This window comes from Streptomyces sp. NPDC005141, from assembly GCF_053599975.1.
Window position 1 is genome coordinate 1 of sequence record NZ_JBSFYW010000058.1, and the last position, 54,816, is coordinate 54,816.

The following is a 54,816-nucleotide window of genomic DNA, read 5'->3' on the forward strand; positions in this document are numbered from 1 at the left end:
GCCCCCCCGGGGGCCCCCCCCCCCCCCGCGGCCGGGCCGGCCCCCACCCCCCCCCGGGGGGCCGGCCCCCCCGCGGCCGGCCGGACCGGACGGCTTCCCCCTGCTCCCCCGACGCCCCTGAATCGGGCGATTCCCTGATCCGCCGTCAGCCCTGGCGGGCCTTGAGGCGCGGGTTCTTCTTGTTCACGACGAAGACCACCCCGCGCCTACGGACCACCTGGGACCCGGGCTTGGACTTCAGCGAGCGCAGTGACTTGCGTACCTTCATGGTTCTGTTCTCCTCCTGCCGGACTCGGCGCGCTCCGGCGTTCAGTGCCGGTTCGACGCCGCGCGGCCGTAGCGGCGCTCGAAGCGCTCCACCCGGCCGGCGGTGTCCAGGACCCGCGAGGTCCCGGTGTAGAACGGGTGGCTCGCCGACGAGATCTCCACGTCGACGACCGGGTGGACCGCGCCGTCCTCCCACTCGATCGTCTTGGCCGACCGCGCGGTCGATCGCGTCAGAAAAGCGACGCCGGCGGCGCGGTCCCGGAAGACGACGGGACGGGATTCGGGGTGAATGTCGGGCCTCATGGGGTTCCCTCCTCGGTTACGGCAGGTGCGGCTGCGGATGCGCCGGGTACGGCTGCCCGCTGCGCCCGTCGTGGGGTCAGCGCTCCTCCCGGAACGCGACGTGCTTGCCCGCCAGCGGGTCGTACTTGCGCAGGACGAGCCGGTCGGGGTCGTTTCCGCGGTTCTTGCGCGTCACATACGTGGCGCCGGTCCCGGCCGTCGACTTCAGCGTCACGACGGGGCGCGCTGTGCTGCGTGCCATGAGGTCCTCCTTCGCGCACCATGCACGGGCCTTGACTCGCGCATGCCAATCAGTTACGTGAGCTGTAACAGCGCACCCCGCGTCCGCATTCCCGGACCCGTCACGAGGCCCCCGCGGCCCGTCCCATCTGGGCGACTACACCTCGCGTACAACACCGGCGACGACCGAGCTCACCGTCCGGCGGACGTCCTCCTGGCCGGGGGGTGTACCTTCCCGGCCCGCGAAGAGCAGATGACCGGTCCCGATCAGCGTCAGCGCGAGTGTGTCGACGTCGGCGTCCGGCGCGACGCGGCCCAGGTCGCGCTCCGCCCGGAGGTAGGAACCGATCATGCCCGCGGCCTCGGTCAGAACGGGGAGGCCCGTCGGTGTGGTGGCCCGCAGCCGGGCGCGCAGGGCGTCCCCCGCGATGACGAGGCCGAGGATTCCCAGGGCCAGGGGCCCGAACACCTCGGCCGGCGCGGTGGCGAGGTTGCCGTCGAGGGTGCCCGTTCCTGCGGACTCGCGCAGAGCGGCGGCCCGGACGTCGAGCCGGGCTATCCGGTCCCGCACGAGCTCGGCGAGGAAGTCCCGCGCACTCACCCGCAAGGTCACGACGAGAGTCGCCCCCTGCCCCTCACACCGGCGCGCCGTCGCCCTCGGCGGGCGGCGGCGACGGCGGGCCGGTGATGGTCAGGAGGGCTTCGTCGCGGTGACGGCGGTGACCGTCGCCTTGTCGTCGCACTCGGCCAGCGCGCCGTCGTCGAGGGCGAGCTGGTGTGCTCCGCCGGCGGGGAGACCCACCACGAGAGTCGGGTAGGTGACCGGCTCCGACCCGGAGACGCAGTAGCCGTCACCCTCGCCCTGCACCTGAACGAACGTCACCTTGACCCACGCCTTCGCGCCGGGTGCGAGCAGCACCTTGGACGCCGAGCCCGTCGGAGTCACCGCGAGCGGGCGGCCCTTCTCGGGGGATCCGTTGGGCGCCCCCGCCACGGTCGGATGCCCTTGGACGGCACACGACTTGCCGGACATATTGGTGAACTCGACGATCACCGCGCCGATTCCGGTGCCCTCGGGCCGGACGTCGGCCTGGTACATGAACGACTTCAGGGACTCCCCGGCGCAGGTCTTCGTCGCCGGGGTCGCGGTGGCGGTCGCCGAACCCGGGGCCTTGGGAGTGAAGGTCACGGCGGGCTCGGTGGACGATCCCTTCCCGCCGGGCGACGTCGCGGGTTTCGGGGAGCCGGCGGACGAGGCCGTCGGCGAGGCGGCGGACCCGGCGTCGTCGTCGCCCGGCTGGCAGGCGGTCATGAGAAGCGCGGCCGCCGAGACGGTCGCCATCGCCAGAGCGGCTCCGCGGACACGTGACCCGTAGTGCATCCCGTACTGCATGAAGTCCCCCGATTTTGAGATGTTCAGCCGCCGGTGTCTCACCGGCAGTCACCGTTAGGGATCGCCCGGCGGCTTCCCGTGGTTCACCTGCGCACGGGGCTGTGACACGACGGTGACGGGGCAGGTACGGATCACTCAGGACCCAGGGTCAGCGACAGGCGCTGGGCGGTGCTCGACGTCGAGGCGAACTCCCGGCAGTCGACCACGGCCCGCATGTCCCGGGTCACGGCTCGGACGAGGTCCAGCCGGGCCGTCGGGCCCGCGCCGCCGACGAGCCGGGCCTCCATCCAGGTGGTGGTCGCACTGACGTCGGTGTGTTCCGTGCGCTGCCCGGTCAGCAGGCGTGTCGTGGCGTCGGCGGAGGTGGTGCGCAGGAGGGGGACTTCGGCCCGGTCGGCGGTCAGCGTGCCGTCGTCGTGCAGCGTCCAGCGGGCGCCGCGCAGCCGGTCGCCCACGTCCTGTGCCTGGTCACGGGTTCCCGAGAGGGCATCGGAGGAGGTGACGTCGAGCGTGCGGAAGGTGCGTGTTCCCCGCGGCCGGTCCGGCTCGGGGTCACCGGACGGCGGCGGCGTTCCGGGTGTGAAGGCCGGGAGTCCCGGCGGACGTGTCGGATCGCGCGGTGCCGCACGGCTGGGGCACGCCGTCGTCGTGGCACCGGCCCGGGCACCGCCGCCACCCGGCGCCCGCGTGGCCGGGGCGGTCGGCCCCGCCCGGTCGTCGGGGAAGACACCGCCGGGCGGGCGGGAGACGAGGGGCAGCAGTCCGACGAGCAGGAGGACCGCCGGGAGCAGGACGGCTGCCGTGTGGACCTTCGCGGACCGGGACACGGCCGCCGCGTCCCGCCGTACGGGTCGCACGCCGGTGACCAGCGGCCAGACCAGCGTGATGGCGAGCGTCGCCCACCAGGCGGGCTCCCTCACGAGCGACTCGTGGGCCAGTGCGAGGACCTGCCGGGTGGCGCGGTCGCCCTCCGCGCCGAGCAGCGCGTAGGCGGAAACCGCACCCACCATCGCCAGCGGCAGTTGGGCGAGCAGCGTGAGGGGCCACAGCAGTGCCGACAGGAGCTGGACCCTGGTGGTCTCGCCCTGCGACACGCACCAGATCCGCATCCTGGCGGGCGGATGGAAGAGCCGTGCGAGACCTCCGTGATCGCCCTTCTCGAGGCGGCGCGGAGCGCGTACGAGGTGGTCGGCGCCCGCGGCCCGAGCGGCGAAGCGGTCCGCGCCGAGCTCCGCCGACCAGAGCGCGCCGACCACGAGGAGCAGCACTTTCGGCACGCTGAAGAGAACCAGCACGACTTCGGCGAGCGTCAGGCGGGCGGTCGCGTTGCCCGTGACGAACAGGAGGGTGACGGGCAGCACGACGAAGCCCGCGAGGACGTGGGGCCAGACGCGGACGAGGGCGGTGAGGGGGCTGCCGAGCCCGGTGACGTACTGCTCGCCCTGACGCAGATGGCCGAGTTCGTGCAGGAGCACGGCGCGGGCCGCCTCGGTGTCCGTCTCCCACAGATGGACGAGCGGAGCGAAGACGCCGATCCGTGTGGTGCGCCAGCTGCCCGGATAGACGCGGGCGGAGAGTCCTTCCTGGGTGCTCAGGCGCAGCTGGACGCCTGGTGCGCACTCGTCGACGAAGGCCGTCATCCGGGTGGCGAAATGCGGTTCGGCGGGCCGGCCGGGATGACCCGGTGCCGCCGCCGGGGGTGCCATCAGCGGATGGTCGGGAGCCAGGAGTCCGTGGCGGCGCTCGACGACCCGGCAGCGTGCCCGCGGGGCGAGGAGCGCGAGGACCGCGGCGAGCAGGAAGAAGAGGGGCAGGAGCTGGACCAGGCTGAGCATGGCCGTGACGAAGGTGCCGCGTCCGGGCCCGTCGAGCCGGGCGAGTCCCGCGCCGACCGCGAGGGTGTGTCCGGTCAGCGCGGGGATCTGGACGAGGAAGAGAAGCAACGTCAGCCACAGCCACGGCGGTGGCCCCCACGAGCCGGCGGGACGCGGCGGCGGGTTCCTCATGACGCCGTACGGCGGTGGCCGGGGCTCCGGGACGGTCGGTGGACCTGTGCGGTCGACGCCGTGCTCATCCCTGGTTCGTTCCCTCGGGGCCGGGCGGCGGCGCGTGGCTCGTCGTACGGGGCCGTCCGACGCGGGACAGCAGACCCGACGCCGCCGAACGCAACCGGCGCAGTTTCCTGCACCGGCCGCCCGCGCCACGTAAGGGCGGCGGTGGTTCGTCACCGACCAGCGCGTCCAGGAAGGCCGCCGCTTCCGCCGGATCGCCTTCGGTCAGCAACCGGGCGGTGAGCCGTGCCGCCAGCTCGTCGGCTTCGGTCGGCTCGATCCCGCGGGCCCGGAGCCGCCCGCTCATGCGCAGAGCGGCTCGGACGACCTCCGCCGTGGGGAGGGCGGGCCCGGGGCCCGCGTCGCCCGAGGGAGCGACGGCGGCCGGTAAGTCCTCGTCGTCCCCGGCGCCTTCGTCGTCCCCGTCGTCCCGTACCGGCGGCGACGGTGCCCTGCCTTCCCCGGTCGCATCGGCACCGGGTCCGCCGGAGTCGTCCTCGCCCGGTCGCCCGGACGCGGAGCGCCGCTGGGCCCGTAAGCCGACCAGCAGTCCCGTGGCGGAGAGGACATTGTTCAACTCAGGGCTGCCCAGAGCCGATTTGAGCGCTTCGGCCGTGTGCGCCAGCCCGTCCAGCACGACGGGAAGGACGGAGACCGCTCCGCCGCCCATACCGCCGGGCGCGTGTCCGGGCGAGGAGAAGAGGTCACGGCGATGGGCGCCACCCGCGGCGTACGCGCGAGCGGTCTGAGCGGCGAACTGGGTCTCGTCGGGAGCGGCCCACTCGGAGATCCGCACGCTCCAGCCGTCCAGCCGATCCGGTGTCGTCATCCGGTCTCCCCCGGTCCGCTCGCCTCGCGTTCCTTCCACCCGGTCCCGGTTGTCCGCGGGGCGGGGGTCACGAGGCCGTGCCGTCGAACTCGAAGCGGAACGCGACCATGCCGTCGATGCTGCTGCCCTCGGCGCTGAGTGATGCGGCGGAGCCGTCGAGCCGGCCCGTGAAGGTCGTGCCGGAGGCCAGTGCGTGCGGATAGCCGCCGGGCAGCTGGCCGAGGTCGGAGCGGCAGGCGACGACCGGGCTGGGCCAGTTGAGCAGGTTCAGGGCGACGGCCTGCTGGGTGTGCGGGTCGGTGAGCCGGGCGTTCATGTCGCCGTCGGACCACTCGATGTCCCAGTAGGTCAACAGGAGATGCGGATCCCGGGGGTTGCCGGCCAGGTCCTGACTGGAGGTCGTGCTGACCGCCGAGGACCAGAACGACACCGCGCCGGCCTGGGAGGGATCGCCCGCCGCGAACAGCAGCGAGAACGGGTTGCTCTCGGTCTCGTCACCGCCGGTCTTCGGCCGGCTCAGATCCAGGGTGCTGTTCATGGAATAGGTCTGGCTGCCCGCCCGATGCCGGGAGCCGTCGGTGGTGCAGTAGTCGTAGATGTCGACGGTGATGTTCGCGGTGCCGCTGTATCTCTTGCCCCACAGCGCAGACGCGTCCGAGGCGTCGGCCGCGATCGGTTCGTCCGGCGAAGCCGTCGTGGCCGGTGCGTCCGTAGGCGTCTGTGTCGGCGTGGCGTCGCTGACCGAGGGCGTCGGCTCGGGCGGGGAGGCGGACGCGGACGTCGGCGGATCGGACGCCAAGGTGCTCGCGGACGCCGTCGACGCGTCGGCTGTCGCCGCGCCGTCGTGCCCGCACCCGGTCAGCGCGGCGCACAGGAGTCCTGTGCAGACCGCCGCGACGAGTCGGGTCCGGCCGATTCCGGGCATTCTTCGAACACGCGCCATGACGGGCATGACATTCCCCTCCCGCACACCGGGTCGCCCCCCACGAGGACCCAGGACATGCGGGACATTACGCGGCACGCTCGTTCCTCACTCGGCTGGAAGTCGTTCGTTACCGATTCGTGCCTGCCAATGGCCTCGCGAGCACCGCGCGGGTCCATCGGCGAAGGTCCTGGCGCACCGTGGGCGACGCATACGGGACGGGACGACCGGCCGTGTCTCCGAGCTGGGGTGTGGTGATGGGCGGAGACCGGGACCGGGTCGGGGTTTCCGGGAGGCGGACGTCGACGCGCATTGCCTTCAGCGAGGTCCTACATTAGTAAAATCAGCGTTTAGTGGACCAAAAGCACGTGATTCGCTATCTGACCTCCTCCGGTGAGATTCAGCCGTCGAAGTCGTCCCATGACGCGGGGGTGCCCAGCCGGACGCACAGCAGAGGTGATGTCCGGTGAGTGGTGGTACTCCGCTGATGGTCGTGGACGGCTCGGGTGTCGTCGTTCGGTGGAGCCGCAGAGCTCGGGAACTCTGGCATCGCTCGGAGTCCGAGGCCGTGGGAAGAACAGCCCTGGCCATGGTCATGCCGGGCATCGGGGGGTCCGGCGACGCTGCGGAACCCGGAACCGGGAGCGGATCCGGGACCCGGGGAATCCACGACGCCGACGGAAACCCGGTGCATCTCCGCGTCCAGGTGGTGCCGCTCTCCGACGGCGAGGTCGCGTGGGGCGTCTTCGAGGCGGACAAGGGTGCCGCCCCCGTCGGCACCCGGACGGCGGTGTCGGACGTCCTGCGCGCGAGCACGCGCGAAGCGATCTTCGTCCTGGACGCCGAGCTGCGCGTTCTCAGCGTCAACGACGCGGCCTGCGGGTTGTGCGACATCGCGGCGGACAAGGCCCTGAACCGCCCGGTCACCGATGTGTGCCGTCCCTCCAGCCCGCAGGAGTTCGAAGGCGTCCTGCGGAGCGTTCTCGCCGACGGCACCTCCGTGACCGGCCACATCGTCCGGCTCGACCCTGTGGACGGTCCGCCGCCGGAGCGTTTCGCGGAGATCTCGGCGTTCTCGCTGAAGAACGCGCACGGCCTGGTCGTCTCCATGACCGAGGTCACCGAGCCCATGAGGGCCGAACGGCGCCGGGAGGCGCTCGGTTCGGTGCGCGAGCGGGTGGGGCGGAACCTCGACGTCGTCACGACCTGCCAGGAACTGGTGGACGCGCTGGTGCCCGGGTTCGCCGACATCGCGGTGGTCGAAGTCGTCGACGCGGTGGTACGGGGTGAGGATCCTCCGCTCAGCCCCCTCGCACGCGACATCCCCCTGCGCCGCGCGGCCTTCCGCAACGGGGGACCCGCTCACATGGCGCAGGCGCATCCGGTCGGCGACGTACGGGCCCTGCCGTCGCCGACGCCCTACTCACAGGTGCTCAGCGATCTCAAACCGCGGGCCGTCGCCCTGGACAGCGGCACCCCCTGGCTCGACGCCGATCCGGATCGGGCCCGCGCCATCCACGCGTCCGGCGCCCACACGCTGCTCACCGCCCCGTTGGCGCTGCGCGGCGCCGTACTCGGACTGCTGAGCCTGTATCGCGTACGACCGAACGACGCCTTCGACGAGAACGATCTCGACGTCGCCCAGGAAGTGGCCACTCATACGGCGCTCAGCCTCGACAACGCCCGCCGCTACACCCACGAGCACACGATCGCGGCGGCGCTGCAACGCCATCTGCTGCCTCCGGATCCCCCCTCCCAGACGGCCATGGAATTCGCGCAGTTGCACGTCCCGGCCGACGTGGGAGCGGGTACCTGGTTCGACGCCTTCAGCCTGCCCGGTGCCCGCACCGCGCTGGCGATCGGGGAGGTCAGCGGGACCGGCATCGACGCCGCGACCGCCATGGGCCAGCTCCGGACGGTCATCCATTCGCTCGCCGCGCTCGACCTGGAACCCGACGAGCTGCTCGCCCGCCTCAACGACGCGGTCGTACGGCTCGCCTACGAGCGGGCGGCCCTGCCGCCGGGCGATCCACTGCACCAGCAGCCGCTGAGGGCCAGCTGTGTCTACGCGGTCCACGACCCGCTCCAGAAGGCCTGCGTCATGGCCTCCGCCGGTCATCCCGCGCCCGTCGTCGCTCATCCCGGCGGAGTCGTGCACGTCCCGGAACTCCCGACGGGCCCTCTTCTGGGCAACCCGGACGGACCTCCCTTCGCGACCGCCTCGATCCCCATGCGGGACGGCAGCGTTCTCGCGCTCCGCACCACATCCTTCCCGTTGTCCGGAAGCGCGGACGGACACCGGCCGGATCCGCTCCGGGAAGCGCTGACCCGGCTGGACCGCCCGCTCGAAGACGTGCGGGACGACATCCTCTACAGGCTGCGCGACACGTCGGGCACCCACGACGTCATTCTGCTGCTGGCCCGCACCCGCGCCTTTCCGCCGGACCAGGTCGCCACCTGGCCTCTGGACTCCGTACCGGCGGCGGCCGCGACCGCACGGCACCACGCTCAGGACAGACTCAGGCTGTGGGGTGTGGACGAAGAGACCGCCTTCGCCACCGAGTTGATCGTCAGCGAGCTGGTGACCAACGCCGTGCGCCACGGAGCGCCACCGATCCGGCTGCGCCTCATCCTGGACTCCACGCTCACCTGCGAAGTCAGCGACACGGGCGGAGCCGCTCCGCGCCTGCGCCACGCCCGCACGGTCGACGAAGGCGGACGCGGCCTGTTCATCTGCGCGCAGCTGAGCCACAACTGGGGCATCCGCTACTCCGCGGAGGGCAAGACGATCTGGACGGAGCAGACCCTGCCGCAGTGAGGCCCCGGGCCCGCCGGGAGCCGACCGGATCCCGTCTCACCGGGCCGACGGTCGGTGCGAACGGCGGATGGTCCTCGTGGCCGAGCCGGGTGGTCGGCGTGTCGGGAGCGGTGGGCCGGATCGCCGCCGCCTAGGCGGCCCCCGCGTGGACGCCGGCCGCCGCGCAGTCGACGTCGGCCCACACGGTGTGACCCTCGGCCGCCGGCTCGTCTCCCCAGCGCGCGGCGAGGGTGTCCACGATCAGGAGTCCGCGGCCCCCGTCGGCCAGGGAGAAGGACGGATGCCGCCAGGTGGCCCTGACGAGGCCGACGTCCGGGCCGGTCCCGGCGTCGGTGACCTCGATCCTCAGGCACCGGCCCGCGTCCGTGCGGGTCTCGGTGAAGACCACCCGGACGGGCGGCCGACCGTGCTCCAAGGCATTGGCGAGCAGCTCACCGGTCACGAGCAGGACGTCCTCGCACGCGTCCTCGAGACCCCATTCCGTCATCCTGTGGCGGAGGTCCTCGCGCTGCCTGCGCAGGACCGGTGGTCCCGCCGCCGGGACCACACACTGCATGTACGTTCTCTTCATCCTCGTCATCGCGGTTCATCCCTTGAGTTCCCTCAGTGGAGATCCGTAGCGGCGGCTCCCGCGGATGGGACGTTTTCCGCGGGGTTGCCGACCGCTGTGCGAGGGGAGAGAGGCGGCGCGCTCGACTGCCTCGCGCGGCGCGTCTACCGGGCCAGGTCCCGCGCCACCTCGCGTGCCGCGCGGGCGCCCGACGCCAGCGCGCCCTGGACCGAGCCCGTGGCCCTGTGGTCCCCGCACACATAGCGGCCCGGGGCCACCCGGGCGGTCCGGCCGAGCGGATGCGGCGGAGGCATCGCGGGCAGGGCGTCCGGAACGGTACGGACGGTCAGCAGGTCCCAGTCGGCGGTGTCGGTGCCGTACGCCTCGGCGAGCGCGTCGCGCAGCCATGTCTCCCGGCCCTCCCGGTCGGGACCGAGGACCGAGGTGGCGATCAGCGACATCCCGGGTGGCGCGTACACAGGGACCACCCGGCTCAGGACACAGGTGTTGAGGAAGCGCCTTCTCGTGTCGGTCACCAGGGTGGCTTCGGCCAGCGGGGAGCGGGTCGCTGCGTGGTAGTACGTCGTCACGACGCGGTAGGCCGGAAGGTCCAGCTCGGGCAGCAGACGGGCGGCGGGGCCCGGACCCGTCGCCACCACCACGGCCCGTGCGGCGAGTTCGCCTCCGGCGTCCAGTTCCACGCCGTCGTCCGTGAGGCGCAGGACCGGCAGGCCGAGGTGGACGACGTCCGGGGGCAGCGCCTCGGCCAGCAGCCGGGGCACCGCCCCGATTCCGGCTCCGGGCAGGCACAGGGTGCCACGCAGCATGCTGCGCCAGACGAGATGGAACACCCGGCTCGAGGTCTCCAGTTGGTCCTCCAGGAAGACGCCGGACAGGAAGGGCCGGAAGAACCGCTCGACGAACTCCTCGGAGAATCCGGCCGCGGCCAGCGCCGTACGCGTCGTGCGGTCCTCCCCGCGTTTGAGCGATCGCGCGGGAGCGAGCATGTCCCGGCCGGACAGGGCGGCCAGCGCGATCAGATCGCGGATTCCCGCGAGCCGCCCCGGACGCAGGTCACCCAGTCTCCATGGACCGCGGGTCGGGTCGCTGAAGCGCAGCGTCCCGTCCTCCGTGTGCACGAGGATGCCGGACGTGAAGGGCCGCAGCCGCAGGTCGCGCAGCGCGAGCCGCCCCCGGACCTGCGGATAGGACGTGTTGAAGACCTGGAAACCCCGGTCGATGACGAACCCCTCGTGCCGGTCGGAACGCATCCGGCCGCCCACCCCGTCCGACGCCTCGAGGACGCGGACCCCGAAGCCGCGCAGGGCGAGATCACGGGCGCACGCCAGACCGGCGAGCCCGCCGCCGACGACCAGGACATCGGACACACCGCGCTTCGCGGTCATGGGCATCATCCTCCGAGCAGCCGGTCCGTCCGCGCGCTCCGCGGGCCGGCGGACGCGGTCGGTCCAGGCGCACCTGCCGACGGCCCCGCGCCGTCGTACGCGCCCTTCTGAACCGATCTTCCCGTCGGGGCCCCTGAGCGGATGCGGGCCACGCCGGAAGTCGGTGCCCCAGGTCACACGGACCGTCCGCCCCGGGGCGGAACCTTTCGGCAGGGTCGCCCGTTCTTAAGGGTGTGGCGCGGAGGGGACAGTGTCCCTTGGCCTCACCCAGGGCTTCTGGGGACGATCGTCCGGCTCAAGCCCCGGGAGCGGTTCGCCGAGAGGCGACCACCCTCCGCACACCTCATGAACGGCCCCGGCTGGTCTCCCCCGTCCAGCCGGGGCCTCTTCGCTGTGCGGCGCCGGTTCTCCGCGTCGCTCCACACAGGAAAAGGCGCCGGTGCCGCCCGTGACAGGGACAGCACCGGCGATTCGGGTCGCGTCAGTGGCCGGGCCCGTAATGGCCGCCGAGCTGGTCGCGGTAGTGCGGGTCTCCGAGATGCTTTTCCTTGTCGAATTCCGGCGCCGACTTGATCTCGTCCTTGGACCGGGCGACGTGGATGGTCTTGTCCTCGTGACTGATCGACGTAATCGTTCCGGCGGGCAGCAGGACCTCCTTGCCGAAGATCCAGACGCCGGTGTCGACGACGATGTACTGAGAACCGACCTCGTCGGAGTGCTTGTCGACCTTCCCGATGTGGCCGTCGGTCGCCTCCACCTTGTAGCCGGTGAGATCGTCGTCCGGCGTGTGACCGCTGGTCGGGCCATAACCCCAAAGGTTCTCGTTCACGAAGAATTCCTCCAACTCATCTGCGGGCGCGCTTCGGTCTCGCATGCGGGTGCGCGCTTCGGTGACCGGATTCCGATCACCATTTCCTCAGCGTGTTTCCCGCTGGAGGTCAACGGGTGTCCCTTTCCCGGCCGCTGACACCCGCCGTCCGGAGAATCCTCGATTTCCCGTCACGGCGGACAGCCGCGCTCAACGGGCGGGCGTAGTCGCGGGTTTCGGGGGAAGCAGGATGCCCTTGGGCCGGGCTGCGGGGAGGAGAGTTGTCATGCATCTGGCACGAATATCCGGGGAGAGCGCCGCTGCCGAAGGGTGGCCATGGGCACTGTGCGCGGTCGCGCTGTACGGCGTGATCAGCTACGGGCTCCAGTACCGGGCACGCGCCCGGCGTGGTTCCCGGCACCCGGCCCGTGACGCCGTGCACGATCTCAAGGACCGCGAAGAACCGCAGTCGTCCGCTCAGCACGCCATCAGTCGCGTGCTGATGTTCGGCGGCGGCGCGGCGATCGTGCTGGTCGCCCTGACGACGTCCGGAGCCGTGCGGATCGTGGCCGCGGGGCTGACCGCCGTGGTCGCCGCGAGCGCCTGGGCGTACTACGACCATCGCGCCGAGGCCCGCTCACTGGACCGGCCCGGCTGAGGCGGCGAGCCGCTGCTGCGGGGCCGACCGCTCCGGGGTCGGCCCCTGCCGAATCGGCCGCGCCGGGTCGGCCACTCCCCAATGGCCGCCCCGCGACCAAGGCTGGTGGGGCGCACCGGCGGAGCGCCGCTTGCCGATCTTCGCCCGGACGCGCTCCCTCGGGAATGGGCCGGTGAGACAGAAGCGGCCCCGCCGCGCGGTCCAGGGGGGATGGGACCACGGGCGGGGCCGAGAGCTCGGGGGTGCCGGGGGGAGGCATCCACGAGCGGTCTGCGACTCCTTGTGCCCGCACTCCCGCGAGTTCATGCACAGATTTTTCGAGCGGGAAAGAAGTACCGCCGCCCATGGCTCCGACCCGGCCGGAAAGAACCGGCTTGGCCGACTTCGCGGAGGTACCGAGCGCACCGCTGAGCGGAGCGCGGCGGGCGGCCGCCGGGCCGGCGGCACGTTCGGTGACAGCACGAACCAGGGGCGGTCCGGTGTACACCCCCGAGACCCGCGTGCTCCGCGCCTGACCCAGGTAGGCGCCCCCCATCGAGGACGAGCCCAGCCCGGCGGGGCGGTCGGTCCGCCGGCGCACAGGACTCCACAGGTCCGGATCAGGGTGGCCTAAAACCGATCATTCGCCCAGAACCCCTAGAGGTCTGGACCATTGGCACTCCGGCGGGGCGGACTCCGGCGTTCCCATCCGGACCTCTCGGACCTTGGCCAGCACAGGGGTGTTTCGTGCGGTAACCGAACGCTTTCCCACAGTGACCGTCGCGCCTCTGCCACAAGATCGACGGCATCCGTTCGATACCCGCTCTTTTCCGTCACGTTTCGCAGCAGGCGCACGAAAGCTACACAGAGACACCACTATGTGACGCGACGAAAGCGTGACGACCACGTCTGAGGGGGGCTGTGGCGTCGCGCCAGGGGGTGGTCCGCTCCATGGGAGCAGTACTCACCCCTGCCCGGGGAGGGATTTTCACCGCATGCAGCGGACCATTGGCACGACGGCGCTCACCGTCGGCGCGCTCTTCGCCTCACTCGGCTTACCGGCCGGCACGGCACACGCGGACACCGTGACACCCCGCATCGATCTGCGGGTCCTGATCGTGAGCGACGGCGGTCCGGCGACCGACGCGGTCGCGGCCGAACTCGCGGCCGCTGGAACGCCGTACACCGAGGTCGACCTGCGGCAGTCCGGACGACCGGTGATCGACGCCGGTTTCCTCGCGGACACGGTGGACGGCGTACCGCACGCCAAGTACCGGGCCGTCGTGCTGCCCAACGACAACCCGTTCGCGGCGAACTCCACGGAGATGGCGGCCCTCGCGGCGTACGTGCAGACCTACGCGATCCCGCAGGTCGACGCCTCCATGTACGCGCGCCCCCAGACCGGACTGCAGTACCCGGCCGACGGCGGCTACAACCCGCGGATGAAGGACATCGGCGTCGAACTGCGGCGCCGCGCCGCCCGGAAGGCCGCCTTCGACGTCGGCGAGGTCTCCGGATGGACCGCCCCGGCCCGCACACCGCTCACGCTCGGTCTGCCGTCGTCCACCGCCGGCCTGGCCTCGACCGTCGACGTCACCCGGCAGTCCGCGACCAGCAGCACGCCACGCACCCGCGTACCGGCGGGCGCCAACGAGCAGGTCCCGTACACCCCGGACAACTGAACGGCGCACCGACCGAAGGTCCCGGCCGCACCACCGCGGCCCGGACGGGCTCGACCACCCCACACCTCGGCCGTGGAGCACATCAATGCACGTTCCCCGCGGCGCGCGAAGCCTGAACTCAACGCGCGTCACTCTGCTCACCGAAGGCACCTACCCGCACAGTCACGGCGGCGTCAGCGTCTGGTGCGACCAACTCGTCGACGGCATGCCCGACATCGGCTTCGACGTCATCGCCGTCACCGGCACCGGCCGCGAACCCATCGTGTGGGACATCCCCGCACAGGTCACGGACGTCGTCGCGGTCCCCATGTGGGGACCCGCGCCCGACGGCCGCCCGCCCCGCGGGCGCCGCCGCAACCAACTCACCGCCGCCTACGAACAGTTCCTGACCGCTCTCGTGGACCCGTGCGCCGAGGACCGGTTCGCCGCCGCCCTGTACGCGATGGCGCAGGCCGCGGCCGACGGCATGCTGAGTCCCTTCCTGCGCGGCGACCGCGCGATCAGCATCCTGACCGGTGTGTGGAACCGTCCGGGGCTCGCCGTCCGCGAGGCCCGGCCGACCCTGCACGACGCCATCACCGCGACCGCTCTGCTGGAACACGCGCTGCGTCCCCTGGCGGCACCGCTGCCCGAGCACGGGGTGGCGCACGCGGTCAGCGGCGGTGTCGCCGTGCTGCCGGGCCTCGCGGCGCTCGAACGGCACGGCGTACCGCTGCTGCTGACCGAGCACGGCGTGTATCTGCGCGAGCGCTACCTCGGCTACCGCACCGCCCCGTACCGCTGGCCGGTGAAGGCCCTCGTGCTGGGCTTCTTCCGGCTGCTCGCGGAGGAGACGTACCGGCGCGCCGCCCTGATCACCCCGGGCAACCGCTACAACCGGCTGTGGGAGGAACAGGGCGGCGCCGCGCCCGAGGCGATCCGCACCGTCTACAACGGCGTGGACCCCGCCGCGTTCCCGCCCGCGGGGCCGGAGCCCGGGGAGCCGACCCTCAGCTGGGCCGGACGCGTCGACCCGATCAAGGACCTGGAGACCCTGATCCGGGCGTTCGCACTCGTCCGGGACCGGCTCCCGGACGCGCGGCTCCGGCTGTTCGGCGGCACACCGCGTGGCGGCGAGGCCTACCGGGAGCGGTGCGAGGCCCTCGCCGCCGAGCTGGGCCACGCGGACGCGGTCACCTTCGAGGGCCGTGTGGACGACATCAAGGACGCCTACGCGGCGGGCAATGTCGTGATGCTCTCCAGCATCAGCGAGGGCTTCCCGTTCACCCTGATCGAGGCCATGTCGTGCGGGCGGGCGACCGTGTCCACCGACGTGGGCGGCGTGCGCGAGGCCGTCGGTGACAGCGGACTCGTCGTCCCGCCGCGCGATCCGGGTGCCATGGCGGCCGCCGCGCTGGAGCTGCTGGGCGACCCCGGACGCCGTCGCTCGATGGGCGAGGCGGCCCGGCTGCGGGTCATCGAGCAGTTCACGCTGCGGCAGACCGTCGACACCTTCCGGTCCATCTACCTGGAGTTGTCGGCGCTCGGCCGGATCGTCCCGCGGATCCTCGAGACGGCCGAGGCCGCGCTCACGGCACCGGGCCGCCCGGCGGCCGAGCCGATGCCGAGGAGCCTGGCCGGATGAGCGGACCGATGGCCCTGGAACCCGGCGGCGCGGAGGGCGACACACTGTCCCTGCGGCTCGCCGACGGCCGCGCGCCCGCCCTGTCCGCGCCCGGCCACGGCGCGGACCAGGGCGCGGTCGACCGGCTCGCCGCCGAGCTGGCGGACGGCATCGGGCCGGCCGTCCACCCGTACGAGGTGGCCGCACTGCTGGAATCGGAGGGGCTGACCGCCGAGGTCATCCAGGAGCGGTACGGGCACCCGAACCTCTTCTCGCTCGCCTCCGCCCTGTACGAGAGGGTCCCGCGCACCTTTCCCGAGCCGGCCCGGCCCGCCGACCCGTGGCGTCCGGACCAGGTGCGCTGCGGGCTGCGCGGGGCGCTGTTCGCCCTGCCGGGCCTCGCCTATCTGCTGGCCGGCCGGCTGTGGCACGCGGGGCGGGATGTCGACGTCCTCGTGCTGGCCGGGCTCGTCTCCTGGGCCTGGGGTCAGGCGCTCGGGCACCGCGCCTATCTGCGCATGACCACGGGGCGCCGCGAGGCGGGCCGGACCCTGCTCAAGGGGGCACCGCTCGGGGCGTTCGCCGCGACGGCGTCCGGGACGCTGATCGCCGGGTCCGGCACGGCGATCGGGGTCGCCGCCGCGCAGTCGGTGTATCTCGCGGCGGCCGGGGTGCTGCTGGTGCTGGGTGGGGAGCGGGCGCTGCTGGCCGCGCTCACCCCCCTCATCGCCGGCGCGGTGGCGCTTCCCTGGTGGGAGCCGGGGACCGTGCTGCGCGTCGGTCTGCCGCTGCTGTCCGTGCTCGGCGCCGTCGCCGCGGCCGGCTGGGCGCTGCGGGCCGCCTTCACCGCCGCCCCGGTCCCGGACGGCGCCCGTCCGTCGCTGCTGCGGTCGCTGCCGTACGGCCTGTTCGGACTGTCCGCCGGGATGCTGGTGCTGCTCGAGGGGCGGCAGCATCCGTACGCCGTGATCGTGCTGACCGTGAGCATGGCGCCGGCGGAGTGGCTGCTGTACCGGTATCGCGGGATGTCGGTGGCGGCGCTGCGGACGACCGCGACTCCGGCCGCCTTCCTGCTGCGTTCGGCGGGCATCCTCGGCCTCTGCCTGCTCGTCTACGTCCTCCCGCTGCTGCCCGCGGCCCTGCTCACCGGCGCGGAGCCGGCCCCGCTGCTGCTGCTCGCGGCCACGCTGTGGACCGCGCTGCTGCTCCAGGCCTTCGGGGTGGCCTGGGCGCCGGCCGCGGTCTGTCTGGCGGCGGCCGGCGGGGCCGCCGCGACCACCGTGCTCCGTCCCCCGCCGAGCGCCGTCGTGCTGTCCCTCTTCTGCGGCAGCGCCGCCCTGTGTCTCGTGGCGTGTGCCGTGCGGCTGCTGGGGCGGCCGGCGCCGCACGCCTGAACCACCGCCCGCGGCCCGCGGCCGGCCCGGACGACCGCGTCCCGAGGACCGCCGCCGCGCACCGAAGCCGAACCGAACCTACGCACCACACGCACACCATATGAGCAACCGACCGGAAGGAAATACGAGTTGACCACCGAACCGCTCGCCGCCGTCACCGGAGCCGAGGGTTTCATCGGCTCCCACCTCACCGAGGCGCTGGTCGCCTCCGGACACCGGGTGAGGGCCATGGCGCAGTACAACTCCTTCTCCTCGTACGGCTGGCTGGAGACCCTGGCCCCCGAGGTCCTGGACCACGTGGACATCGTCCTCGGCGATGTCCGGGATCCGGGCTCGGTCCGCGGTCTGGTCGAAGACGTCGACTGCGTCTACCACTTGGCCGCGCTCATCGCGATCCCGTACTCCTACCGGGCCCCGCACAGCTATGTGGACACCAACGTCACCGGCACCCTCAATGTGCTGGAGGCCGTGCGCGCCCTCGGCACGCCCCGGCTCGTGCACACCTCGACCAGCGAGACCTACGGCACCGCGCAGACCGTGCCGATCACTGAGGACCACCCCATCAACACCCAGTCCCCGTACGCCGCTTCGAAGGCGGGCGGGGACCGGCTGGCCGACAGCTACCACGCGAGCTTCGACATTCCGGTGGTGACGCTCCGGCCGTTCAACACCTTCGGCCCGCGCCAGTCAATGCGCGCGGTGATCCCCACCGTCATCGGCCAGGTGGCCGCGGGCGAACGCACCATCACCCTCGGCGATCTGCGGCCCACCCGCGACTTCACCTTCGTCCGCGACACCGCGCAGGCGTTCCTCGCGGTGGGCACGGCGCCCGCGGAGCGGGTCGTGGGCCGGACCTTCAACGCCGGTACGGGCGGCGAGATCTCGGTCGGCGACCTGGTGGCGCTGATCGGCAAGGTGATGGACACGGACCTCGACGTACGGGAGGACGAACGGCGCATCCGGCCGGCCAACTCCGAGGTGATGCGGCTGGTCGCCGACGCGACCCGGCTCGCCGCGGCGACGGGCTGGAGCCCCGCCCACGAGCTGGAGCAAGGACTCGCGCACACCGTGGAGTTCTTCCGCGAGCCGGCGAACCTGGCCCGCTACAAGACCGGCATCTACAACATCTGACCCGTCCGGCACGTCCCACGAAGGAGGAGCCTCATGCACGCAGTGATTCTGGCGGGAGGCAAGGGCGTCCGGCTACGGCCCTACACCACCGCCCTGCCCAAGCCCCTCGTACCCATCGGTGACCAGCACGCCATTCTGGAGATCGTGCTGCGCCAGCTCGCCTCGTCCGGGTTCACCAGCTGCACCATCGCCATCGGCCATCTGGGCGAGATCATCCGCGCCTACGTCGGCGACGGGTCCCAATGGGGCATGGCCGTCGACTACTCCACCGAGGAGAGCCCGCTCGGCACCATGGGGCCGCTGCTGACCCTGCGCGACCGGCTGCCCGAGTCGTTCCTCGTGATGAACGGCGATGTGCTCACCGATCTCGACTTCGCCGACGTCCTTGTGCAGCACCGTAGTTCGGGCGCGCCGCTGACCATCGCGACGTACGCGCGCAAAGTGCGCATCGACTTCGGTGTGCTGACCACCGACGACAGCAAGGTGGTCGCCTTCACCGAGAAGCCGAGCATCGACTACCGCGTCTCGATGGGCGTCTACGGTCTGTCGCGGTCCACGCTCGAGGGCTACACACCGGGGCTGCCGCTGGGCTTCGACGAGCTGGTCCTCGATCTGCTGCGGAGCCGGAACGAACCGCAGGCCTACGACTTCGACGGGTACTGGCTCGACATCGGCCGCCCGGACGACTACGACCGGGCCAACGCCGAGTTCACCACCCGCAAGTCGCTTCTGCTCAAGGGAGCCTGACCACCGCATGCGCATTCTCGTCCTGGGCTTCACCGGCTATCTGGGCGGCCATGTCGTCGAGCACCTGCACACCCTTCCGGGCGTGCGGGTGCTCGGCGGGGGCCGCTCGCCCGCCGCGGAGTTCGGCATCGACCTGGCCACCGCTCGCAGAGAGCGGCTGGTCCCGACCCTGGCGGCGGCCGCACCCGACGCCGTGATCAACTGCGCCGGCGCGACCGGCGGCGACGCCGTGACCCTCTCCGAGGTCAACTCCCGTGGCCCCGCGGTTCTTTGCGCGGCGCTGCGCGAGGCGGCACCGGCCGCCCGGCTGGTCCATCTGGGCTCGGCCGCCGAGTACGGTCCCGGCGTCCGGGACATCAGCGTGACGGAGTCGGCGGCCACCCGACCGCTCGCCCCGTACGGGGCCACCAAACTCGCCGGCACGGTCACCGTCAGCACCTCCGGCCTGGACGCGGTGGTGCTGCGGGTGGGCAACCCGGTGGGTCCCCGAGCGCCGTCCGCGGGGCTGCCGGGCCGGATCGCGGGACTGCTCCGCGAGGCCGGCCGGGACCCGGACGCGGTGATCCGGCTGGGCGACCTGTCGGCGTACCGCGACTTCGTGGACGTACGCGATGTGGCGCGGGCGGCGGTGTCCGCGGCGACGGCGCCCGGGCCGCTGCCGCGAATCCTCAACATCGGGGGCGGAATGGCCGTTCCGGTGCGTGACCTGGTGGGCGGGCTGGCGCGCGTCGCCGGGTTCCGGGGGCGGATCGAGGAGAACGGCGGCGGGTCCGCCCGCTCGGGCGAGGTGTCGTGGCAGTGTTCCGACATCACCGCCGCCGGGGAGGCCCTCGGCTGGCGGCCGTCCCTGACCCTCGACGACTCACTGACCGCGCTCTGGACCGCGGTCGGGGGGACGGCGCCCGTCCCGCGGTTCGAAGGCGACCGGGCGTCATGAGTCTGCTGATTCCGCTGTACGTCCATCCGGGCGAGGATCCGGGCGCCTGGCACCGTCTGATCAGGTCGGCCGACCGTGCGTACGGGGTCGTCGTCAACCCGGCCGACGGGCCGGGCGCGGCCCCGGACCCGGCGTTCACCGCGGCGACCGAGGCGCTGCGGTCGGCGGGCGCCCGGCTGCTCGGCTATGTCGACACCGACTACGGCGCCCGTGATCCGGACGACATCGCGGACGAGGTCCTGCGGCACCGGGACTGGTACGGGACGCAGGGCTGTTTCCTCGACCGGGTGGCGCCGACCCCCGCGGCGCTGCCCGCCTGCAAGCGGCTGGTGCAGCGCCTGCGCCGGCTCGGCGCGGCCCCGGTCGTGCTGAACACGGGCGTCCACCCCGTGCCGGGGTACGCCCGTGTCGCGGATCTGCTGGTCACGTTCGAGGGCCACTGGTCCACGTATGTCTCGGCGTTCAGCAGACCGGAGTGGACCGCGCGGCATCCGCCCGAGCGGTTCTGTCATCTGGTCTACGGCGTCCCCGAGGCGCTCGTTCCGCTCGCCGTTCGCACCGCGCGTGAGCGCGGTGCGGCGGTGGCCGGTCCGGTGACGGGTGAACTCCCCAACCCCTGGTCGCGGTTGACGCCCGCCCTGAGCGAACCGGAGGAATGAGCGGCACACATCCCCCGACCTCCTTTGCAGCGGTTTGATGGCATGTCTCGGTCAAATCTGCCAGGCTTCCGAATGCCGTCGTCCTGACCCCAGGGCGACGGCACGGAAATCTCGTCAAGCGACCGCGCGCACCCGCGCGCGGCCCGCGGCCACCCACCGGCGCACCCCAGTCGTCCGGGCGGCCACCGAGCAGGCCGGAATCCCGGCCGCCTCAAAGGAGATTCGTGTGAGACCGACCCCCCGCAAGGCCTTCGCGGCACGCGTCCTCGCCGTCGCCGCCCTGGCCGCAGTCTCGCTCCCCGGCACCCCCGTGGCGGCCGCGCCGCACACGGCACCGGCGGCGGCAGCCGCCTGCACCCCGGCCCAGGTGGTCACCAACGGCGGTTTCGAGAGCGGCACTTCGCCCTGGACCCAGTCCTCGACCACCGTGATCACCAACCGCTCGGGCCAGACCGCCCACGGCGGCAGCAGCTTCGCCTGGCTGGACGGTGTCGGCAGCACCCACACCGACACCCTCTCGCAGAGCGTCACGATCCCGGCGGGGTGCAGCAGCGCCTCCCTCACGTTCTGGCTGCACATCGACACGGCGGAGACGACCTCGTCGACGGCCTACGACAAGCTCACGGCGAAGATCGGCAGCACGACGCTGGCGACGTACTCGAACCTCAACAAGGCCTCCGGGTACACCCAGAAGTCGTTCGACGTGTCGGCGTTCGCGGGCCAGACCGTGACCGTCGCCTTCACCGGCACCGAGGACTCCAGCCTCCAGACGAGCTTCGTCCTCGACGACATCGCCCTCGACACCTCCGGTGACACGGCCCCGCCGGCCGACTCCACACGCACCCCGGCCGCCCCCGCCTACACGGTCAGCCTGAGCAGCAACACGAGCGGCACCGTCTGGACCGGTCACGAGAGCGCGACCTTCACCAACGCCTCCTCCACCGCGCTCAGCGAGGTGTACCTGAGGCTGTGGGACAACTACCACGGCACCTGCTCCGCGACGCCCATCACCGTCAGCAACGTCAGCGGCGGCACCTTGGGCGCCCTCTCGGTCGGCTGCACGGCCCTCAAGATCACCCTGACGTCACCGCTGGCGCAGGGCCAGAGCACCACGATCGGCTTCGACCTGGGCATCACCGTGCCCAGCGGCGCCGACCGGTTCGGCTACGACGGGGCATTCAGCTTCATCGGCAACGCGCTGCCCGTGCTCGCGGTCAAGGACGGCGCGGGCTGGCACCTGGACCCGTACACGAACAACGGCGAGTCCTTCTACTCCCTGGCCGCCGACTTCAAGGTGACCCTCGACCACCCGACGAGCCTGCTCGTCCCGGCGACCGGCACCTCGGTCGACACCCCCGGTTCCAGCGGCCGAACCGTCACCACGGCCACCGCGTCCAAGGTCCGTGACTTCGCCTGGGCCGCGGGCCCGTTCAGCAAGATCACCGGCACCTCCACCGCCGGCACCCCCATCAACGTCTACTCCGTCTCCGGCATCAGCTCCGCCAACGCCCAGTCGATGCTCACCACCGCCAAGACCGCCGTCGACGCCCACGCCGCACGCTTCGGCGCGTACCCGTACGGCGAGTTGGACGCGGTGATCGACAACAACTTCTGGTTCGGCGGCATGGAGTACCCCGGGTTCGTCCTCGACCTGGTCAGCACCACGGCGCTCACCCATGAGATCGCCCACCAGTGGTTCTACGGAATCGTCGGCGACGACGAGTACACCAGCCCGTGGCTGGACGAGTCCTTCACGGACTACGCCACCGACCTGGCGCAGGGCAAGACCGGCGCGAGCTGCTGGAGCAGCGTCTCCTGGGCCTCGACCGCGGAGAAGATCACCAACTCGATGGCGTACTGGGACACGCACTCGTCCCGCTACTCCACCGTCGTCTACGGCTACGGCAAGTGCGCCCTGCACGATCTTCGGCGCGTGCTCGGCGACACCGTCATGGCCAAGCTCCTCAAGGACTACGCCACGTCCCACTGGTACGGCGTCTCGACCACGGCCGAGTTCAAGGCGGCCGCCCAGGCCGCCACGACCACGGACCTGACGTCGTTCTGGACGACCCACCGCATCGACGGCTGACCGGTCACCGGCTCGCCGCGGTGGCGCCTTCGGGCGTCATCGCGGCGAGCCGCCGCAGTCGAACGGGGATCGAGCACCGCCGACCGCCCCCGGCCGGCGCACCGCGCCGACGCCCCGCCGAACACCGCACTCTCCTCCTGAAAGGCCCAGCAGCGCGCATGGCCCGCCCCGTCGGGGGCAGGTTCCGCCACGTGGCGGCTCCCGGTCCGGGAGCACGGCGCCGATCATGGTCGAACGAGCCGCCGGGCTCAGCACGAGGAGACGTCATGCTGCTGGTACCGCCCCCGTTCGACCCCGAACTCTGCGTCGCCCTCGCGGCGGTGGGCCCGTCCATGCCCTCCGGGCTGAGCCTGGAGGACATCGCCGCCCTGCGCGCGGGACCGGAACTGGCGGTGCCCGCGTTCGACCTCACCGACGGCGGCACCTTCGAGACCATGGACCTGACGGTTCCGGGACCGGAGGGCGCTCCCGACATCTCGCTCTTCGTCATCAGGCCTCTCGCGCCCCCGAAGGACGGGCCGCGCCCGGTGATCTACCACTCCCACGGCGGCGGCATGATCCTCGGTACCAACCGGGCCGGAGTGGAGGTCGTCCTGGAATGGGCGAAGGAGCTGGACGCGGTCGTGGTGTCCGTGGAGTACCGGCTCGCTCCCGAACACCCGTACCCGGCCGGAGTGGAGGACGTCTACGCCGGTCTGGTGTGGACGGCGCGGCACGCCGGGGAGTTCGGCGGCGACCCGGAGCGGATCGTCGTCGCGGGCGCCAGCGCGGGAGGCGGCCTGACCGCGGCGCTCGCCCTGCTCACCCGGGACCGCGCGGGACCGCGGCCGGTCGGTCAGGTCCTGATGTATCCGATGCTCGACGACCGCAACGACACTCCGTCCGCGCACCAGATGGCGGGCGTCGGCGCCTGGGACCGTACAGCCAATCAGACGGCCTGGACCGCCGTGCTGGGCGACGCCCGCGGCGGCCCGGACGTGCCCGCGTACGCCGCCCCGGCCCGGGCCGGGGATCTGTCCGGCCTTCCCCCGGCCTTCCTCGACGTCGGCTCCGCGGAGACCTTCCGGGACGAGGTCGTCGACTACGCCTCGCGGATCTGGCTGGCCGGCGGAGTCGCCGAGCTGCATGTGTGGCCCGGCGGCTTCCACGGCTTCGACTCCTTCGCCCCGCACACCGCCCTGTCGCGGACCGCCCGTGCCACCCGCATCACCTGGCTGCGCAGGCTCCTCGCACCGTGAGGGTGCGGCACGGTCCGCGCCCCGTGGTCGTTCAGACGGGCAGGAGACGGCCGATCAGCGCGCTGAGCTGCTGGGCGTTGCGGCACTCGTGCATCTCCACGAGCTCGGCGTAGTCGAGGGCGGCGGAGTCGCCCGTGCCCCACTGCGAGCGCGCTTCGGGGTTCAGCCAGTAGGCGCGGCGGGCCTGCCGCGTGAGCTGCCGGACGGCGGGCAGATTCGGATCGCTCATGTTCGTCCGGGCGTCCCCGAGCACGAAGACGGTCGACCGGGAACCGACCGCCCCGGTGTACCGCTCGGCGAACTCACCGAACGCCACGCCGTAGTCACTGCTGCCGTGCCAGCCCGTCAGCGTCGCCTCCGAGCGGATCCTGGCGCTCAGCCCCTCCGCGTCGGCTGCGCCGTGCACGAGCAGCCCGGTCACCTCGTCGATCCGGTTGACGAAGGCGAACACCCGCACCTTGCTGAACTGGTCGTGCAGCGCCTGCACCAGCAGCATCGTGAAGTCCGAGAATCCCGACACCGACCCCGACACATCGCACAGCAGCACCAGTTCGGGCCGCGCGGGACGGCGCCTGCGCAGCACGGGGCGCATCGGCACCCCGCCGGTCGACAGCGAGCCGCGCAGCGTGCGCCGCAGATCGATGCTGCCGCGACTGGCCCGGCGGCGCCGCGCGGCGAGGCGGGTGGCCAGCTTGCGCGCGAGCGGCTGGACGACCTTGCGCAGTTCGGCGAGCCTGTCCCGTCCGGCGAACAGGAAGTCGACACGGTCGGCGGTCGGGGCCACCGCGCGCCGGGCGATCTCGTCACGGTCGCGCCGCTCGGCGATCCGGCGCCGTGCCTCCGTCGCCACCAGTTGGCGGAACATCTCGATGCGCCGCCGGATCTCGTCCTCCAGCAGCCGGTCGGTGAACCCGGCCCCGCCGCCCTCGGCGCGGACCGCGTCCCGGGCACGGGCCATCAGCGTCTGCGGCCGGAGCCGGTCGAGCGTCTGGTACGACGACCAGCCGTCCGTCGCCGTCGTACCCCCGTAGCCGCCGAAACCGTCGACCGCCTCCATGGCCAACTGCCCCATGAGGGCCTGGTCGTCGGCGGCCAGGGCGGCCGCGAGACGGTCCCGCAGTTCGTCCCGGTCAGCGGGCGCCGCGCCGTCCGGAGCGCCGACGCCGCGCGGGAAGTACACGTCGAAGACGGGGTCGAACACCCGCCGTTGTCCCGGGTTGTGGAGCAGGGTGGCGGCCAGCCCCTCGCGCAGCCGGTCACGGTCGGCGAAGCCGAGCGCCTCCACCGCCTGCGCGGCGTCCACGGTCTCGCCGGTGCCGATCCGCACGCCGTGCGAGCGCAGCGCGCCGACCAGTCCCGTCAGCCGGTCCGCGACTCCGGCCGTCGGCACGGCGGCGTTCACACGGCGCCCAGGTCGAGCTTGGCGGCCGCCTTCAGTATGTCGTCCTGATGCTTGAGGATCACGCCCAGGCTGTCGCGTACGACACTCTCGTCGAGGGTGTCGGCACCCAGGGCGAGCAGCGTACGGGCCCAGTCGATGGTCTCGGCGACGGACGGCACCTTCCGCAGGTCCATCTCCCGCAGCGCCCCGACGACCCGTACCACGGACTCCGTCAGCGCCTCGTCGAGTCCGGGCACCTTCAGCCGTACGATCCGGCGCTCCAACTCCTCGTCCGGGAAGCCTATGTGGAGGAAGAGGCAGCGGCGGCGCAGCGCCTCGGACAGCTCGCGGCTGGCGTTCGAGGTGAGCACCACGAAGGGGCGGCTGGTCGCCGCGATCGTGCCCAGCTCGGGGACGGTGACCTGGAAATCGCTGAGCACTTCGAGCAGCAGGCCCTCCACCTCCACGTCGGCCTTGTCGGTCTCGTCGATCAGCAGGACCTTCGGGTCGTCGCCGCGGATGGCCGTCAGCAGCGGGCGCGCCAGCAGGAACTCCTCGCTGAAGATGTCCGTGCGCGTCTCGTCCCATGTCTCGTCACGGCCCGCGGTGATGCGCAGCAGCTGCTTGGCGTGGTTCCACTCGTACAACGCCCGTGACTCGTCGACGCCTTCGTAGCACTGGAGGCGGACCAGCCGGGCCCCGGCGACCTGTGCGACGGCCTTGGCGAGTTCGGTCTTGCCCACGCCCGCGGGGCCCTCCACCAGAAGGGGCTTGCCGAGGCGGTCGGCCAGGAAGACCGTCGTGGCGACGGCGGGCGACGCCAGATAGCCCGTCTCGGCGAGGCGTGCGGAGACGTCGTCGACGGATGTGAACAGCAACGGGGCCTCCAGCGCGCGTACGAGGTCAGGCTTACTATCTAAGCGCTTGTTCACCCTCGCTGTCACGTGTGACGACGCCCACGGCCCGGGGGCGGGAGGCTCCCGGGAGGCCCGCGCGTCCCAGGGCGTGCAGCGGGGTCTCGCCTGCCCGCGACGCCTGGCACGGTCGCTAGGAGACGTGCAGCACGATCTTGCCGCGCCGGTGTTCTCGTTCGAGGGCCGCGTAGGCCGCCGGGGCGCTCTCCAGCGGGACGATCCGGTCGACCTGCGGGACCAGCCGGCCCGCCTCGACGAGCGCGTTCAGCTCGTCCAGGCCCGCGCGGTCCGGCTCCACGACGAAGAACACCGCGCGGACGTCCGTCCCGCCCGGCGGTGCGGGCGGGGTGACGATCCCGACCAGCACACCGCCCGGCCGCAGCACCCGCCAGGATCGGTCCAGGGTGTCGCCTCCGACGGTGTCGAAGACGACGTCCGCGTCCTTCACCTCGTCCTCGAAGCGCCGCCCGGCATAGTCGATCACGGTCTTCGCGCCCAGGCCACGGACGAAGTCCGCGTCCCGGACCGACGCGGTGGCCGTCACCTCGGCGCCCAGCGCGGCCGCGACCTGCACCACGAAGGAGCCCACGCCTCCCGCCCCGCCGTGCACCAGCACCCGCTGCCCCGGCGCGATACCGGCGTGCGTGACGAGCCCCTGCCATGCCGTCAGGCCCGCGAGCGGCAGCGCGGCCGTCCGCTCATGGTCGAGCGAGCGCGGCTTCGCGGCGAGCACCGCCGCGGGAACGGTCACGTACTCGGCCGCGGCCCCGTCCCGGGTGAACGGAATCAGTCCGTAGACCTCGTCACCGGGGGCGAAGTCCGTGACACCCTCTCCCGGCTCGGCCACGACACCGGAGACCTCCTTGGACGGCACGATGGGCAGCCGGGGGCCGCCGCTGCCGTCGAAGCTGTCGGTCCAGGTCGCGTCCCAGCCCAGCTCCCCCGAGGTCACCGACGCCGCCCGTACCTCGATCAGGACCTCACCCGGGCCGGGAACCGGCCTCGGCGCGACCTCGTACACCAGTTGATCCGGGCCGCCCCGCCGGTGGCCTCGTACCGCGTGCATCGTGCCGCTCATCCGGTTCCTCCTCATCGGGACGGCACAGGGCCGCCGTCGAGTCGATCACGGTCGGGTCCTCCGGCCCGGCACGGACCGGCCGTTGTTCACGATAGGTCGGGAACGGACGGCTTTCCTGCCGGGCCCGTGCCCGGACGATGCGCAGCTCGTCGAAAGGTGTGGCAGCCGGGCCGGTGCCTGTGCCATCAGGGACTGAGGGGTCGCGGCGGCTCCGCCCGCCCGGCGGCACCCCTCCGGCCGGCCGCGGGGAGGCGTCGGCCGGCGCAGAGGTCTGGCCCGTCACCACGGGGGGAGCGACGGGCCAGACCCTCCGCTCACGGTGCCATGCACGGCCCGTGTCGCGCAGTGTCTTCGCGAAGTCCGGCACGGCCCGCCGGGCGGGCGCTCCGCGCCGGCCCCCGTGACCTGCGCGGCCTCCCCGTCGGCCCACGGTGATCGCCTGCGACAATCGTCGGCAGCGCCCGTGTTCGACGAAGTCCGCCGCGAATGATGGAGGAGCCCGTGCCGCTGCCCTCACGCCCCTTGCTGAAGCTGGGCTTCCTGACCATCGGCCTGTTCGACGAGGACGATCCCGGGCGCGGGCACGAGTCCACGCTCGGCATCATCGAACTGGGCGAGCGGCTGGGCTTCGACAGCGCGTGGCTGCGTCACCGCCATCTCCAGTACGGCATCTCCTCGCCCGTCGCCGTGCTGGCGGCCGCCTCGCAGCGCACCCGCCGCATCGAGCTCGGGACGGCGGTCATCCCCATGGGCTGGGAGAACCCGCTGCGGCTCGCCGAGGACCTGGCGACCGTCGACGTGCTGGCGAAGGGCCGCCTCAACCCGGGAGTCAGCGTCGGCCCGCCCCTGCACTACGAGCAGGTGAAGCACGCCCTCTATCCCGACACCGCCGAGACCGAGGACTTCGGTTACGGGCGCGTGGAACGGCTGTTGGACTTCGTGCGCGGCAAGCCCGCCTCCGACTTCAGCGGGATGGAGGGCTTCGAGGTCTTCTCGGACCGTGTGCAGCCGCACTCCCCCGGTCTGGGCCGCCGTATGTGGTACGGCGGCGGCAGCCTGCGTTCGGCGCGCTGGGCGGGCGAGCACGGTATGAACTTCCTGACCAGCAGTGTCGTGAAGGCGGAGGAGTCGGAGGACTTCGCCGAGATCCAGCTCTCCCATGTACGGGCCTTCCGCGCCCGGCACCCGGACGGCGAACGCGCCCGCGTCTCGCAGGGACTCGTCGTGATCCCCACCGACAGCGCCTCGCCCGCGCAGCGCGCGAAGTACGAGGCGTACGCCCAGGGACGGCTGCCACGCACGGCGACCCCGCAGGGACCCGCGCGCCTGATGTTCGCGCCGGACCTCGTCGGCAGCTCCGACCGCATCGCCGAACAGCTCTACGCACAGGCCGCGTTCAGGGAGATCGACGAGGTGGCGTTTGCCCTGCCGTTCACCTTCGACCACGAGGACTACGTCCAGATCCTCACCGACATCGCCACGAAGCTGGGCCCGGCGCTGGGGTGGCGACGGGCTGCCTGAAGGGCGTTGTTACCGAAGCTCTTGCAGAAAGCCCCGGCGTTCACGCCGGGGCTGAATGCATCTGAAGGCTGCTCTGACATGCACTTCAGAGCGGGCGTATTTGCTGCTCGATGTACTGGCGGACGATCGCCAAAGGTCCTCCGCCGCACGATGCAGAGAAATACGAGGGCGACCACAGGTGCCCGTGCATGATGGCGTGGTTGATCCGGCCGGTGAACTACTGCCGTATCCGGAGAGCGGAGACGCCCTTGAGGCTGTTGACCAGCTTCGAGACTGCGACCTTGGGCGGGTAGTGAACCAGGAGGTGGACGTGATCGCGTTCGCCGTTGAACTCCTTCAGCTCCGCTTCGAAGTCTTCACAGACCTTGCGCATGATCTCTTCGCAGCGCGTCAGCATTTCGTCGTTGAACACCCCGCGCCGGTACTTCGTCACAAAGACCAAGTGAACGTGCATCGCCGAAACGACGTATCTGCCACGCCTGTAGTCGCTCTGACCATTCATGAGACCCAATCCCAGTAGGGTCGTGGGCGTGCAGCTCCGCTACAACTACCGGGCCTACCCGGAGGCCTCCCAGCGCCGCGCGCTGGCGAGTGCGTTCGGGTGCGCCCGTGTGGTGTGGAACGACTGCCTGCGCGACCGCAAGGAAGCGCACGCGGCAGGACTGCCGTATGTGAAGTCGGCCGAGCTGTCCCGTCTTCGCATCACCCTGGCCAAGCGCACGGAGGAACGCGCCTGGCTCGCCGACGTGTCCGCGGTCGTCCTGCAACAGTCCCTGCGAGACCTGGACACCGCCTACAAGAACTTCTTCGACTCGATCAAGGGCAAGCGGCACGGCCGCAAGGTCGGCCCTCCCCGCTACAAATCGAAGAAAGACACCCGGCAGTCCATCCGCCTCAACACCAACGCCTTCGGCCTCCAGGACGACGGCACGGTGTACGTGGCCAAGGTCGGCAACCTCAAGGTCAAGTGGTCCCGTCGGCTTCCGGCCGCCCCCACGTCCCTGACCGTCACCAAAGACAGCTCCGGCCGCTACTTCCTCAGCTTCGTCGTGGACACCGAGCCGGACATCCTCCCCCGACTGGAGACCGACGCCGGTCTCGACCTCGGCCTGTCCGCCTTCGCCGTCCTGTCCGACGGCAGAAGAATCGACAGTCCCCGCTTCCTGCGTCGGGCCGAGAAGAAGCTCAAGCGCCTTCAGCGGGAGCTGTCCCGCAAGACCAGGGGATCAAAAAACCGGGCCAGGGCCCGCACCAAGGTCGCACGCCAGCACGCCAAGGTGGCGGACCGACGCCGGGACTGGCACCACAAGGCATCCACGCAGATCATTCGCGACAACCAAGCGGTGTACGTGGAAGACCTCGCGGTGTCCGGCCTCGGGCGCACCCGACTCGCCAAGTCCGTGCACGACGCGGGATGGTCCGCGTTCGTCAACATGCTGGAGTACAAGGCGGTCAAGCACGGGCGCACCTTCGCCAAGGTGGACCGGGCTTTTCCGTCCTCTCAAGCCTGCTCGGCCTGCGGATTCCGGGACGGCCCCAAGCCCCTGCACGTCCGGGAGTGGACGTGTGGGCAGTGCCACGCCGTCCACGACCGCGACCACAACGCAGCACGTAACGTCCTGTTCGAAGGACGCCGCATCGTCGCCGCCGGACGGGTGGAGACGTTAAACGCCTGTGGAGTGCCGGTAAGACGGGCACACGTGCCCGCACAGCGCGTTGAAGCAGGAAGCCCCCGGAAGGGTCAGAAGACCCAGGCCAGAATCCCTGGACATTAGACCAGGGAGCACGTCAAGGTGCACCGATGGCTCACTCTTCACGCGACACCGCCGAGGGCGCCGGCTGGGGCGATCACCGACTCGGGGAGTACAAGCGGCTGATGCCGTCCCGGGTCGAGAAGCTCTCGTGGCTCGACCCCAGGACCCTGTGGCCCGCGCGCAACGGCGTGCTGGCGTCGTGGTTCGGGGACCCCACGGGCCGTACCCGGGCCCGCTGGGTGGAGCAGCGGGCGGCCGCCGGAGCGCCCTCCGACGCGGTGATCCGGCGCACGGACGCGGACCACTTCTCCTTCATGGTCATCGGCGACACGGGCGAGGGGGATGATCCTCAATACGCCGTGGTGCCAGGGTTTCTGAAGGTGAGTCAGGGAACGGATTTCGCCGTCCTCGCCAGTGATGTGATCTATCCGGTCGGCGGCACGGACGACTACGGCAGCAAGTTCTTCCGCCCCTACCGGGACTACCGGGCGCCGATCTACGCCATACCCGGCAACCACGACTGGTACGAGGACCTGCACGGCTTCATGCGGGTGTTCTGCGCGGCGCCGCCACTGCCTCCGGAGGCGGCCCCGCGCCGTGCGACCCGGGCCTGGCTGCGTTCGCTGCTGTGGCACAGGCCGGGCGCGGCGGACGAGCAACGGCTGGCCGAGGCGAAGGAGTTGCGTTCGGCGCCGTCCCAACAGGCCGTCCAGCCGGGCCCGTACTGGGCGATCGACGCCGGACCGGTGCGGATCATAGGCATCGACACCGGCCTGCTCGGGAGCCTCGACGCCGAGCAGGGGCGCTGGCTGCGCGAGGTGTCCAAGGGGGACAGGCCCAAGATCCTGATCACCGGCTCCCCGCTCTACGTGGACGGCGAGCACCATCCGTGCGCCATCGAGGGCGGCGGCACGGTCGACGACATCGTGCGGGACCCGGGTCATCACTATGTCGCCGCGATCGGGGGCGACATCCACAACTACCAGCGCTATCCGGTACGGGTGGACGGCGGGCGCACGATCCAGTACGTCGTCGCCGGTGGCGGCGGGGCGTTCATGCACGCCACCCACACCATCCCCCGGGTCCGCGTCGCCCAGGTCGCCGAGGAGGATTTCCGCTGCTATCCGCTGCGCGGCGACTCCCTGGCCTTCTACAGCAGGCTCTACGGGCGCCGGCTGCGGATGCGCCGCTTCTTCACGCTCACCGAGGCCGAGGCCACGGCGGTGATCGCCCAGCGGCTCGGCATCCCTCCGACCCGGGCCCAGGGCACATCCGTTCGCGTCACCCTGCGCGCGCGTCTGGTCGCCGGCCTGCTGGGTGCCGGCGGCCGCCCCGACCGGACCTCGCGCCTGCGGCTCCCGGTCCGCAAGGCGTACACCCAGCTCTTCTCGCCCGGCTCGGCGACGTACAGTCCGCCGTTCTTCAAGTGCTTCCTGCGCCTGGACGTCACCCCGTCCTCGGTCCATCTGCGCTGCCACTCGGCGACCGGCACCCTCGACCACGAGATCGATCCGCCCATCGAGGACGAGGTGACCATTCCACTGTCCTGACACGGCTCCGCGGGGCGCCGCCCGGCCGAGGAGCCTGCCGGGCGGGGCGTCCTCGCGGTGATCAGTCCCGCAGGCGGTCGATCTGCCGGATCTTGTTGGTCGCGTCCAGGGCGGCGACCTTGTAGGACTCGGCGAGAGTCGGGTAGTTGAAGACGGCGTCGACGAGGTAGTCGACCGTACCGCCGCAGCCCATGACGGACTGGCCGATGTGAATGAGTTCCGTCGCGCCGGTACCGAAGCAGTGGACGCCGAGGAGTTTGCGGTCGTCGGGCGAGACCAGCAGCTTCAGCATGCCGTGCGAGTCGCCGATGATCTGCCCCCGGGCCAGTTCCCGGTAGCGGGATATGCCCACCTCGAACGGCACGCACTCCTCGGTGAGCTGGTCCTCGGTCCGGCCGATGAAGCTGATCTCCGGGATGGTGTAGATGCCGATGGGCTGCAGGTCGTGCATCCGGTTCACCGGTTCTCCGCAGGCGTGGTACGCCGCCGTACGACCCTGTTCCATCGAGGTCGCCGCGAGTGCCGGGAAGCCGATGACGTCACCGACGGCGTAGATGTGCGGCACTTCGGTGCGGTAGTGCTCGTCGACCGTGATCCGGCCGCGCCTGTCGGCGGACAACCCCGCCTTGTCGAGGTCGAGTTCGTCGGTGAGGCCCTGTCGGCCGGCCGAGTACATGACCGCGTCGGCGGGGATCTTCTTGCCGCTCTCCAGGATCGTGAGCGTGCCCCGGGGGTGGCGCTCGACGGCGGCGACGGTCTCGCCGAACCGGAAGGTGACGGCAAGATCCCGCAGGTGGTACTTCAGCGACTCGATCACCTCGACGTCGCAGAAGTCGAGCATCCCGGCGCGCTTCTCGACCACCGTGATCTTGGAGCCGAGGGCGGCGAACATGGAGGCGTACTCCATGCCGATCACACCGGCGCCGACGATGACCATGGAGCGCGGCACCTGCTCCAGGTTCAGGACGTTGTCCGAGTCCATGATCGTCCGCCCGTCGAACTCGACGGTGTCGGGCCGCGCCGGGCGCGTGCCCGTGGCGATGACGATGTGTTCGGCGCTCAACAGTCTTTCGTTGCCGTTCACTTCGACCAGGGCGACGGTGTGGTCGTCCACGAAGCGGCCGGTGCCGGCGAACAGGGATACGTGGTTGCGCGAGAGCTGGCTGCGGATGACGTCGACCTCGCGATTGACCACGTGCTCGGTGCGCGCGGTCAGATCGGCGACGGTGATGTCCTCCTTCAGGCGGTAGCTCTGGCCGTACAGATCCCGCTGGCTGAGGCCGCTGAGATACAGGACCGCTTCCCGCAGCGTCTTGGAGGGGATGGTTCCGGTGTGGATGGAGACCCCGCCGACCATGTCGGGGCGGTCGATGACGGCGACCCGACGGCCGAGCTTGGCCGCGGCGATGGCGGCCTTCTGGCCGCCCGGGCCGGATCCGATGACAAGCATGTCGAAGTCGCGCACCTCCGGAGTCTGTCAGCCCGAGGCCTCTCCCCGAAAGGGTGAACGGGTGACCAGTCGGCCGAGTACGGACGACGCGGCAGCTCCCCGTGTCGCCGCCGACACCCCGAGCCGGGCACCCCGCGACCGCGCCATCATGGTTCCCAAACCCGGAACCCGCCTCCTGGAGGCCCCTGTGCGGATCGACGCGTTGCCGTACCTCGATGAACACACCACCGTCGTCGCGGCGGGAACCGACGACCTCTGGCGCGGCCTGGGCGAGGTCCTCGACCGCTCCGCCGCACGGCCCGGAGCGTCCGGCTACGCGCGACTGGTCGGGTGCGCCGACCGCACGGCTTCGGGGCCCCGCCCCTTCGCCGAGGGCTCCACGATCCCGGGGTTCCGGGTGACCGCCGCCGTCCCGGGGAGCGAGCTGGTCCTCCAGGGCCGCCACCGCTTCTCGTCCTACGCCCTGATCTTCCGCATCGAGCAGGTGGGCCCGGACCGATCGCGGTTGCGGGCCGAGAGCCGGGCGGCCTTTCCCGGCGCGGCGGGCGGCGTCTACCGTCGGCTCGTCGTGGGAACGGGCGGTCACGCGCGGGGCATGCGCCGTCTGCTCGCGTCCATCGCCCGGCAGGCCGAGCGCGACGGCGATCCCACGGCCGCGTGAGGCCCCGCCGCTCCGACCGGTGCCGTGGATCGACGCGAGTGGGCCGCTGCCGGCGCGAGGCGGCGGCCGGTGTCCCGGCGGCCTGCGCCCGCGAAGCGGCCGCCAGGAATGCAGCACCTTCCGTGCACACGGGACAGATGTCCGCCTTGTTCCGTTTTCGCCCCGCAGTGACCGGCAAGGACGGCAGGCGTCAACGGCGCCCGGACGGCAAGCTGTTGGCCCCTCTGCGGGGCGAAGGGGAAGGTCCGGGACCCGGAAGCTCCGCGGCGGGCGAACTGCTGCCGGAATTGGACGCGGCCGTCGCCCGCGTGGGCTACATTCGGGAATCCTCGGCATCGGCGCCTCCGGGGGTGAGGCCACGTCGAGGAGAACTCCGGAGCGGCGAATGCACCAGTCCCACCTTCCTCCACCGGCAGCAGTCATGCAGGGGGGACTCGCCGACAGCCTCCACGAGACGGCGCTCAGCACCCCCGATCTGCCGCAGGTCGCACACCGCCCCGAGGGTCGCGCGGGCGGCTGGACGCAGGTGACGGCGGCCGAGCTGTGGGGCGAAGTGGTCGACGTGGCGCGGGGGCTCATGAGGTCCGGCATCCGGCCGGGCGACCGCGTGGCCATCATGGCGCGCACCCGCTACGAGTGGACGGTGCTCAGCTATGCCCTGTGGTCGGTCGGCGCCGAGATCGTGCCGATCTACCCGACGTCGTCGCACGAGCAGGTCGCCTGGATCCTGAAGGACGCGCACTGCGTGGGCGTGGTCGTGGAGGACGAGCAGGGGGTCATGACGGTCGGCTCGGCGTGCGCCGCGCTCCCCTTCCTGCGCCATGTCTGGCAGTTGGACACCGGCGCGATCGCTCAGCTGGTGGAACGCGGCCGCGCGATACCGGCGACGGCGGTCGACTCACTGCGCAGGATCGTGCTCGCCGACTCCACCGCCGTCATCGCGTACACCTCCGGCACGACGGGACAGCCCAAGGGCTGCGCCCTGACGCACCGCAGCCTGGCGAGCCCCTGCGACACCCTGCTCGAAGGCTGGAGACACACGGCGGCTCCGCCGGGCGTGCAGCCGGCCGTCCTCGCCTTCCTGCCCTTCTCCCACGCCTACGGCCTGATGATCCAGGGGCTCTGTCTGCGCGGCGGCATCCTGATGGGGCACGAGCCCGATCTGCGGGAGGACGCGCTGTCCGAGGCCATGCTCTCGTTCCGGCCGACCTACCTGTACGCCGTCCCCTCCGTGTTCGAGAGGATCTACAAGAACTTCTTGCGTGCCTCCCAACGGGCCGGTCGCGGCGCGTTGTTCGAGCGCGCCGTGCGCACGGCGCAGGACTTCGCCCTGGCCGAGGAGCGCCGGCGGCTGGGCACGGGCACCGGCCCCGGTTTCGATCTGCGGCTTCAGCACTCCCTCTACGAGAAGACGGTGTACAAGCGGCTGCGCGGCGCGCTGGGCGGGCGGGTGTGCGGCGCGGTGTCGGGCGGCTCCCCGCTGAACCGTGAACTCGCCCTGTTCTTCGCGGGAATCGGGATCTTCGTGCACGACGGATACGGGCTCACCGAGACCAGCGGCGGAATCACCGCGCAGCCGGTCGGGAGGGAGAAGTTCGGCACCGTCGGACGCCCACTGCCGGGCACGGAGGTCCAGGTGTCCGACGACGGGGAGATCCTCGTGTGGGGGCCCTCCGTGTTCCAGGGCTACATCAACGACACGGCCGCGACCCAGGCCTCGTTCCGCAACGGCTGGCTGGCGACCGGGGACATCGGCCAGGTCGACGCCGAGGGATACCTGACGATCACCGGGCGCAAGAAGGACATCATCATCACCAGCGGGGGCAAGAGCGTGGCCCCTTCCGCTCTCGAGGAACGGCTGCGGGTCCATCCGCTCATCCATCAGGCGGCCGTCGTGGGCGACAACCGGCCCTGCGTGGGCGCTCTCATCACGCTGGACCCCGAGTTCGTGACGCACTGGCGCGCGTCCCGGGCCAAGGGGGAGACACCCGCCCGGGACGCGCGTGAGGAGAACGAGCTGCGGGAGGAGGTCAGACGCGCGGTCGCGGCGGCCAACACCACCGTGTCCCGCTCCGAGTCGATCCGGGTCTTCCGTGTCCTGCCGGAGCCGTTCGACCTGTCCAACGGACTGCTGACGCCCTCGCTCAAGCTGCGCCGGGACGCGATCGCCCAGCGGTACGCGGCCGAGATCGAGGCGATGTATCAGACCTCGTCGCGGGTTCCGCGGGAGTCCGCGCTCAGTGAGCCGTCGATCCTGGACGACTCGGACAACGTCTTCCGGTGAAATGGGTGGACGACGGCACGGCGCGGGACGTAGGTGCTTCCCAGGAGCGACCTCAACGGCGTGACACGGCTCCTGGTTTCCGGCTGATGGGTGATGTTCATGCGTCCACCTTGCGCCGAGCCCGCCGGAGCCACCAGATCCCTATCGTGAGGAGGACCACCGGTCCTGGTACCGGCTCCACCACCATCAGCGGGAATAGACCGGCGCCGTCCGGCCGGCGCCGCTCAGTCCGCCGGGGCGGGCGGTGCGGGCGCCTTCGCCCAGGGTAGCCGCAGGGTGAAGACCGAGCCGCTGCCGACCTCGCTCGCGACGGCGACGGTTCCGCCGTGGGCGGCGACGAGTTGCCGGACGATGGCGAGGCCCAGGCCGCTGCCCCCGGTGCGCCGGCTGCGGGACTTCTCCGCCCGCCAGAACCGGTCGAAGACGGCGGCCAGATCCCCGGGCTCGATGCCTGCGCCGGTGTCGGCCACCTCGAGCACGACCTGCCCGTCGTGACCGCGGACAGAGAGAGTGACCGTACCGCCGGCCGGCGTGTGGCGGATCGCGTTGGACACCAGATTGCCGAGCGCCTGCCGCATCCGTACAGGGTCCGCGTCCAGCCACGGTGTGCCGGCCACCTCGGTGACCAGGACGATGCCCGCGGCCTCCGCCCCCACCCGGTGTGCCGCGGCGACCTGTTCGAGGAGTTCGTCGGCGCGCATCTCCTCGCGGCGCAGTCGCAGGGTGCCGGCGTCCGCGGCCGCGAGGTCCTGGAGATCGTCGATGACGCGCTGCAGGACCACGGCCTCCTCGTGCAGGGAGGACAGGAGTTCCGGGTCGGGGTCGACGAGGCCGTCGCGGGCCACCTCCAGCCAGCCGCGGATATTGGTGAGCGGGGTCCGCAGTTCGTGGGCGATGTCGCTGACCATCGCCTTGCGCTGCGCCTCCATGCGCTCGCGGCGCTCGGTCAGCTCGTTGAAGGCGAGCGCCAGGATGCCGGTCTCGTCCTGGGTGGTGACGGGAACCCGTACGTGCCGCTCCGGTGGCTGCCGCGCGGCCTCGGTCAGCGCGCGCAGGGGACGTACGAGCCGGGTGGCGACCAGCGCGGTCACGGCCACGGTGAGGGCGAGGACGAGTCCGGTGACACCGAACACCTTGGCCTTGTTGGCCGTGGACATGTCGAAGCGGGGAGTGGGGCTGTCTCCCGTACCGAGGAAGAGTTCCGCGACCGGGGCGACATAGGGATCGAGTTGCCGCCGCCTGGCGCCGTCGACGCAGTCGTTCACCGTCCGGGTCTGGGCGCTGTGCAGGTCACCCGGCCTCTTCCACGTCAAGTAGGGGGCAGCCGTGGCCCTGCTCGTGGCGTCGAGCGTCAGCGCAACGGGGTAGGTGAGGTGCACCTTGTGCTGGTCGAGACACGTCCGGGTGAGCGCCGACAGCACGTCCAGGGCCTTCTGCTCGGTCGGGGTGGCGGTGTTGAGCTTCCCGTCGGCGCACTCCGTCGGCACATAGCCGGAGTCGAGCCTCCCGTCCATGTCCGTCAGGACCGTCCGGCCGCTCGGCATCCGCTCCGTTCGGGTCTGAATGCCGTAGCGCGAGAAGCACAGCTGGCGCACCGTGGCCAGCTTGGCCACCCGCAGCCGCTCGGTCGCGGGCAGCCGGTACGGCCCCACCGCGCGTGGATCGACGCCGGTCAGCTGTGCTCCGGGTTCCGTGGAGGTGTCGGTGCGCAGCGGGTCGACCGTGGCGGCGGCACGGGGCGGCAGGGAGGTCCCCCGCGCCGCGGAGTCCGCGAACGGGGTGCGGTCACCGGTGGTCAGGGCGATGCGCCGGCCTGTCCTGTGCGAGATCGTGCGCAGGGTTCCGGCGACACCGGACCAGTCGGGATGGGTCGCCGCGTATCCGCTGAGCTGCCGGAGGATGTCCATGTCCTCGGCGAGCACCTGGCCCTGCTCCTCCTGGATGGCCCGGGTGGTGGTCTGCACCGCGAGCCAGGCGGTCGCCGCCACGGAGCACAGGGCGATGAGCACGGAGGTGATCAGCAGCCGCACCAGCAGACTCCTGCGCAGCGGCACGGCGCGGCTCACGCCCGTTCGCCCTTGAGCTTGTACCCGACGCCGAACACCGTCAGCAATCGCGCGGGCCGGCGCGGGTCCGCCTCGATCTTCCTGCGCAGGTTCATGATGTGCACATCGATGGCCCGCTCGGTCGACGCCCGGTCGATGCCCCGGGTGCAGTGCAGCAACTGCCGCCGGGAGAAGACCCGTTCGGGTTCGCCGACCATCGCGAGCAGGATCTCGTACTCGCCCGGGGTGCAGTCCACCGGTGAGCCGTCGCACAGGACCGTGTGCCGCTCGGGGTCCACCGCGATCCCCGCGGCCCGGACGACCGGATCGCCCCGCCGTTCGGTGGCGGGCCGTCCGCTGCGCCGCAGCACCGTACGGATACGGGCCATCAGCTCGCGCGGACTGTACGGCTTGGTCATGTAGTCGTCCGCGCCGAGCTCCAGGCCGAGCAGCACGTCGTCCTCGGTGGAGCGGGCGGTCAGCATCAGGACGGGGATGTCGTCGTCCTGGCGCAGTGCCCGGCACACCCCGAAGCCGTCGACCACCGGGAGCATCAGGTCCAGGACGACGAGGTCGGGCCGGTTCCGCCGGGCCGCGTCGAGAGCGGCCCCGCCGTCGTGGACCACGGTCGCCGTGTGCCCCTCACTCAGCAGCGAGCGGCGTATCAGCTCCGCCTGCATCTCGTCGTCCTCCGCTACCAGCACATGTGCGCACACGCCGCCGATGGTAAGCGCGACGGCCCGTGAATCGGCCGGTGGGAGGGGCTTCCCACACGCTGACACCTTCCTCACATCCCCCTGGGATCCTGCCGGTGGACCCGGGCCGACGACAGTCCCGGAAGGTGCTCACCGTGCCAGCGAGGCCGCGTCCCCCATGACCACCACGGGGTGCCGGCCGGGGTCCAGGTCGCGCATCAGCTCCTTCAGGTCGCCTTCGCGCAGACCGACGCAGCCGTGTGTGGGGCCTCCGTGGTCCACATGCAGCCAGATCCCTCCGCCGCGGGCCGCGCCCAGGGGGCGGGTCCAGTCCAGGGGTGTGGTGCCGGGCCTGCGGTTGTAGTTGACGGCGACCACGTAGTCGAAGGCGCCTGCCAGCGACTCGCCCTCGAAGCCCGTGCCGGGTGAGGTGAAGGCACCCGAGCGGTCGTACGGGAGCCGGGTGCCGGGGTCGGGCAGCAGCCCGCCGGCGTCCGTGAGGCCGAATACCCCGACGGGGGAACGCAGGTCACCGGCCCGGTGGTGGGCGGTCCAGCCCTTGAGGGCGTTGTGCGCGGGCCGGCTCGGGCCCGCCTGCCAGCCCGCCTCCGTACGCTCGTACAGCACCACGGTGGACAGCGGGGAGTTCCTGCCCCGGCCGGTCACCACGACGGCCTGCCGGGTCCGCGACGGGACGGCCGCCCAGGTCCTGGGGCCGAGGCCCGGCGGTCGCCGCGGTGCCGCCTCGGGCGAGGCGGTCACGGTCGGTGCGGGGGCCGGTGTCGCCACACCCTGACGCGCCGAGGAGCCACCGGCTCCCGGGCCGAGCGTCTCGGCCGTGCCGCCGCCGCACCCCGCGATCAGGAGCGAGGCGACGGCGATCGCCGCCGGAACACGGTGTACGGAGTTGATCATGCGTCGACCCTGACCGACACATATGAGGAACTCGTCAGGTCATTCACAGGTCGCCGAATACCCAGCCTGCGCCCGATCACCGGTTCCGCGCCTGATCGTCCGGCCCCCACCCGATCACCGGTGTCCGGGCGGATCACCCGCGCTCCGGCGGACGGGCGGCGGTCCGTCGGCCGGCCGGGGCGCGGTCCGTCACGTCATCGGTGATCCGCCGGCTCGAGCGGGACGACGGCCTCACGCGAGTTCACCCAGCCCAGCAGGGCCACCGAGCCGACCGCCGCGAAGGCGCACCACGTCGAGACGAACTCCAGCTCCCACAGCGACCAGCAGATCACCGCGCCCGCCGCGACCAGGACACCGAGCAGCAGCAACCCGCGGTCACCGGACATCAGCAACGCGCCGACGGTGGCGAACAGGTAGCCCACGATGACCAGTTCGGGCTGCGCCAGGTCGACGACATAGCCCATGGTGTGGCCGCGGATCTCCGCCCTCACGGGGTGGGCGGCCAGCGCGTACGCGAGCGCCGCCGCGGTCGCGATGCCGCAGGCGAGCGGAAGCATCAGCCGGCGCCGGGCAGGGCGTGGTGCCGCGCAGAGCACGCCCAACGGCACCCACACCGCCAGCAGCGGGAGGGCGATCACGGCCCAGGCCACGGTGGCGCGACCGGTACCGCCACCGGCGTCCCAGACCAGGGACTCGACGATCTGGTGGGCGCCGAGCAGCAACGGCAGCGCGGCCAGCGGGAGATCCTCCCTGCGCCGCGCCCGGAGGACACAGGTCACCCCGACAGCGGCGACACCGGCACCGGCCGCCAGATCGGCCGTCGCACTCCAGCACATCGCTCCACCCTGCGTCCGCCGTCACGAGATCCCGTCCTCCGGAGCCCACGCTACGACGCCGCACGGCCGTGTCCGGCATGGACACGAGCCCCGTCCGGGCAGGGTTCCCCGCCCTTCCGGCGGACGACGGGTCACGCCGTCCGCTCCCCTGGCATGCTGCCCCCATGCCGACTCCCACGCAGCCGAGCCCCCCTGTCGCCGCGGACAGCCCCGTCACACCGGTCGACGGCCTGCGCGTTCGGGCGCGTCGCATCGGCCAGGAGGTACGGGGGGCCGGGCGCGTGTTGCACGACGTGTCGTTCGACGCGGGGCCCGGGCGGCTCACCGTCATCGCCGGAAGCAGCGGCGCGGGCAAGACGGTGCTGCTCCAGACCCTGGCGGGACTGCGCGCTCCGGCCGAGGGCGAGGTGCTGCACGACGGGTCCCGACCCGGCCTCCCGGGGCCGGAGTTCGGCTTCGTGCCGCAGGAGGACATCATCCACCGCGAGCTGCCGCTGCGTCGCACGCTCATCTACGCGGCGGGGCTGCGCCTGGCCCCGGGCACGCCGCCCGAGGCGGTCGCCGCGCGAGTGGACCGGGTACTGGAGACACTGGGGCTCCGCCATCGGGCGGCGACCCCGGTGCGTGCGCTGAGCGGCGGTGAGCGCAAACGGGCCTCCATCGCGGTCGAGTTGCTCCCCCGGCCGCGCGTGCTCTTCCTCGACGAGCCGACCTCCGGCCTCGACCCGGTCACCGGCGCGGCGCTGCTCGGAACCCTGCGCGCACTCGCCGAGGACGGCACCACGGTCGTGCTGACCACGCATGTCCTGGCCGACCTGCTCCGCTGCGACCAGGTCGTCTTCCTCTCCCCGGGCGGAGAGGCCGCGTACACCGGTGAACCGGACCGCCTGTGCGCGGCGTTCGGGGTCGCGACGGTCGAGGAGGTGTACGCGGCGGTGGCCGAGGGCGTACGGGCCGAGCGCACCGCCCCCGAGAGGACCGACCGGACCGAGGAGACCGGGCGGACGTCACCTCCGGTGCGGACGCGTCGCGTTGGCGCGATGCGGCAGTGGGCGCTGCTGACCCGGCGCGGTACCGCGCTGTTGCTGCACAACCGGCTGTCGCTCGCCGTCCTGGCCGGTTCGCCGGTGATGATCGTGGCGATGTTCGCGGTGCTGTTCCGCGCGGGCGCCTTCGATCCGGCGTCGCCCGACCCGGGATCGACCGCGATGATCATGTTCTGGATCGCGTTCGGCGCGTTCTTCTTCGGGCTGACGTACGGGCTGCTCCAGATCTGCACCGAACTGCCCGTACTGCGCCGCGAATGGTCGGCCGGGCTGCGCATCGGGCCGTACATCGCCTCGAAGCTCACCACCATGCTCCCGGTGCTCGCGGCCGCGGACGCGCTGCTGCTGGTCGTGCTGCGCGCCCTGGACCGTCTGCCGTCGGCGGGCTGGGACACCTACGGCTCGCTGTTCGTGTCGAGCGTGCTGGCCTCGGCGGCCGCGCTGGCGCTCGGGCTGCTGGCCTCGGCGGCGGTGTCCGAACCGGGGCAGGCGACGCTCATGCTGCCCCTGCTGTGCTTTCCCCAGGTGCTCTTCTCGGGGGCGTTCGTTCCGGTGCCCCGGATGACCGGCTCCGGGGAGGCCGTCAGCTGGGCGATGACCAACCGGTGGGCGTTCGAGGCACTGGGCAGCGGGGTCGGTCTCGCATCACTGTGGCGCGCGGGCGGCTCTCCGCTGGGTCCTCCGCTGCTCGCCTCCTACGGTGACTCGTTCGGCCACCCGGCCTCCCGCGGCTGGGTGGTCCTGGCGGGCTTCGCGCTACTGTTCATGGCCCTGACGTGGGTGGTGCTGGTCCGCAAGTGCCGGGACGGGGCGGCCCGGAGCCGGAACGGGCGCTGATCCGGCCGGCGCACCGGCCCTCTCGCTCCCACGGCGCCTCGGCAGAGCCGCACGCCTCGCCACCTCCGCGTCCAGCCACCGCACCCTCGCCGGCGCCTCCTCCGCAGTGGCGTCCCTCAGCGGGCCGCAGAGCGCGGACCGCACATCGCTCTGCGCTCTGCGGTCCGCGGCCTGCGCACTCGTGGTGAAGTCTCTCCGGCCCCCGGACTCAGCACCCCGCCCGCGCGGTGAGCCCCGCGACCCCGGGCACACGGTCCCGGTAGGTCTCGGTGACGAACGCGAGGAACGTATCGATGTCGGCGGGCTGGGACGAGACGCCGACCGAGATGCGCACCGCACCCGCGGAAGGCAGTCGAAGGAGGTCCAGGTAGTCCTCCAGGGTGCCCGGTCGCCTGCGGGCCGCCGAGCGGAGCCGGCGTAAGGGCAGGGCGAACGCCGCCTCGCCCGCGCCCGGGTTGCAGAAGCAGCCGGTGCGCAGGGAGATGCCCCGAGCGGCGCTGTCCCGGGTGACGACTCGTTCGTCGATGACGCTGCCGTCCGCCGCGAGCAGGTTCAGCGCCACCGTGCCGCCACGGGCCGCGCCGGCGGCGCCCTCCGGGCCGTACACCCGGACCATCGGTGAGCCGTCACCGTGCCGCAACGTGCGCAGTCCCGCGAGGAGTTGGCCCGTCAGGGCCGTGACGTGGGCGTGCACCCGGTCCATGCCGATCCGGTCGATCCACCGCAGCCCGGCGGTCACGTCGGGCACGGACAGGAAGTTGACGGTGCCGTCCTCGAAGGCCGCCTCGTCGTCCGCGAGGACGTGCCACTGGGCCTGGGCGCTGACCGCGTAGATGGTGCCGCCGGAGAACCAGGGCCGGCGGAGCTTGGCGAGGGCCTCCCGGCGGGCGATCAGGCTGCCGATGCCCGTGGGATGGCCGAAGACCTTGTACCAGCTGACGACGGTGAAGTCCGGGTGGAAGCGGGCCAGGTCGAGGGTGTTGGCCGGGACGAAGGCGGCGGCGTCCAGCAGGACGTCGTATCCCTGCCGCTGTGCCCGCCCGATCCACTCCAGTGAGTGCTGCACTCCGTTGAAGTTGCTCTGCGCCGGATAGGCCAGCAGTCCGCGCGAGCGGGTGTCGCCGCCCCCACGGGCCCGGACCAGTCCGCGCAGCGGGCCCCGTCCGGCCTCGGGCAGCGGAGCACGGACCCGTGGGCTGCCCGGTATCCGGCCGCGTGCCGCCAGCGCGGCCCGCAGCCGCTTCTCGTCCATCTGCAGGCCGGTTCCGCTGACCGGCACGTACGTCGTCCTGGCACCCCGCGCCCGTGCGTACTCGCGCAGTCCGTTGACGGAGTTGTGGTTGTCGAGCGACATCACGAGGCGGCTGCCGCGGGTGAACGGATAGGCCTCGCCGACCAACCGCAGAGCGCCCGTCGCGTTGGGGGTGAAGATCACCGCGTATTCGGCGGGATCGGCGTTGAAGTGCCGCAGAACGGCTCGGCGGGCTTCCGCGAGCAGGACCCCGGACGCCCGGGAGGCCGGACTGTCGGAATGCGGATTGCCGAACAACCCGCCCGTGATCCGCTCCGCGCTGCCCGTGACCAGGGAGCGCGGCGGCAGTCCGGCACCCGTGTGGTCGAGATAGGTGTGCCCGTCCTCGTCGAGATAGCCGAACTCGCGTGCCCGCAGGTCGGCGAAGCTCGCGGACGCCTCCGCGGCGCCCGCTATGTGGGTGTCGGCCTGTGCGCCTTCCATGCTGCCCCCTCCGCCCGGCCGGGCGGTCTCCCCCGCCACGGCCCGGCACTTCATGAAATTTCAACAAAGGTATCCGTGCGGTCCGGTTCACCCCTGTGCCACGTCCGTGAACAGTGATTGGGTGAGCCCCGGCCATGCCATCCAACACGCAGGAGAGCTCCGCAGCCATGAGCAACCCGTATACCTACGAATACAAGGTCGTCACGTTCCGTGAGTCGCTGATCGGCGACGCGCTGGACAGCGACAAGCTGGAGAAGGTCCTGAACAAGCACGCCGAGGACGGGTGGGCGCTCAAGGCGATCACGTCCGCCGACGTCAAGGGCCGCATAGGCCCCGGCGCCGTGGAGGGACTGCTGCTCACCCTGGAACGGCCGCGCCGATAGCGGTCGCGTGGTGCGCGCGGCGCCGAGGCGGGAGATGCTGTTGCTGATGGGACAGCGGATCCGCAGGTGCTACTGACGCCGTCGGAGGCCTTCCGACACGGAAGGCCTCTCACGGCTGAGCTGATGTCCGGGGCCCGACCAGGTCCCCGCACCCCGCGCGACCGCTGCCGGCCAGTGAGGTCAGGAGGGACGCCGATGAAGAGCGACGGAACACTCCACCCCGGTGTCGTCACCAGTCAGTCGGTGTTCGGCGCGCCGTGCTGGGTCAGCCTGAGCACACGCGATCTGCGGGCCGCCGAGGACTTCTACACCGCGGTTCTCGGCTGGCACTGGTCCTCGGCCACCAAAATGGGTGACCAGTACCGGATCGCCCGTTTCGCGGGGGTACCGATCGCCGGGGTCAACGAGGTCGACTTCGTGGCGAGGACCGCGGTCGCCTGGACCCCGTACTTCGCCGTGGCCTCCGCGGACGAGACGGTCTCCCGCAGTCAGGAACGCGGTGGTACGACCGCGGTGGGGCCGATCTCGCTGCCACCGGGCCGGGCCGCCTTGCTGGCCGACCGGGACGGCGCGGTCTTCGGCATCTGGGAGGGCGAGCTGGTGGCCGGCTGGGAACGCTGGCGGCACGCGGCACCGGCCTTCGTCCGCCTGCACACGCGCGACGCCTTCGACGCGGCGATCTTCTATGGGGAGGTCCTGGGCTGGGCTTCCTCCTCCCCCGGCGGCTGCGAGGTCGACTACGAGGAGAACGAGGTCGTCCTGCGCAACCGGGGCGACGTGGTGGCCCGGATCCACTCCGGCGCGGTGGAGGCCGCCCCGGACCCCACCGTCCGTCCGCACTGGCAGATCCACTTCGCGGTCGACGACGTGGAGGCCTGTGCCCGCGCGGCGCGCTCTCACGGCGGCACCGCCCATCAACAGGGGGTCGGCTCCTTGGAGGCAGCCATCACCGACCCCGACGGGGCGCGCTTCACGGTGACCTCCCGGACCGCCGTGTGACGCCACGCACGAAGCGCTCGCGACCCGGCCGCGGCGAAGTCGCCCGGCCCACGACGCGACGGATTCCGCCGTTCGGGCTCCAATGGAGGATGACGGGATACCACCGGTACGACAGGCGCCGCCGCCCCCCGCGGTCTCACGGCGACCCGATGGAGGTCCGCGATGCCCACTGCTCTCCGGCTGCTGCCCGCCCTCTCCCCCGAACACCGCGAACGGCTGATGGGCGTGGCCCTCGAGGTCTCCTTTCCCGCGGACGGGCCGATCTTCGAGGCGGGAGGTACCGCCGACCGCTTCTGGGTGGTCCGCTCCGGGACGGTCTCCCTGTACCAGCAGGTCATCGCCGGCAAGCGGATCACCGTCGCGCAGCTCGGGCCCGGTGACCTGCTCGGCTGGTCATGGCTGTTCCGCCCGCACACCTGGGACTTCGGCGCCGAGGCCTTCAGCCCGGTGCGCGCCTACGAGTTCGACGCCGCCGAGGTGCGGAGCCTGTTCGAAGCGGATCCGACGCTGGAGCTGTCGATGACCCGGACGATCGGCGCCATCCTGGCCCACCGTCTCGAAACGACCCGGGCGGCGCTCATCGAGCACTACGCGCGCCACGGGGGCAGCAGCTGAGAGCACCCGGCCGGAAGCCGGACGCCGGTCCCGCTCTGCCGGACACGGCTGTTGTCGGACCCGGCTGAGACAGTGATCTCTTATGAACGACATCCTCGATTCCCCGGACGCCGCGGACGCGCCGGACTCCTTCGCGATCCTGCCCGGCGCGGTCCACTCGCCCGTGCTCCTGCACGTGCCGCACTCCTCACGGCAGGTTCCGGCGCCGGTCCGTGACGGCATCCTCCTCGGCGACGCGGCGCTGGAGAGCGAGTTGGACCACATCACCGACGCGCACACGGCGGAGCTGGCCGCCGCCGTGGCCGAAGCGGCCGGGCTGACGCCGTGGCGATTCGTCAACCGGCTGTCCCGGCTGGTCGTCGATCCCGAGCGCTTTCCCGACGAGCGGGAGGAGATGCTGACGGTCGGGATGGGCGCGGTCTACACCCGGACGACGCACCGGGCGCCGCTGCGGCCCGCGGACACCGATCCGAGGCCGCTGATCGACCGCTACTTCCATCCGTACGCGCGGGCGATGACGGCAGCGGTCGCCGACCGGCTGGCCGCCACCGGGCGGGCCGTGGTCATCGACGTCCACTCGTATCCGACGGCCCGGCTGCCGTACGAACTGCACGGTGACGGGCCCCGGCCGCCGATCTGCCTGGGGACCGACTCCTTCCACACACCACCGGAACTGGTCGCGCTCGCGGAGAAGGCGTTCGCCGGACTCGGCGGGGTGGGAATCGACAGCCCGTTCGCGGGCGCGTACGTCCCCCTGCGGTACTACGAGCGGGAGCCGGAGGTCGCGGCGCTGATGGTGGAGATCCGGCGGGACACGTACATGACGGAGCCGGGAGGCCCGGTGGGCCCCGGGTTCGCGCGTCTCGTCACAGCCCTGACCACGCTCGTCGACGCCGCGGCCGGGTAGACCCGGAGCGCGGCACATCCTAGGGTCGGCGGTAAGCAAACGCTCAGTCATCCGGTTCAGGGAGGGCACGAAACCATGCCGGTCGTCGACGCGTGGATGCAGCACCCCACTCTCCGTCACTCCAACCACGAGATGTTCGCGTCACTGCGCCGCTGGACCGGCATGAAAGTGCTGGAGGAGGAGATGCCGGTCGGGGTCACGGTGGCCGCGATGGCGGCGGCCGACGTGGACACCGGCCTGTCCTCCGCCTGGTACGGGCCCGAGGGCGCCCTGATCGGCAACGACGAGGTCGCCGGATTCGTCGCACGGTCCGACGGCCGGCTGCGCGGGGTCGCGGGCGTCGACCTGACACGCCCCGTCGCGGCCGTGCGGGAACTGCGGCGGGCCATCCAGGAGTTGGACTTCGTGGCCCTGAGGATCGTGCCGTGGCTCTGGCAACTGCCGCCCACCGACCGGCTCTACTACCCCCTGTACACCGCCTGCGTCGAGCTCGGCGTCCCCTTCTGCACACAGGTCGGGCACACCGGACCACTGCGCCCCTCCGAGACCGGCCGGCCCATTCCCTACATCGATCAGGTCGCGCTCGACTTCCCCGAACTGACCATCGTCTGCGGACACATCGGCTACCCCTGGACCACGGAGATGATCGCGGTCGCCGACAAGCACGCGAACGTGTACATCGACACCAGCGCCTACACCGTCCGCCGCTATCCCCCGGAACTGGTCACCTATCTGCGCGGCCGGGGACGGCGGAAGGTCCTCTTCGGCTCCAACTACCCGATGATCGAACCGAGTCGGGCGCTGGAACACCTCGACGAGCTGGGCCTGGACGAAGAGGCCACCGCCCTGTTCCTGTCGGGCAACGCACGGCGCGTCTTCCGCCTTCCCGATCATTCGTAGATGCTGGGGCCGGAACAGCGTTCGACCTTGAGGTGAGGGCAGCCCGGCCATGGCTTTTCAGATCAGCGCGACCAACCCGGAGCATCCCGCGCTCCTGCTCGAACTGCCGTGGCAGCTGCCCCTGGAGGAATGGCCCGAGCACCATCTCGTACCGCTGCCGCGCGGCATCTCCCGGCACGTGGTGCGCTACGCGCGCGCCGGCGACGAGGTGGTGGCCGTCAAGGAACTCGCCGAGCGACCGGCGGTGCGCGAGTACGAGCTGCTGCTCGGCCTGGACCGCCTCAGGATCCCAGCGGTCGACCCGCTCGCCGTGGTCACCGGCCGCACCGACCCGGCCGGAGAGCCGCTGGAGTGCGTGCTGATCACCCGGCACCTGGGCGGCTCGCTGCCGTACCGCTCGATGTTCGAGACGACCATGCGGCCCGCCACCATGCACCGGCTGATGGACGCGCTGGCCGTCCTGCTGGTGCGGCTGCACCTGGCCGGCTTCGCCTGGGGTGACTGCTCGCTGTCCAACACGCTGTTCCGGCGCGACGCGGGAGCGTACGCCGCGTACCTCGTGGACGCCGAGACCGGCGATCTGCGCCCGCGGCTCAGCACCGGTCAGCGGGAGTACGACCTCGATCTCGCCCGGGTGAACATCAGCGGCGAGCTGCTGGACCTGGAGGCGGCCGGAGCCCTGCACCCCTCGGTGGACCCCATCGAGTTCGGCCAGGAGATCTGCTCACGCTACCGGGGCCTGTGGGAGGAGCTGACCCGCACCTCCGTCTACCCCGCGGGCAAGTACCACTACATCGACCGTCGCATACGCCGCCTCAACGACCTCGGCTTCGATGTCGCAGAGATGCAGATCGCGAGCTCCTCCAACGGCGACACGGTCACCTTCGTGCCCAAGGTCGTCGACGCGGGCCATCACCAGCGCCAGCTGCTGCGGCTGACCGGTCTCGACACCGAGGAGAACCAGGCACGCCGGCTCCTGAACGACCTGGAGAGCTGGATGGCCACCCAGGACGACTACGCACCCGGCGGCCCTCCCGCGGGCTCCCGGCCCGCTTCGGGCGGAGAACACCCCCGTGCCGCCCGGCCGGAGGTCCTCGCCCACCGCTGGGTGCGGGACGTGTTCCGGCCGACGGTCCGGGCGGTGCCCCCGGACCTGCGCGGATCGATGGACCCGGCCGAGCTCTACCACGAGCTCCTCGAACACCGCTGGTTCCTGTCCGAGCGCGCGCAGCACGACATCGGCCTGGAGACGGCGGTCGAGGACTACGCCACGAACATCCTCTCCAAGGTCCGCGACCCCCTGCCGGCACCCTCGGAAGCGCCGGAGCCGGCCCACGCGTACCCGGTTCCCGAGCAAAGGTGACCGATCGTACATACGATTGGCTCTGTACCTGCCCTGCGGCGCCGCGCGGCGTCCGCTCGGCCGGAACGCAACTGACCTGCTCGGGGTGGGAGAGGTATGACCCAGGCCGCCAGTCCGGCGCGGACCGTCATTCTGACCGTCGACGACGACCCCGGAGTGTCGCGCGCCGTCGCGCGTGACCTCAGGCGCCGCTACGGCGAGGCGCACCGGATCGTGCGCGCCGAGTCCGGGGAGACGGCTCTCGACGCGCTGCGCGAGCTGAAGCTGCGCGGTGATCAGGTGGCGGTCATCCTCGCCGATTACCGGATGCCGCAGATGAACGGCATCGAGTTCCTGGAGCAGGCCCTCGACGTGTACCCGGGTGCGCGCCGGGTGCTGCTGACCGCGTACGCGGACACCAACGCGGCGATCGACGCGATCAACGTGATCGACCTCGACCACTACCTGCTCAAGCCCTGGGATCCGCCGGAGGAGAAGCTCTATCCGGTCGTCGACGATCTCCTGGACGCGTGGCGGGCCAGCGACTACCGGCCCGTGGGGGCCTGCAAGGTGGTCGGGCACCGGTGGTCGGCGCGTTCGTCGGGCGTACGGGAGTTCCTGGCCCGCAACCAGGTGCCCTACCGCTGGTACTCGTCCGACACACCTGAGGGACGGCGCCTGCTGAGCGCCGCGGGGCAGGACGGACAGCGGCTGCCGCTGGTGGTCACCCCGGACGGCACGCCGCTCGTCGAGCCCGACGACCCCGCCATCGCGGCGCATGTCGGGCTCGCCACGACGCCCACCTCGGAGTTCTACGACCTGGTCGTCATCGGCGGCGGTCCCGCCGGGCTCGGTGCCGCCGTCTACGGCGCGTCCGAGGGCCTGCGCACCGTGCTCGTGGAACGGTCCGCGACCGGCGGACAGGCGGGCCAGAGTTCACGGATCGAGAACTATCTCGGCTTCCCCGACGGCGTCTCCGGGGGGCAGCTCACCGAACGGGCACGGCGGCAGGCGGCCAAGTTCGGCGCCGAGATCCTCACCGCGCGCGAGGTGACGGGACTGGAGGTGACCGGGGCCTCGCGCACGATCCGCTTCTCGGACGGCTCCGCGATCTCCGCGCACGCGGTGATCCTCGCGACCGGTGTCTCGTACCGGCAGCTGGAGGCGCCCGGCCTGGCCGATCTGACGGGCTGCGGCGTCTTCTACGGCTCGGCGCTGACCGAGGCGGCGGCGTGCCAGGGCCATGACGTGTACATCGTGGGCGGGGCGAACTCGGCCGGTCAGGCCGCGATGTATCTGGCGCGGGGCGCGAAGTCCGTCACCATCCTGGTGCGCGGCTCCTCGCTGTCCGCCTCGATGTCGCACTATCTGATCGAGCAGATCGGTGAGGCGCCGAACATCTCGGTCCGCACCGGCACGGTCGTGGAGTCCGCGCACGGCAGCGACCACCTGGAGCAGCTGACCCTGCGCGATGTGGAGAGCGGCCACACCGAACTCGTCGACGCGCAGTGGATGTTCCTGTTCATCGGCGCGGCCCCGCTCACCGACTGGCTGGAGGGCACGGTGCTCCGGGACAGCCGCGGATTCATCATGGCGGGCCCGGACATGACGCCCGACGGGCAGCCGCCCCGGGACTGGGAGCTGGACCGGCCTCCGTACCACCTGGAAACCAACGTGCCCGGTGTGTTCGTGGCCGGGGACGCGCGCGCCGAGTCGGCGAAGCGGGTCGCGTCCGCGGTCGGAGAGGGAGCCATGGCCGTCATGCTCGTCCACCGTTATCTGGAGCAGTCGTGAGCGGGCAGGCGGTGCCGTGCGACGCGGCGGAGCTCAGCACGCTCTTCCTGTTCGAGAAGCTCGACACCGACCAGCTGGACCGGCTGTGCAGCGAGGGCCGGACGGAGCAGTTCGATCCCGGGCCCGTCTACACGGAGGGTGAACCGGCCACCTGCTTCTACGTGCTCCTCGAAGGCACGGTGGTGATGTCGCGCCGGGTCGGCGCGGACGACGTCGAGATCAGCCGCACCTCGAAGCGCGGGGTGTACGCGGGTGCCATGCAGGCGTACCTCAGCGGCCCGGCCGACGTGCAGTACAAGGGTTCCATGCGGGTCACCGAGCCCTCACGGTTCTTCGTCCTGCCCGCGGCGACGTTCGCCGCCATCCTGCGGGACTGGTTCCCGATGGCCGTCCATCTGCTGGAGGGCATGTTCTTCGGCAGTCAGAACACCCAGCGGACGATCGGGCAGCGCGAGCGGCTGCTGGCGCTCGGCTCGCTGTCCGCCGGCCTCACGCACGAGCTCAACAACCCGGCCGCGGCGGCCGTGCGGGCCACCTCCGCGCTGCGCGACCGGGTGGCCCACATGCGGCAGAAACTGGGGGTGATCGCGGCGGGACCGTATGCGCGCGACACCCTGGAGACGCTGGTCGAGATCCAGGAGCGGACCGCCGAACAGGTCGCCAAGGCGACGCCGCTGAGCCCGCTGGAGGCCTCCGACCGGGAGGACGCGCTCGCCGACTGGCTCGACGACCACGACATCGCGGGCGGCTGGCAGCTGGCACCGACGTTCGTGCAGGCGGGGCTCGACACCGACTGGCTGGACCAGGTCGCGGCGGCCGTGGACGGGCCGACCCTCGAAGGCGCCGTCCGGTGGCTGAACTACACGGTCGAGACCGAGCTGCTCATGAACGAGATCGAGGACTCCACGACCCGTATCTCACACCTCGTGGACGCGGCGAAGCAGTACTCGCAGCTCGACCGCGCGCCCTACCAGGTCGCCGATATGCACGATCTGCTCGACAGCACCCTGATGATGCTCTCCGGGAAGATGGGCTCCGGGATCAAGGTCGTCAAGGAGTACGACCGTACGCTGCCCAGGATCCCCGCCTATCCGAGCGAGCTGAACCAGGTGTGGACGAACCTCATCGACAACGCCGTCGCGGCGATGGACGGCGAGGGGACGCTGACGGTGCGCACCGCGCTCGACGGCGACCATGTGCTGGTGGAGTTCCGCGACACCGGTTCCGGCGTGTCCGAGGAGATCCGCGACCGGATCTTCGACCCGTTCTTCACCACCAAACCGGTGGGAGAGGGCACCGGTCTCGGCCTGGACATCTCCTGGCGGATCGTCGTCAACAAGCATCACGGAAGCCTTCAGGTGCGTTCCGTGCCCGGCGACACCCGCTTCCAGGTACGCCTCCCCCTGACCGTCACGGACACCTCCGAGGAGCCGTCATGACCACGCCGAACGGTATCGACCCCTCCGTGCCGCCGAGCGGCACCGGCTGCACCGAGTGCGACGCCGCCGGCGGATGGTGGTTCCATCTGCGGCGCTGCACCCAGTGCGGTCACATCGGCTGCTGCGACGACTCCCCGTCGAAGCACGCCACCTCCCACGCGCAGAGCACCGGGCACCCGATCATCCAGAGTTTCGAACCGGGCGAGAACTGGTTCTGGGACTACGACACCTCGGAGCTGTACGAAGCGGGTCCCGAGCTCGCTCCTCCGGAGAGCCATCCGCTGGACCAGCCCGCACCCGGCCCGGCGGGGCGCGTTCCGGCCAACTGGGCCGAGACACTGCGCTGAGGCGTCGGGCTGGAGCTCGGGCTCACAGCACCGTGCTGCCGTACATCTCGCCGAGTGGTTCGGCGAGCAGTTCGACGCGAGCCCCGTCGGGGTCCAGGAAGTAGATCGAGGTACCGCTCTCCTCCGTGTACTCGACCCCGGCGGCGTCGAGTCGCTCGCGCATGCCGCGCCAGGTGACGGGGTCGACCGAGATGGCGAGGTGGTGCAGCCCGCCGAGGACCTCCGCGTAGGGGCCGAGGTCGAGGCCGGGGAAGTCGAAGAAGGCGAGCAGGTTGCCGTTGCCGAGGTCGAAGAAGAAGTGGGTCGAGCCCTTGTAGTCCCGGTTCTCGATCATCTCGGTGAGGGGAAATCCCAGGACGCCCTGGTAGAACCGTACGGTCCGCTCCACGTCCGAGGACAGCAGCGCGACATGGTGCACACCGCGGGCCGTGCTCGCCGGCCTCTCCGGCTTCAGATGGGCGCCCCTGATCCGCCGACGCTCCGCTTCGATCGCTGTCAGGTCCATCGCACCCATCACGGTCTCCTCACCCAGAGAAGTGGCGACGCCGGTCGGTACCGACATATTCGGCACCGCTGTCCTCAGTAGTCAACTTGACCCGGCCCTGAAGGACCGGGCTTGGAGGTAGTGTCCAGCTGGCTGCTGGGGTGGACTCCTCCGTCCGGACACCCCTATGGGGTGGCAGGGACGCGTGACTCACGCCCCGCGTTCCACACGCTCTCGCCGCGTCGGGCGATGTTGTGGGAAGCATTCCGGTCGGCGTGGGCAACGACCCCGCACCCCCGGCAGATGAATAGCCCCTGGTCGACACGGTTTCGCTTGTCGACGTGGCCGCACTCGGCGCATGTCTGCGACGTGTACGCGGGATCAACGAAGACCAGGGGCACCCCGGCCCGCTTGGCCTTGTAGACGATGAAGTCTGCGAGCTGGGCGAATGCCCAGGAGTGGAGTGCGACCCGTTGGGGCTTGCGGAGCCGTACCCTCTGCCGGATTCCCTTGAGTTGTTCCAGGGAGATCCCGGCCGAGGTGCGTTCAGCCTCGGTCACGATCGTCTTGGCAATGAGGTGGTTGGCGTTCTTGACATGCCGCTGTTCGCGGCGTGAGCGCTCCTTCAACCGGCGCCTGGCGCTCTGGTGCGCTTCTTCTGGAGCTTGGCCCGCAGGGCAAGCTGTCGCTTGCGGTACCGGTTCAGAGCGCGCCCGGCAGCCTGGTAGCCGGTGGAGGTGGTGGCGATGTTGGCGATGTTGGCGATACCGAGGTCCACGCCGATGAAGGAGTCCGGCTCGTAGGGGGCTGCCTCGGGGATCTCGCAGGTGGCGATCAGGTAGAAGCTGCCGTCCCGCTCGATCAGGTCGGACTCAACCTTGCGGTACTGCTGGAGCGTTTTGAGCGCATCCTGCGAGCACGCGAAGCGCACTCCCTTGATCCGGCCTGCGGTAGTCCAGACGGAGACCGTTCGCTGGTCGTACTGCCAGCTCAGACAGCGGTCGTCATACGGCTGCGCGGCCTCGGGGCGAAAGGTGATCGGCTTGGACTCGGCCTTGCGGCGGCGCTTGGAGCCCTCCTTGCCGAGATTCCCGGCCCGGATGTTGGCCTTGAGCGTGGTGTACGAGTCACGCACCTTCTTGATCACGTGTTGCGCCGCCTGCGCCCCGAGCCCGGAGGCTTTGAGGTGCGGGTACGTGTGCCTGCGCAGCTCGTACTCAC

At 71.5% G+C, this 54,816-nt stretch carries 46 protein-coding genes and 3 pseudogenes; 26 read left to right on the forward strand and 23 right to left on the reverse strand.

Going from position 1 to position 54,816, the window contains the following annotated elements:
* Positions 1-145: 145 nt before the first annotated feature.
* The 8 genes from ACWD68_RS32935 to ACWD68_RS32970 all read right to left on the reverse strand — a co-directional run bounded on the left by ACWD68_RS32935 (position 146) and on the right by ACWD68_RS32970 (position 6,005).
* Positions 146-268, reverse strand: a complete 123-nt coding sequence (locus ACWD68_RS32935; protein ID WP_451810116.1) for a 50S ribosomal protein L36 — start codon at positions 266-268, stop codon at positions 146-148.
* 41 nt (positions 269-309) lie between these two features.
* Positions 310-570, reverse strand: coding sequence for a type B 50S ribosomal protein L31 (locus tag ACWD68_RS32940; protein ID WP_451810117.1), 261 nt, complete (start codon positions 568-570; stop codon positions 310-312).
* Positions 571-646: 76 nt separating this feature from the next.
* Positions 647-811, reverse strand: coding sequence for a 50S ribosomal protein L33 (gene rpmG / locus ACWD68_RS32945; protein WP_266764526.1), 165 nt, complete (start codon positions 809-811; stop codon positions 647-649).
* Positions 812-946: 135 nt separating this feature from the next.
* Complete coding sequence (locus ACWD68_RS32950) at positions 947-1,402, reverse strand: TetR/AcrR family transcriptional regulator (RefSeq protein ID WP_451810118.1); 456 nt, start codon at positions 1,400-1,402, stop codon at positions 947-949.
* Positions 1,403-1,480: 78 nt separating this feature from the next.
* On the reverse strand, positions 1,481-2,182 hold the full coding sequence (locus tag ACWD68_RS32955; protein WP_451810119.1) for a DUF4232 domain-containing protein: 702 nt from the start codon (positions 2,180-2,182) through the stop codon (positions 1,481-1,483).
* A 131-nt stretch (positions 2,183-2,313) separates the two neighbouring features.
* Entirely contained in the window at positions 2,314-4,188 is a 1,875-nt protein-coding gene (locus tag ACWD68_RS32960; RefSeq protein WP_451810120.1) for a M48 family metalloprotease, read from the reverse strand.
* 64 nt (positions 4,189-4,252) lie between these two features.
* Positions 4,253-5,062: a hypothetical protein gene (locus tag ACWD68_RS32965; protein WP_451810121.1), complete on the reverse strand. Its 810-nt coding sequence runs from the start codon at positions 5,060-5,062 to the stop codon at positions 4,253-4,255.
* Positions 5,063-5,129: 67 nt separating this feature from the next.
* Positions 5,130-6,005 carry a hypothetical protein gene (locus ACWD68_RS32970; RefSeq protein WP_451810122.1) on the reverse strand — a complete coding sequence of 292 codons (876 nt, stop codon included), beginning with the start codon at positions 6,003-6,005 and terminating at the stop codon, positions 5,130-5,132.
* 445 nt (positions 6,006-6,450) lie between these two features.
* Here ACWD68_RS32970 and ACWD68_RS32975 point away from each other — a divergent pair, with 445 nt between their 5' ends.
* Positions 6,451-8,802, forward strand: a complete 2,352-nt coding sequence (locus ACWD68_RS32975) for a SpoIIE family protein phosphatase (protein ID WP_451810123.1) — start codon at positions 6,451-6,453, stop codon at positions 8,800-8,802.
* A gap of 130 nt (positions 8,803-8,932) precedes the next feature.
* Here the strand turns inward: ACWD68_RS32975 and ACWD68_RS32980 are convergent, their stop codons facing one another.
* From ACWD68_RS32980 to ACWD68_RS32990, 3 genes are all read right to left on the reverse strand, one after another.
* Positions 8,933-9,382, reverse strand: a complete 450-nt coding sequence (locus ACWD68_RS32980; RefSeq protein ID WP_451810124.1) for an ATP-binding protein — start codon at positions 9,380-9,382, stop codon at positions 8,933-8,935.
* 134 nt (positions 9,383-9,516) lie between these two features.
* On the reverse strand, positions 9,517-10,758 hold the full coding sequence (locus tag ACWD68_RS32985) for an NAD(P)/FAD-dependent oxidoreductase (RefSeq protein ID WP_451810125.1): 1,242 nt from the start codon (positions 10,756-10,758) through the stop codon (positions 9,517-9,519).
* 481 nt (positions 10,759-11,239) lie between these two features.
* Entirely contained in the window at positions 11,240-11,632 is a 393-nt protein-coding gene (locus ACWD68_RS32990) for a PRC-barrel domain containing protein (RefSeq protein ID WP_451810126.1), read from the reverse strand.
* Between the two features lie 220 nt (positions 11,633-11,852).
* Here ACWD68_RS32990 and ACWD68_RS32995 point away from each other — a divergent pair, with 220 nt between their 5' ends.
* The 10 genes and pseudogenes from ACWD68_RS32995 (at position 11,853) to ACWD68_RS33040 (ending at position 23,683) form a co-directional block, all read left to right on the forward strand.
* Positions 11,853-12,224, forward strand: coding sequence for a hypothetical protein (locus ACWD68_RS32995; protein ID WP_451810127.1), 372 nt, complete (start codon positions 11,853-11,855; stop codon positions 12,222-12,224).
* Positions 12,225-13,198: 974 nt separating this feature from the next.
* Positions 13,199-13,669: pseudogene (locus tag ACWD68_RS33000) on the forward strand (hypothetical protein); the annotation flags it as partial.
* A gap of 301 nt (positions 13,670-13,970) precedes the next feature.
* Positions 13,971-15,509 carry a GT4 family glycosyltransferase PelF gene (gene pelF / locus ACWD68_RS33005; protein WP_451810128.1) on the forward strand — a complete coding sequence of 513 codons (1,539 nt, stop codon included), beginning with the start codon at positions 13,971-13,973 and terminating at the stop codon, positions 15,507-15,509.
* Positions 15,506-16,882, forward strand: a complete 1,377-nt coding sequence (locus ACWD68_RS33010) for a hypothetical protein (RefSeq protein WP_451810129.1) — start codon at positions 15,506-15,508, stop codon at positions 16,880-16,882. Before pelF ends, ACWD68_RS33010 begins: the two co-directional genes overlap by 4 nt.
* A 129-nt stretch (positions 16,883-17,011) precedes the next feature.
* Positions 17,012-18,013 (forward strand): GDP-mannose 4,6-dehydratase, encoded by a 1,002-nt coding sequence (locus ACWD68_RS33015; protein WP_451810130.1) that lies wholly within the window; start codon positions 17,012-17,014, stop codon positions 18,011-18,013.
* Positions 18,014-18,046: 33 nt separating this feature from the next.
* Positions 18,047-18,760 (forward strand): nucleotidyltransferase family protein, encoded by a 714-nt coding sequence (locus ACWD68_RS33020; protein WP_451810131.1) that lies wholly within the window; start codon positions 18,047-18,049, stop codon positions 18,758-18,760.
* Positions 18,761-18,767: 7 nt separating this feature from the next.
* Positions 18,768-19,697, forward strand: coding sequence for an NAD-dependent epimerase/dehydratase family protein (locus ACWD68_RS33025; RefSeq protein WP_451810132.1), 930 nt, complete (start codon positions 18,768-18,770; stop codon positions 19,695-19,697).
* A complete protein-coding gene (locus ACWD68_RS33030; protein ID WP_451810133.1) occupies positions 19,694-20,356 on the forward strand; it encodes a spherulation-specific family 4 protein in 663 nt (220 codons plus the stop codon). The genes ACWD68_RS33025 and ACWD68_RS33030 overlap by 4 nt, the downstream gene beginning before the upstream one ends.
* Positions 20,357-20,582: 226 nt before the next feature.
* On the forward strand, positions 20,583-22,445 hold the full coding sequence (locus ACWD68_RS33035; protein ID WP_451810134.1) for a M1 family aminopeptidase: 1,863 nt from the start codon (positions 20,583-20,585) through the stop codon (positions 22,443-22,445).
* A 266-nt stretch (positions 22,446-22,711) separates the two neighbouring features.
* A complete protein-coding gene (locus tag ACWD68_RS33040; RefSeq protein ID WP_451810135.1) occupies positions 22,712-23,683 on the forward strand; it encodes an alpha/beta hydrolase in 972 nt (323 codons plus the stop codon).
* A gap of 31 nt (positions 23,684-23,714) precedes the next feature.
* On the opposite strand, the gene ACWD68_RS33045 is transcribed toward ACWD68_RS33040, so the two are convergent.
* The 3 genes from ACWD68_RS33045 to ACWD68_RS33055 form a co-directional block, all read right to left on the reverse strand.
* Complete coding sequence (locus ACWD68_RS33045; protein ID WP_451810136.1) at positions 23,715-25,085, reverse strand: vWA domain-containing protein; 1,371 nt, start codon at positions 25,083-25,085, stop codon at positions 23,715-23,717.
* Positions 25,082-25,939 (reverse strand): AAA family ATPase, encoded by an 858-nt coding sequence (locus ACWD68_RS33050; protein ID WP_451810159.1) that lies wholly within the window; start codon positions 25,937-25,939, stop codon positions 25,082-25,084. Before ACWD68_RS33050 ends, ACWD68_RS33045 begins: the two co-directional genes overlap by 4 nt.
* Before the next feature lie 172 nt (positions 25,940-26,111).
* Positions 26,112-27,056, reverse strand: coding sequence for an NADP-dependent oxidoreductase (locus ACWD68_RS33055; protein ID WP_451810137.1), 945 nt, complete (start codon positions 27,054-27,056; stop codon positions 26,112-26,114).
* 501 nt (positions 27,057-27,557) lie between these two features.
* On the opposite strand from ACWD68_RS33055, the gene ACWD68_RS33060 reads away from it, so the two are divergent.
* Positions 27,558-28,577, forward strand: a complete 1,020-nt coding sequence (locus ACWD68_RS33060; RefSeq protein WP_451810138.1) for an LLM class flavin-dependent oxidoreductase — start codon at positions 27,558-27,560, stop codon at positions 28,575-28,577.
* Between the two features lie 85 nt (positions 28,578-28,662).
* Here ACWD68_RS33060 and tnpA read toward each other — a convergent pair.
* A pseudogene (gene tnpA, locus ACWD68_RS33065) lies at positions 28,663-29,079 on the reverse strand (IS200/IS605 family transposase).
* A gap of 28 nt (positions 29,080-29,107) precedes the next feature.
* Between tnpA and ACWD68_RS33070 the strand changes: the two are divergent.
* Together ACWD68_RS33070 and ACWD68_RS33075 are read left to right on the forward strand one after the other, a co-directional pair.
* Complete coding sequence (locus ACWD68_RS33070) at positions 29,108-30,352, forward strand: RNA-guided endonuclease InsQ/TnpB family protein (RefSeq protein ID WP_451810139.1); 1,245 nt, start codon at positions 29,108-29,110, stop codon at positions 30,350-30,352.
* A 26-nt stretch (positions 30,353-30,378) separates the two neighbouring features.
* Complete coding sequence (locus ACWD68_RS33075; RefSeq protein WP_451810140.1) at positions 30,379-31,881, forward strand: metallophosphoesterase family protein; 1,503 nt, start codon at positions 30,379-30,381, stop codon at positions 31,879-31,881.
* Positions 31,882-31,942: 61 nt separating this feature from the next.
* On the opposite strand, the gene sthA is transcribed toward ACWD68_RS33075, so the two are convergent.
* Complete coding sequence (sthA, locus tag ACWD68_RS33080; RefSeq protein ID WP_451810141.1) at positions 31,943-33,346, reverse strand: Si-specific NAD(P)(+) transhydrogenase; 1,404 nt, start codon at positions 33,344-33,346, stop codon at positions 31,943-31,945.
* 46 nt (positions 33,347-33,392) lie between these two features.
* Between sthA and ACWD68_RS33085 the strand changes: the two genes are divergently transcribed.
* Positions 33,393-33,992: a hypothetical protein gene (locus tag ACWD68_RS33085; protein ID WP_451810142.1), complete on the forward strand. Its 600-nt coding sequence runs from the start codon at positions 33,393-33,395 to the stop codon at positions 33,990-33,992.
* 421 nt (positions 33,993-34,413) lie between these two features.
* Positions 34,414-36,276, forward strand: coding sequence for an AMP-dependent synthetase/ligase (locus ACWD68_RS33090; protein ID WP_451810143.1), 1,863 nt, complete (start codon positions 34,414-34,416; stop codon positions 36,274-36,276).
* A gap of 224 nt (positions 36,277-36,500) precedes the next feature.
* Here ACWD68_RS33090 and ACWD68_RS33095 read toward each other — a convergent pair whose 3' ends face one another.
* From ACWD68_RS33095 to ACWD68_RS33110, 4 genes are all read right to left on the reverse strand, one after another.
* Positions 36,501-38,342: a sensor histidine kinase gene (locus tag ACWD68_RS33095; RefSeq protein ID WP_451810144.1), complete on the reverse strand. Its 1,842-nt coding sequence runs from the start codon at positions 38,340-38,342 to the stop codon at positions 36,501-36,503.
* On the reverse strand, positions 38,339-39,037 hold the full coding sequence (locus ACWD68_RS33100; protein ID WP_451810145.1) for a response regulator transcription factor: 699 nt from the start codon (positions 39,035-39,037) through the stop codon (positions 38,339-38,341). Before ACWD68_RS33100 ends, ACWD68_RS33095 begins: the two co-directional genes overlap by 4 nt.
* Positions 39,038-39,166: 129 nt before the next feature.
* On the reverse strand, positions 39,167-39,931 hold the full coding sequence (locus ACWD68_RS33105; RefSeq protein WP_451810146.1) for a L,D-transpeptidase family protein: 765 nt from the start codon (positions 39,929-39,931) through the stop codon (positions 39,167-39,169).
* Positions 39,932-40,125: 194 nt separating this feature from the next.
* Positions 40,126-40,767, reverse strand: a complete 642-nt coding sequence (locus ACWD68_RS33110; protein ID WP_451810147.1) for a DUF6629 family protein — start codon at positions 40,765-40,767, stop codon at positions 40,126-40,128.
* Between the two features lie 164 nt (positions 40,768-40,931).
* Here ACWD68_RS33110 and ACWD68_RS33115 point away from each other — a divergent pair, with 164 nt between their 5' ends.
* Positions 40,932-42,650 (forward strand): ATP-binding cassette domain-containing protein, encoded by a 1,719-nt coding sequence (locus ACWD68_RS33115; RefSeq protein WP_451810148.1) that lies wholly within the window; start codon positions 40,932-40,934, stop codon positions 42,648-42,650.
* A gap of 208 nt (positions 42,651-42,858) precedes the next feature.
* Here ACWD68_RS33115 and ACWD68_RS33120 read toward each other — a convergent pair whose 3' ends face one another.
* Positions 42,859-44,385: an aminotransferase class V-fold PLP-dependent enzyme gene (locus tag ACWD68_RS33120; protein ID WP_451810149.1), complete on the reverse strand. Its 1,527-nt coding sequence runs from the start codon at positions 44,383-44,385 to the stop codon at positions 42,859-42,861.
* A gap of 167 nt (positions 44,386-44,552) precedes the next feature.
* On the opposite strand from ACWD68_RS33120, the gene ACWD68_RS33125 reads away from it, so the two are divergent.
* From ACWD68_RS33125 to ACWD68_RS33165, 9 genes are all read left to right on the forward strand, one after another.
* Positions 44,553-44,768, forward strand: a complete 216-nt coding sequence (locus tag ACWD68_RS33125; RefSeq protein WP_266764490.1) for a DUF4177 domain-containing protein — start codon at positions 44,553-44,555, stop codon at positions 44,766-44,768.
* A 195-nt stretch (positions 44,769-44,963) separates the two neighbouring features.
* Entirely contained in the window at positions 44,964-45,767 is an 804-nt protein-coding gene (locus tag ACWD68_RS33130; protein WP_451810150.1) for a VOC family protein, read from the forward strand.
* Positions 45,768-45,929: 162 nt separating this feature from the next.
* Positions 45,930-46,382 (forward strand): Crp/Fnr family transcriptional regulator, encoded by a 453-nt coding sequence (locus tag ACWD68_RS33135; RefSeq protein ID WP_451810151.1) that lies wholly within the window; start codon positions 45,930-45,932, stop codon positions 46,380-46,382.
* Positions 46,383-46,464: 82 nt separating this feature from the next.
* On the forward strand, positions 46,465-47,289 hold the full coding sequence (locus ACWD68_RS33140) for an N-formylglutamate amidohydrolase (RefSeq protein ID WP_451810152.1): 825 nt from the start codon (positions 46,465-46,467) through the stop codon (positions 47,287-47,289).
* 75 nt (positions 47,290-47,364) lie between these two features.
* Positions 47,365-48,189 carry an amidohydrolase family protein gene (locus ACWD68_RS33145; protein WP_451810153.1) on the forward strand — a complete coding sequence of 275 codons (825 nt, stop codon included), beginning with the start codon at positions 47,365-47,367 and terminating at the stop codon, positions 48,187-48,189.
* Positions 48,190-48,238: 49 nt separating this feature from the next.
* A complete protein-coding gene (locus tag ACWD68_RS33150; protein WP_451810154.1) occupies positions 48,239-49,552 on the forward strand; it encodes a DUF4032 domain-containing protein in 1,314 nt (437 codons plus the stop codon).
* Between the two features lie 96 nt (positions 49,553-49,648).
* Positions 49,649-51,325 carry an FAD-dependent oxidoreductase gene (locus ACWD68_RS33155; RefSeq protein WP_451810155.1) on the forward strand — a complete coding sequence of 559 codons (1,677 nt, stop codon included), beginning with the start codon at positions 49,649-49,651 and terminating at the stop codon, positions 51,323-51,325.
* Complete coding sequence (locus ACWD68_RS33160) at positions 51,322-52,764, forward strand: ATP-binding protein (protein WP_451810156.1); 1,443 nt, start codon at positions 51,322-51,324, stop codon at positions 52,762-52,764. Before ACWD68_RS33155 ends, ACWD68_RS33160 begins: the two co-directional genes overlap by 4 nt.
* Positions 52,761-53,111: a UBP-type zinc finger domain-containing protein gene (locus ACWD68_RS33165; RefSeq protein WP_451810157.1), complete on the forward strand. Its 351-nt coding sequence runs from the start codon at positions 52,761-52,763 to the stop codon at positions 53,109-53,111. The genes ACWD68_RS33160 and ACWD68_RS33165 overlap by 4 nt, the downstream gene beginning before the upstream one ends.
* Before the next feature lie 22 nt (positions 53,112-53,133).
* Here ACWD68_RS33165 and ACWD68_RS33170 read toward each other — a convergent pair whose 3' ends face one another.
* Both ACWD68_RS33170 and ACWD68_RS33175 read right to left on the reverse strand, forming a co-directional pair.
* Complete coding sequence (locus ACWD68_RS33170) at positions 53,134-53,673, reverse strand: VOC family protein (RefSeq protein WP_451810158.1); 540 nt, start codon at positions 53,671-53,673, stop codon at positions 53,134-53,136.
* A 107-nt stretch (positions 53,674-53,780) separates the two neighbouring features.
* Positions 53,781-54,816, reverse strand: a pseudogene (locus ACWD68_RS33175) (RNA-guided endonuclease InsQ/TnpB family protein); the annotation flags it as partial.

Excerpts from the sequence above, each read along its gene's own strand:
- ACWD68_RS32935 (WP_451810116.1), bottom strand. The coding sequence starts at position 268 with ATGAAGGTACGCAAGTCACTGCGCTCGCTGAAGTCCAAGCCCGGGTCC.
- ACWD68_RS32940 (WP_451810117.1), bottom strand. The coding sequence starts at position 570 with ATGAGGCCCGACATTCACCCCGAATCCCGTCCCGTCGTCTTCCGGGAC.
- rpmG (WP_266764526.1), bottom strand. The coding sequence starts at position 811 with ATGGCACGCAGCACAGCGCGCCCCGTCGTGACGCTGAAGTCGACGGCC.
- ACWD68_RS32955 (WP_451810119.1), bottom strand. The coding sequence starts at position 2,182 with ATGCAGTACGGGATGCACTACGGGTCACGTGTCCGCGGAGCCGCTCTG.
- ACWD68_RS32960 (WP_451810120.1), bottom strand. The coding sequence starts at position 4,188 with ATGAGGAACCCGCCGCCGCGTCCCGCCGGCTCGTGGGGGCCACCGCCG.
- ACWD68_RS32965 (WP_451810121.1), bottom strand. The coding sequence starts at position 5,062 with ATGACGACACCGGATCGGCTGGACGGCTGGAGCGTGCGGATCTCCGAG.
- ACWD68_RS32970 (WP_451810122.1), bottom strand. The coding sequence starts at position 6,005 with ATGGCGCGTGTTCGAAGAATGCCCGGAATCGGCCGGACCCGACTCGTC.
- ACWD68_RS32980 (WP_451810124.1), bottom strand. The coding sequence starts at position 9,382 with ATGACGAGGATGAAGAGAACGTACATGCAGTGTGTGGTCCCGGCGGCG.
- ACWD68_RS32985 (WP_451810125.1), bottom strand. The coding sequence starts at position 10,758 with ATGACCGCGAAGCGCGGTGTGTCCGATGTCCTGGTCGTCGGCGGCGGG.
- ACWD68_RS32990 (WP_451810126.1), bottom strand. The coding sequence starts at position 11,632 with ATGCGAGACCGAAGCGCGCCCGCAGATGAGTTGGAGGAATTCTTCGTG.
- ACWD68_RS32995 (WP_451810127.1), top strand. The coding sequence starts at position 11,853 with ATGCATCTGGCACGAATATCCGGGGAGAGCGCCGCTGCCGAAGGGTGG.
- pelF (WP_451810128.1), top strand. The coding sequence starts at position 13,971 with ATGCACGTTCCCCGCGGCGCGCGAAGCCTGAACTCAACGCGCGTCACT.
- ACWD68_RS33010 (WP_451810129.1), top strand. The coding sequence starts at position 15,506 with ATGAGCGGACCGATGGCCCTGGAACCCGGCGGCGCGGAGGGCGACACA.
- ACWD68_RS33020 (WP_451810131.1), top strand. The coding sequence starts at position 18,047 with ATGCACGCAGTGATTCTGGCGGGAGGCAAGGGCGTCCGGCTACGGCCC.
- ACWD68_RS33025 (WP_451810132.1), top strand. The coding sequence starts at position 18,768 with ATGCGCATTCTCGTCCTGGGCTTCACCGGCTATCTGGGCGGCCATGTC.
- ACWD68_RS33030 (WP_451810133.1), top strand. The coding sequence starts at position 19,694 with ATGAGTCTGCTGATTCCGCTGTACGTCCATCCGGGCGAGGATCCGGGC.
- ACWD68_RS33040 (WP_451810135.1), top strand. The coding sequence starts at position 22,712 with ATGCTGCTGGTACCGCCCCCGTTCGACCCCGAACTCTGCGTCGCCCTC.
- ACWD68_RS33055 (WP_451810137.1), bottom strand. The coding sequence starts at position 27,056 with ATGAGCGGCACGATGCACGCGGTACGAGGCCACCGGCGGGGCGGCCCG.
- ACWD68_RS33075 (WP_451810140.1), top strand. The coding sequence starts at position 30,379 with ATGGCTCACTCTTCACGCGACACCGCCGAGGGCGCCGGCTGGGGCGAT.
- ACWD68_RS33090 (WP_451810143.1), top strand. The coding sequence starts at position 34,414 with ATGCAGGGGGGACTCGCCGACAGCCTCCACGAGACGGCGCTCAGCACC.
- ACWD68_RS33105 (WP_451810146.1), bottom strand. The coding sequence starts at position 39,931 with ATGATCAACTCCGTACACCGTGTTCCGGCGGCGATCGCCGTCGCCTCG.
- ACWD68_RS33110 (WP_451810147.1), bottom strand. The coding sequence starts at position 40,767 with ATGTGCTGGAGTGCGACGGCCGATCTGGCGGCCGGTGCCGGTGTCGCC.
- ACWD68_RS33115 (WP_451810148.1), top strand. The coding sequence starts at position 40,932 with ATGCCGACTCCCACGCAGCCGAGCCCCCCTGTCGCCGCGGACAGCCCC.
- ACWD68_RS33120 (WP_451810149.1), bottom strand. The coding sequence starts at position 44,385 with ATGGAAGGCGCACAGGCCGACACCCACATAGCGGGCGCCGCGGAGGCG.
- ACWD68_RS33125 (WP_266764490.1), top strand. The coding sequence starts at position 44,553 with ATGAGCAACCCGTATACCTACGAATACAAGGTCGTCACGTTCCGTGAG.
- ACWD68_RS33130 (WP_451810150.1), top strand. The coding sequence starts at position 44,964 with ATGAAGAGCGACGGAACACTCCACCCCGGTGTCGTCACCAGTCAGTCG.
- ACWD68_RS33135 (WP_451810151.1), top strand. The coding sequence starts at position 45,930 with ATGCCCACTGCTCTCCGGCTGCTGCCCGCCCTCTCCCCCGAACACCGC.
- ACWD68_RS33140 (WP_451810152.1), top strand. The coding sequence starts at position 46,465 with ATGAACGACATCCTCGATTCCCCGGACGCCGCGGACGCGCCGGACTCC.
- ACWD68_RS33145 (WP_451810153.1), top strand. The coding sequence starts at position 47,365 with ATGCCGGTCGTCGACGCGTGGATGCAGCACCCCACTCTCCGTCACTCC.
- ACWD68_RS33150 (WP_451810154.1), top strand. The coding sequence starts at position 48,239 with ATGGCTTTTCAGATCAGCGCGACCAACCCGGAGCATCCCGCGCTCCTG.
- ACWD68_RS33155 (WP_451810155.1), top strand. The coding sequence starts at position 49,649 with ATGACCCAGGCCGCCAGTCCGGCGCGGACCGTCATTCTGACCGTCGAC.
- ACWD68_RS33165 (WP_451810157.1), top strand. The coding sequence starts at position 52,761 with ATGACCACGCCGAACGGTATCGACCCCTCCGTGCCGCCGAGCGGCACC.
- ACWD68_RS33170 (WP_451810158.1), bottom strand. The coding sequence starts at position 53,673 with ATGTCGGTACCGACCGGCGTCGCCACTTCTCTGGGTGAGGAGACCGTG.